Here is a 54907-nt window from a genome sequence, read left to right on the forward strand (position 1 = left end):
GCAGTCCGATCGACGCGCACGCCACCGCCGCGGCCAGCGGATTGCCCATGAACGTCGGTCCGTGGGCCAGCACCGGCACCTCGCCGCGCGAGATGCCCTCGGCCACCCGCGAGGTGCACAGGGTCGCCGCCATCGTCAGATAGCCGCCGGTCAGCGCCTTGCCCACGCACATCACGTCCGGCGTCACCGCCGCGTGCTCCGCCGCGAACAACGCGCCCGTGCGCCCGAACCCCGTGGCGATCTCGTCGAACACCAGCAGCACGCCGTGCGCGTCGCACGCCTCCCGCAGCACCCGCAGGTACGCGGGGGAGTGGAAGCGCATCCCGCCGGCGCCCTGCACCACCGGCTCCACGATCACCGCGGCCAGCTCGTCGGCGTGCCGCTCGATCAGGGACCGCAGATGGTCGGCGTACGTCTCCTCGTACCGCGCCGGGGGCGCGTCCGCGAAGACCTGGCGCGGCAGGACGCCGGACCACAGCTCGTGCATGCCGCCCTCCGGGTCGCACACCGACATGGGCTGCCACGTGTCCCCGTGGTAGCCGCCGCGCCAGGTGAGCAGGCGGTGCTTGCCGGGGCGGCCGAGGGAGCGCCAGTACTGCAGGCACATCTTCACGGCGACCTCGACCGACACCGACCCGGAGTCGGCGAGGAACACGTGCTCCAGGCCCTCGGGCGAGATGTCGACAAGGAGCTTCGCCAGCCGTACGGCGGGCTCGTGGGTGAGCCCGCCGAACATGACGTGGCTCATCCGCTCCAACTGCTCGCGCGCCGCCTCGTTCAGCACCGGGTGGTTGTAGCCGTGGATCGCCGACCACCAGGACGACATCCCGTCGACCAGCTCCCCGGAGCCGTCGGCCGGCCGCAGCCGCACCCCGCTCGCCGACTCCACGACGAGCGGGTCCTGCCGGCCGGGCATGGGCCCGTACGGGTGCCAGACGTGCCGCCGGTCCAGCGCCAGCAGCTCGGCGACGTGCAGCGCGGGCTCAGGCATTGGGCGCGAGGTCCGTCCCGGCGCCGCGGCGGCGCACCGCGACCAGGTCCGTACGGGGCTCCTCGGCCGTCCGGACCGGCGCGGACGCGGGCGCGGGGGCGCACACCCCACCGCCCGCGTGCGAGCCGCAGCCCCCGGTGCCGCCGGCCGCGCCGTCGGCACCCGCGTGCGAGCCGCAGCCGCCGTCCTCGTGCGAGCCGCAGCCGCCACCCCGCACCGAGGCGCGGTGCTCCGGCAGCGTGACCTCGCCCGCGCCCTCCACCTCGAACCCGGCGTCCGCGATCATCTCCAGGTCCGCGTGGCCCGCCTGGCCCTCGCTCGTGAGGTAGTCGCCGAGGAAGACCGAGTTGGCCAGGTGCAGCGCGAGCGGCTGCATCGTGCGCAGATGGACCTCGCGCCCGCCCGCGATGCGCACCTCGACGTCCGGGCAGACGAACCGCGTCATCGCCAGGATGCGCAGGCACCGCTGCGGGGTGAGGTGCCACTCGTCGGCCAGCGGCGTGCCCTCCATCGGGATCAGGAAGTTGACCGGCACGGAGTCCGGATCCAGCTCGCGCAGCGAGAAGACCACGTCGACCAGGTCCTCGTCGCTCTCGCCCATGCCCGCGATGAGACCCGAACAGGCGGACAGACCGGCCGCGTGGGCCTTGTTCACCGTGTCCACCCGGTCGGCGTACGTGTGCGTGGTGGTGATGTCGCCGTACGTCGACTCGGAGGTGTTGAGGTTGTGGTTGTACGCGTCGGCGCCGGCCTCCCGCAGCCGCTCCGCCTGGCCGTCGGAGAGCAGACCCAGGCAGGCGCACACCTCGACGGACTCGTTCTGTTCCTTGATGGCCCTGATGGTGTCCGAGACCCGGTCCACGTCCCGGTCGGTCGGACCGCGTCCGCTGGCCACGAGACACACCCGCTTGGCGCCCCCGGACACGCCCGCCGCGGCGGCCGCCGAGGCCTGGTCGGGCTTGAGCCAGGTGTACTTCAGGATCTCCGCCCGGGAGCCCAGCCGCTGCGAGCAGTAGGAGCAGTCCTCCGGGCACAGGCCCGACTTGAGGTTGACGAGGTAGTTGAGCTTCACCCGTCGGCCGAACCAGTGACGGCGTACCTTGCCGGCCGCGGCCACCACATCGAGCAGGTCGTCGTCGGAAGTGGCGAGGACGGCGAGCGCCTCCTCGCGGGTCGGCGACTCGCGCCGAAGCCCCTTGTCCACCAGCGTGTTCAGCAGGTCCATGAGAGCCGATCCTGTCCTAAGGGGCCGTCCGCGGCCAAGGAGACTTCGCACAACACTGACAGATCGACGTGTGGGTATTGCCACACCTCGCGGGGGTGGCCGGACCGCTAATGTCTGTTCATTGCCTACAAAACCCCGGAGGACGGCGCCATGGCGTTCGGCTGGATCGACGAGCAGGACCGGGCGCGTCGCGCGGCCGGACTCGTACGGGTGCTGCGGCCCCGTCCGGCCCGGTCGCCGCTGCTGGACCTGGCGAGCAACGACTACCTGGGGCTGGCCCGGCACCCGGAGGTCGTCGAGGGGGCGGTACGGGCCGCCCGGACCTGGGGCGCCGGCGCGACCGGCTCGCGGCTGGTGACCGGTACGACCGCGCTGCACACCGAACTCGAGCGCGAACTGGCCGCGTTCTGCGGCTTCGAGGCGGCGCTCGTCCTCTCCTCCGGCTACGCGGCCAACCTCGCCGCGGTCACCGCGCTGGCACCGCACGGCAGCCTCGTCGTCTCCGACGCGGGCAACCACGCCTCGCTCATCGACGGCTGCCGGCTGGCCCGCGGCACGACCCAGGTCGTGGGGCACGCCGACCCGGACGCCGTGCGCAAGGCACTGGCGACGCACGAGGGCCCCGCCGTGGCCGTGTCCGACACGGTCTTCTCGGTCGACGGCGACGCGGCTCCCCTGGCCGAACTCGCCGAGGCGTGCCGGGCGTACGGCGCCGGACTCGTCGTCGACGACGCCCACGGGCTCGGCGTCCTGGGCCACGGCGGACGGGGTGCCCCGCAGGGGGCGGGGCTCGCGGGCCGGGACGACGTCGTCGCGACCGTCACGCTGTCCAAGTCGCTCGGCGCCCAGGGCGGCGCCGTCCTCGGCCCCGCCCGGGTCGTCGACCACCTGGTCAACGCGGCCCGTACGTTCATCTTCGACACCGGACTCGCCCCCGCCGCGGCGGGGGCGGCCCTGGCGGCCCTCCGGCTGCTCGGCCGCGAGCCCGAGCGTGCGGCGAGGGCCCGAGCCGTCGCCGCCGCACTGCACGCACGCCTGACCGCCGCGGGTCTGGACGCGGTACGTCCCGACGCCGCGGTGGTCTCGGTGCGCGCGCCGTCCCCGGAGGAAGCCGTGCGATGGGCGGCCGACTGCCGTGCGGCCGGCCTGTCCGTGGGCTGCTTCCGCCCTCCTTCCGTGCCCGACGGCGTCTCACGGCTCAGGCTGACCGCCCGCGGGGACCTCTCCGGGGAACAGATCGAACGCGCTGTACGGGTGATCGGCGAAACGCGGCCATGAGTCGGCGTGGCACGGCCGTGCGTCGTCCGGCGCCCTGCGCGGTCAGTCGCGGACGGCCGCGGTGAAGGCCGTCCAGCTCCCGGGGGAGAAGAGCAGGGCGGGCCCGGCCGGGTTCTTGGAGTCGCGCACGGCGAGCAGTCCGGCCCAGGGGCCGGCCGGCGGACGGGCCGTCTCCAGGCAGTTGTTGGCCCCGGTGCTGTAACTGCTGCGCAGCCACCGGGTGCCGGTCATATCGGTGCTGACAGGGATGTTCCGGGGACGTTCGGACATGATGCCTGGCATGGTGCCTCCTTACGCGCCTGCCGCGGTCGCGGCGATGAAGTCCAACGAGTCCTCGGGCGAAAGGGCATGGATCAGAAGGGAGTTGAAGGCCTCGGTGTAGGCCTCTAGGTCTTCTTTCCGTTCGAGATGCAAGCTACTCGTCAAGTGGTCGAGAACCACCACGTCGAGATCAGAAGTGGTCGAAAAGGAGAAGATTACGAAAGGCCCGGTGACACCGATGTGCGCCCCGGCGGCAAAGGGCAGGACCTGGAGCCGGACGTGGGGGAGCCGCGCGGCCTCGACCAGGCGGGCCAGTTGACGGGCCATCACCCCCGGTCCGCCCACCTCCCGGCGCAGCACCGCCTCGTCCAGCACCGCGCTGAGCGCCAGCGGCGGGTCCGCGCGCAGGACGTCCTGGCGGGCCAGCCGGACCTCCACCAGTGTGTCCAGCCGTTCCTCCGGCAGTCCGTCCACCGCCGCCCGCGTCACCGCGCGGGCGTACTCCGGCGTCTGGAGCAGGCCGGGGACCACCGTGGTCTCCAGGGTGCGCATCGCGCTGGCCTGCGACTCCAGGCTGATGAAGTCGCGGTAGGTCGGGGGCAGCACCCCGCGATAGGCGTGCCACCAGTGGTTGCGCCCGCCGGCGTCCTCGGAGTGCGCCAGCGTCACCAGCAGTCCCCGCAACTGCTCGTCGTCCACGCCGTAGACGTCCAGCAGCAACCGCACGTCGGCCGGTTTCGCGCCACTCGTGCCGGTCTCGATCCGGCTGACCTTCGACTGGTGCCAGCCCACGAGCCGGGCCGCCTCGCCGCTGGTGATGCCCGCCGCCGCGCGCAGGGCGCGCAGTTCCGCACCCAGCTTCCGGCGGCGCACCACGGGACCGTGCTGCATGGGACAACTCCCCCTACTCCCTATGAGCCGCCCGAATACGCTCGGCCGTCGCAGAGTTCACCGCTTCGAGCGACAGATATATGCATATCTTGGTGGATCGCCGCCCTTCACCGGGTCAGTGGTGGCAGTCTGGCGGCGAAGCACCAGTCCGGGACCGTACTCGAACGATCCGCTCCGTGTCGGGCCTGCGGTCCCGTGAGAAAGGGACGACGTGGCCATGGCAGATCATCTGGAAGCATCCGTCACTCTGCCGAGCGATCCCGCCTCGGTGGCCGCCGCGCGGACCTACGCGGTCGGCACCCTGGCGGAATGGGGGCTGCCGGCCGACGCGGACCTGTCCGAGACCGTCCGGCTCGTCGTCTCCGAACTGGCGACCAACGCCGTCCAGCACACGCTGGGGCAGTCGCCCACCTTCACGGTGAACCTCGTCCTCGACCGCGACGAGAGACTGCGCGTCGGCGTCACCGACAGCCATCCGCGCTTCCCCAAGCGCCTGCCCGCGGCCGTGCAGCAGGACAACGGGCGGGGCATGGTGATCATCCGCTGGCTGACCGCCGAGTACGGCGGCAGGCTGCGGGTCCGGCCCACGCGCGAGGGCGGCAAGACCGTCTCGATCGAACTGCCCTGGGCGCCCCCGGGCCGGCCGGCCGCACCCGCGGGGGTGACGGCGGGGCAGAGCGCCGTCACCCCCGCGGGCGGGCTACTTGACCCGGCCGTACCAGACGCTTGAGGTCCAGATCTTCTGCAGGCGCACCACGTCCCCGGTCTTCGGGGCGTGCCAGAGCTTGCCCTTCCCGGCGTAGATGCCGACGTGGTACACGCTGCGGCCCGAGTGGAAGAACACCAGGTCTCCCGCCTTGCGGTTGCCGGGGGAGACATGGCGGGTGTTGTTGTACTGCTGGGCCGCGGTGCGGGGCAGTTTCTTGCCGGCCTTCTTGAACGAGTACAGCGTCAGGCCGGAGCAGTCGAACCGGTAGGGGCCGGTGGCGCCCCAGCGGTAGGGGGCGCCCTTCTTGGAAGCGGCGATCTTGAGGGCTTTCGCCGCATGGGTCGCCGCGGCCGCCTCGGAGGCGACACCGGGGACCACGACGGAGCCGCCCACGGCGGCGAGGGTGAGGGCCGAGGCGGTACCGGCACGAGCCATCAGGGACGGGACACGATTGAGCGCGGACATGCGCAACCCTTCGTCAGCCGCCTGTGAAGGATGACCTGTCGGATTCGGGCTGGCGAAGTTGCCCGGCCGCACGCGTGCGGCTTCACCCCAAGGACCGCTCGGCCCCGGCGTCCGAAAGTCCGGACGGCCGTGCCGGCGACCCGTCGTGCTCGGGTCCTCCACTCCTGCCGATCCACTTCCCTGTCGACCGGTCGTCCGGGCGGCGGCAGGACTCGGCGTCCGCCCGGACCGCCCCGCCGCTGCGGCGGGGGCTTGTCGTCAGTCACGGATCTTGTCCCGCCCCCAGGGGAATTCCCAACGGAACGTGCTCTTTGTGTTGTTACGCGCCGCTCGTCCGATCGGGTTGACGCCTGCGTCGCCGAGGCGCCGTCCCCCGTGCCGGCGGCCCCGGGACCAGCGGCGCAGGGGCGCGTCGCGCACGCGTGGAGCACGGGTGCCGCAACTTGGACCGGTCGCGAATCGGACGTGTTCCTACGCCGAAAGAGGGTACGCCTTTTGGTCCGTTTCGATCCGGTACGTTCCGCTTCGGTCTGTTTCGACCCGAGTGTGCCGGAGCGGACATGCGGGACGTCGCCGACCGAGAGAGGGCATGCCGGAAAGCGCCGACGGCATCGGTAATCACTCGGTCAAAACCGGGTGACGTGGCCGTAACACTCTAGCCGTACTCTGCACCCCGATCCACCTGCGCTTTTGCGGCACCGGTGGGTGCATTCGGGCGCATTCCCCTGTGTTACATCTAGAGCCGTCGCGGTAGCCGCGGCAGCCGGCCGTCCGGTCCTGACGGCATGCCCTGTGAGGTGGTAAATGCAACTGACCCCGCACGAGCAGGAGAGACTGCTCATCCATGTGGCCGCGGACGTGGCCGACAGGCGCCGCGCACGAGGCGTCAAGCTGAACCATCCCGAGGTCGTCGCGCTGATCACCGCGCACATCCTCGAAGGCGCCCGGGACGGGCGCAGCGTCGGCGAACTCATGGCCTCCGGACGCAAGCTGATCCAGCGCGACGAGGTCATGGAGGGCATCCCCGAGATGATCCACGACGTGCAGGTCGAGGCCACCTTCCCCGACGGCACCAAGCTGGTCACCGTCCATGACCCGATCATCTGACGGAGCGGCAGTCGTGATTCCCGGAGAGATCCTTTTCGCCGACGAGCCGGTGGCCTTCAACGAAGGCCGCGACGTGATCCGCCTGACCGTGCTCAACACCGCCGACCGGCCCGTCCAGGTCGGCTCCCACTACCACTTCGCCGAGGTCAACCCCGGTCTCGAGTTCGACCGCGCCGCGGCGCACGGCAGGCGTCTGGACATCGCCGCCGGCACCGCCGTCCGGTTCGAGCCCGGCATCCCCGTCGACGTACGGCTGATCCCCCTCGGGGGCGCCCGTGTCGTCGTGGGGCTGCGCGGCGCGACCGGAGGTGCCCTCGATGCGTGAACTGTCCCGTCCCGCCTACGCCGACCTGTTCGGCCCGACCACCGGCGACCGGATCCGCCTCGCCGACACCGACCTCCTCGTCGAGATCGAGGAGGACCGCTCGGGCGGCCCCGGCCGCTCCGGCGACGAAGCCGTCTTCGGCGGCGGCAAGGTGCTGCGCGAGTCCATGGGCCAGGCGCGTACGACCCGCGCCGAAGGCGCCCCCGACACCGTGATCACCGGAGCCGTGATCATCGACCACTGGGGGATCGTCAAGGCCGACATCGGCATCCGCGACGGCCGGATCACGGGCATCGGCAAGTCCGGCAACCCGGACACCATGGACGGCGTCCACCCCGACCTGGTCATCGGCCCCGAGACCGAGGTGATCGCGGGCAACGGCAAGATCGTGACCGCGGGCGGCATCGACACCCACGTCCACTTCATCGCGCCGGACGCCGTCGACGAGGCCCTGGCGTCCGGCATCACCACCCTCATCGGCGGCGGCACCGGCCCCGCCGAGGGCAGCAAGGCGACGACCGTCACGCCCGGCGCCTGGCACCTCGCGTGGATGTTCGCCGCCGTGGAGTCGAGCCCCGTCAACATCGGCTTCCTCGGCAAGGGCAGCACCATGTCGAAGGAGTCCATGCGCGACCAACTGCGCGCCGGCGTCCTCGGCTTCAAGATCCACGAGGACTGGGGCGCGACCCCCGCCGTCATCTCCGCCTGCCTGGACGTGTGCGAGGAGTCCGGCGTCCAGCTCGCCATCCACTCCGACACCCTGAACGAGGCGGGCTTCGTCGGCGACACCTTCGACGCGGTCGCCGGCCGCACCCTGCACGCCTTCCACGTCGAGGGCGCCGGCGGCGGCCACGCACCTGACATGATCACGGCGGTGTCGCTGCCCAACATGCTGCCGGCGTCCACCAACCCGACCCGGCCGCACACCGTCAACACCGTCGAGGAGCACCTCGACATGCTGATGGTCTGCCACCACCTCAACCCCGCCGTCCCCGAGGACCTGGCCTTCGCCGAGTCCCGGATCCGGCCCAGCACCATCGCGGCCGAGGACATCCTGCACGACATGGGGGCGATCTCCATCATGTCGTCCGACGCCCAGGCCATGGGGCGCATCGGCGAGGTGATCCTGCGGACCTGGCAGACCGCGCACGTGATGAAGCGGCGGCGCGGCTTCCTGCCCGGCGACACCCGTGCGGACAACCTCCGCGCCCGTCGCTATGTCGCCAAGTACACCATCAACCCCGCCGTGGCCCAGGGCATCGAGCACGAGGTCGGTTCCGTCGAGACCGGCAAGCTCGCCGACCTGGTGCTCTGGGACCCCCGCTTCTTCGGCGTGCGGCCACACCTCGTCATCAAGGGCGGCCAGATCGCGTACGCGCAGGTGGGCGACGCGAACGCCTCCATTCCCACGCCGCAGCCGGTCCTGCCGCGCCCGATGTACGGGGCGCTCGGGACGGCTCCCGCCACCAACTCGGTCAACTTCGTCTCCGAGCAGGCCGTCGAGGACGGGCTGGCGGAGCGGCTCGGGCTCGGGCGGGCGTTCGTGCCCATCCGGTCCACGCGCGGCCGGACCAAGGCGGACATGCGGCAGAACGACGCGCTGCCCCGCGTGGAGGTCGCCGCGGACTCCTTCGCGGTGACCATCGACGGCGAACTCGTCGAACCCGCCCCCGTCGCCGAACTGCCGCTGGCCCAGCGGTACTTCCTCTTCTGAGCGCCGGGATGAGCCGCGCAGCACTGCTCGTCCTCGCGGACGGCCGCTTCCCCGCCGGTGGGCACGCCCACTCCGGCGGGGCGGAGGCCGCCGTGCGGGCGGGACGCATCACCGACGCCGCGAGCCTGGAGGCGTTCTGCCGTGGGCGGTTGCACACGAGCGGGGTTGTCGCGGCGTGTGTCGCGGCCGCCGCCGCGCTCGGCGTCGACCCCGGCGAACTCGACCGGGCCGCCGACGCCCGCACCCCGTCGCCCGCCCTGCGGGTGGCGGCGCGCCGCCTGGGGCGGCAGTTGACGCGGGCCGCCAGGGCGACCTGGCCGAGTCCCGAACTCGACGCCGTGGCCGCGCTGTTCCCCAAGGGCGCCCATCAGCCCGTCGTGCTCGGGCTGGCCGCGCGCGCGGCCGGTCTCACGGCGCTCGACGCGGCGTACTGCTCCCTCTACGAGGGGGTGAGCGGGCCCGCGACCGCCGTCGTGCGGCTGCTCGGTCTCGATCCGTTCGACGCGACGGGCGTGCTCGCGCGGCTCGCGGACGAGGTGGACCGGGCGGCCCGGGAGGCCGTGGAGACGGCCGAGCGCGTCGTGACCGACGGGGCCGGCGTGCTGCCCGCGCGGTCCGCGCCGTTGCTGGAGATCGGGGCGGAGGCGCATGCCGCCTGGCCCGTGCGGTTGTTCGCCTCGTAGGTGAGTTCGCCCCCGCCGTCCCTTTCCGTTCCCTGCATCAGGGGCCACGGCCCCTTCCACCCCGCCGGGGGGCCGTGCCCCCTGGCCCCCCTTCGGCCTCAACGGCCCCGTCCCCGCGCGCCGGACGGGCCGGAAGGCCGACCCCGACTTCGACAGGAGCCGTTTCATGCATCTCGACCATCACCACGAAGCCCCGGCCGCCGTCTCCGCCGACGCCCGCCGTCCCGACGGGACCCGTCGGGCGCTGCGGATCGGGCTCGGAGGGCCCGTCGGTTCCGGGAAGACCGCCACCGTCGCCGCGCTGTGCCGGGCGCTGCGGGAGGAGTTGTCCCTCGCGGTGGTGACCAACGACATCTACACCCGTGAGGACGCCGAGTTCCTGCTGAGGGAGGCCGTGCTGCCGCCCGAGCGGATCACCGCCGTGGAGACCGGCGCGTGTCCGCACACCGCGATCCGGGACGACATCTCCGCCAACCTGGAGGCCGTCGAGGACCTGGAGGACGAAGTCGGGCCCCTCGACCTGGTCCTGGTGGAGTCCGGCGGGGACAACCTCACCGCCACCTTCTCCAAGGGGCTGGTCGACGCGCAGGTGTTCGTGATCGACGTGGCGGGCGGCGACGACATCCCGCGCAAGGGCGGCCCCGGTGTCGCCACCGCCGACCTGCTGATCGTCAACAAGACCGACCTCGCGCCGTACGTCGGTTCCGACCTCGCGCGGATGGCCGCCGACGCCAAGGCGGTCCGTGGCGAACTCCCCGTCGTCCTCCAGTCGTTGCGGAGCGAGGACGGAGTGCGCGAGGTCGCCGACTGGGTGCGGGAGCGGATCGCCGCGTGGACCGCGTGACCACGGCCCCGGGCGGCGTCCGGGCGAGCGCCCGCGTGCTCGCCCGCGGCGACGGGCGGGGCGGCACCGCCCTGCCCGTCCTGGAGGGCGAGGGACCCCTCGCCCTGCGGCGGACCCGGGGGAGCGGAGCCGAGGCCCGGGTGATGCTGGTCGGCGCGATGAGCGGGCCGCTCGGCGGCGACCACTTCACGGTGGACGTCCAGGCCCGGAGCGGCGCCCGCCTGCGGGTCGGCTCGGCCGCCGCCACGCTCGCGCTGCCCGGGCAGGACAAGGCCGGAGCCCGCTACGACGTCCGGCTCACCGTCGACGACGGGGCCGAGCTGTGCTGGCTGCCGGAGCAGTTGATCTCCGCCGGGGGCAGCGATCTGCGCCTCACCACGTCCGTCGACCTGGCCGCCGGGGCACGGCTGCTGCTGCGCGAGGAGCAGGTGCTCGGGCGGGCCGGGGAGGAGCCCGGGCGCCTCACCAGCCGTCTGACCGTGCGGATCGACGGGCGCTGCGTCCTCGACCAGGAGCTGGGCTGCGGGCCCGGCGCGCCGGGCGGCTGGGACGGTCCGGCCGGGCTGGCGGGACACCGGGCGGTCGGCCAGGTGGTCGTCGTACGGCCCGAGTTCGCCGACCGGCCACCGGCGGGTTGCGTGTACGAGGAGGGCGCGGCCGTCATGCCGCTCGCCGGGCCCGCCGCGCTGGTGAGCGCCGTGGCGCCGGACGGGCTGCGGCTGCGGCGGCTGCTGGACGGGGCGCTCGTCTCGCTGGACTGAGGTCCACCCCGGTGGTTCCGTCGATCGAACGCGGTTCTCCGTTTATCGGATTGGCAAAGAAGTAGTACTGGCTCTGTTCTCAGGAAAGCCACAGCCGCGAAGATCCCCGTACTTGTCGCGAACACGTACGGGGAGGGCCACTTGAGCAAGAGCAGCATGCGGCGGAGGGCGACCGCGTTCGGCACGGCCGGAGCGCTGGTCACCGCCACGCTGATAGCCGGCGCCGTCTCGGCGCCCGCCGCGAGCGCCGCCCCGGCCGACGGACAGGGGCACGCGCGGGGCTGGGACCGGGAGGCGCGCGGCGCGGCCGTCGCCGCCGCCCGCGCCGCCAGGGCCGGTGTCGACTGGAAGGACTGCGCAGCCGACTGGAACCTGCCGAAGCCCATCCAGTGCGGCTACGTCACGGTGCCGCTGGACTACGCCAAGCCGGACGGCAAGCAGATCAAGCTCGCCGTCGACCGCATCGGCAACACGGGAAGCAAGGGCGAGCGCCAGGGCGCGCTCATCTACAACCCCGGCGGGCCCGGCGGCTCCGGCCTGCGCTTCCCCGCCCGCGTCACGAGCAAGAGCGCGGTGTGGGCGAAGGCGGCCAAGGCCTACGACTTCGTCGGCTTCGACCCCCGCGGCGTCGGCCACTCCGCTCCCATCTCCTGCGTGGACCCCCAGGAGTTCGTCGCGGCGCCCAAGGCCGACCCCGTGCCCGGCTCCGAGGCGGACAAGCGCGTCCAGCGGGGGCTCGCCCGCGCGTACGCCGAGGGCTGCTTCGAGCGCAGCGGCGAGATGCTCCCGCACATGACCACGCCGAACACCGCGCGCGACCTCGACGTCATCCGCGCCGCGCTCGGCGAGACGAAGCTCAACTACCTCGGCGTCTCCTACGGCACCTACCTCGGCGCCGTCTACGGCACCCTCTTCCCGGACCACGTCCGCCGCATGGTCGTCGACAGCGTCGTCAACCCCTCCCGCGACAAGATCTGGTACCAGGCCAACCTGGACCAGGACGTCGCCTTCGAGGGCCGCTGGAAGGACTGGCAGGACTGGGTGGCCGCGAACGACGCCACCTACCACCTCGGCGACACCCGCGCCGAGGTCCAGGACCAGTGGCTGAAGCTGCGCGCCACCGCCGCGAAGGAGCCGCTGGGCGGCGTCGTCGGACCGGCCGAGCTGATCTCCTTCTTCCAGAGCGCCCCGTACTACGACTCCGCCTGGGCGCCGACCGCCGAGATCTTCAGCAAGTACGTGGCCGGTGACACCCAGGCCCTCGTCGACGCCGCCGCGCCCGACCCGTCCGACACCGCGGGCAACGCCTCCGCGGAGAACGGCAACGCCGTCTACACGGCCGTCGAGTGCACCGACGCCAAGTGGCCGGCCAACTGGAACACCTGGGACCGGGACAACACCCGACTGCACCGCGACCACCCGTTCATGACCTGGGCCAACGCCTGGATGAACCTGCCGTGCGCCACCTGGCCGGTCAAGCAGCAGACCCCGCTGAACGTCAAGACCGGCAAGGGACTTCCGCCGGTGCTGATCGTCCAGTCCGAGCGCGACGCGGCCACCCCGTACGCGGGCGCCGTCGAACTGCACCAGCGGTTCAAGGGCTCCCGGCTCGTCACCGAGCGGGACGCCGGTTCGCACGGTGTCACGGGACTGGTCAACCCGTGCGTCAACGACCGCGTCGACGCCTACCTGCTCACCGGCGAGCTGGACGCCCGTGACGTGACCTGCGCCCCGCACGCCACGCCCAAGCCGTAACCGGCCGACGGACGCGCACGCGGTGGGGGCGGCCGGTCCGGCCGCCCCCACCGTCAACGCCGCCCCGCCCAGGCGTCCTCGGCCGCGTAGTCGAAGAGGTCGCCGTACGCCGTGTACATCTCCGGGTAGGCCTCGCGCCAGTCCCGTCCTGCCAGCCGCTCCTCGATGAAGGCCACGGTCCGGGGCAGGGCGTCGGCGTACCGGGCGACCGGGCGGTAGCCCAGCTCTTCCCGTGCCGCGCCCATGTCACACACCACCGGAGCCGGCACGGTCCACGGGGTGTCCCCGACGCCGTCCGCCGGCGGGGGGCCGTCCACCAGCAGGTACTCGGCCTCGACACCCATCACCGCGTCGATCGCCGCCCCGATCTCCGCCACCGTCGGGGCGTCCGGGTCCACCGCGTTCAGGACGCGGGTGCCCGGCCTCGCTGCGGCCAGCCCGATCAGCTCGGCGATGTTGTCGACGCCTGCCGGGTGGAAGCGGCTCGTACCGCCGTACGCGAGTACGCGCTGCCGTCTGCCGTCGAGGTTGCGCTTGACGAAGTACAGCTCCCGCGGAGTCCGGCAGTACGGCCCGTGGACCGCGCCCGCACGCAGCAGGGTCACCGGCAGCCGGTCACCCGCCGCCAGGAGTTCCCGCTCCAGCGCCGCCTTGCGGGCGCTGTAGGAGCCGTTGCCCGGGCGGACGGTGCGCTGCGCCTCCGTGAGCGGCACCGGGTACTCGGGGAAGCCGCCGGGCTCGCCCTGCGTGTCGAAGCCGCGGCCCCTGTCGTCCTCGTAGACCGACACGCTGGAGATCACCACCGCCGAACCGACTCGTCCGGCGAGCGAGACCAACTGCCGTGCGTGCCGCTCTCCGTAGGCCACCACGTCCACCAGCACGTCGCAGTCCCCGCCCACCGCCGCCGCCAGCGCCGCGTCGTCGTCCCGGTCGGCGACCACCGCCCGCACGTCCCCGGACCACCGCCGGTCCCGGTCGCCGCTCCGCGAGACGGCCGTCACCTCCCACCCGTCCCGGGCCAGCGCGTCCACCGCCGCCCGTCCGATCTGTCCCGTCGCCCCGATCACCACCGCACGTGTCATACGGCGACCGTAGGTGCCCCGGCCCCGGCCGGTCACGCCGTTCTGCCGACGGCAGAGGACGCGGCCCCGAAGGCCCCGGCTAACGGCGCGGCAGCCGGGGGAACCTGCGGCCCTCGGCCGCCTTCCTGGCCTCCTCGGCCTTCACGTCCGCGGCGTACCGGTCGACGTACTCCTGGCCGGACAGCGAGAGGATGGCGTAGACGATCTCGTCGGTGACGGCACGCAGCACGGCCTTCTCGCCCTCCATGCCCGCGTAGCGCGAGAAGTCGAGGGGCTCGCCGAAGCGGATCACCACCGGGTGCAGCCTCGGGATCTTCCGGCCCGGCGGCTGTGCCTCGAAGGTGCCGATCATCGCGCAGGGCACGACGGGCACCCGGGCCCTCAGGGCCATCACCGCGACGCCGACCTTGCCCTTGTACAGCCGGCCGTCGTGCGAACGCGTGCCCTCCGGATAGATGCCGAGCAACTCGCCCCGGCCCAGCACACCGAGCCCCTCGCGGATCGCGGCCTGCCCCGCCTCCTTGCCGGAGCGGTCGACGGGGATCTGGCCGGCGCTGCGGAAGAAGAACGCGGTCAGCCTGCCCTTGAGGCCCGGCCCGGTGAAGTACTCGGCCTTGGCGAGGAAGGTGATGCGGCGCTTGAGCACCGCGGGCATCAGGAAGTGGTCCGAGAAGGAGAGGTGGTTGCCCGCGACGATGGCCGCCCCCGAGTCCGGCACATGGTCCAGGCCCTCGATCCGCGGGCGGAAGACGACCCTCAGCAGCGGGCCCAGCAGGACGTACTTGAGCACGTAGTAGAACACGGTGCGTCTCCAGTTCTCCGGGCTCCCGGCCGGTCGTCCGCGACCGGTGACCGATCGTAGCCCGAGGGCGGCGGAACCGGCCGGGAGCGGTTCGGCCGCTCTTCGGTCAACTCGATTGACGCGGCCCACCCCGTCCTCTGTGCTGTCCGGTGGCGGAACGCGCGAAGCCCGGGCGGCGCACGGCCCGCGGCGGGGGCGCGACCGGGGGGAGGGCCGGATGAGCGGCGGATCGGCGCGGGCGGGCGGGGCACCGTGGGCGGAGTTCGGGCGGCACCTGCGCTCCCTGCGCAGGGCGGCGGGGCTCACCCAGGTGCAACTCGGCCTGCGGGTGGGCTACCACCACTCGGCGGTGAGCAAGCTGGAGGCGGGCCTGCGCGAGCCGCCCGTGGGACTGGTGCGCCGGCTCGACACGGTGCTGGAGACGGGCGGGGAACTGGCCGCGATCGTCGCCGCGCCGCGCGAGGCGGCCCGGCGGCAGGACCGGTCCCCGGCCGACCCGGCGCTGTTCGCGCCGCTGCCCGGTGCGGACGCCCCCGGGGGGCAGGGCGCGCCGGACCTCCGGATGTGGCCCGCGCGGCTGCCCGCCGAGGGACTGGTGTGCCCGCTGCACGGCACCGCCGGGTGCGCGGTGCCCGAGCCGGGCGCGCTGCCGGCGCCGCTCGGCGGGCCGGGCCCGGCGGGCGGCCCCGCCCCGGAATGGGCCACCGGAACCGGAGCGGCGGTCGCCGAGGGGGAACTGCTGCACGGCCTCACCGCCGTCCTCGCCTGTCTGATCCGCGAGGCGTTTCGGCACGAGGGCCGGGTGACGGCCGTCGAGGGGCTGCTGCGTGCGCTGGTCCGCTGGGCCCGAGAGGTCAACTCCGCCGGGCGGCTGCCGTACGGGCAGTTGCGGCTCGGCGCGCAGTACGCCCAGGTCGCCGGCCGGCTGCGGATGGAACGCGGGCAGATCGGCGTCGCGATGGCCTGGTTCGGCCACGGACTGCGCTGGGCGGACGCCGTCGAGGACGCCCCGGCCCGCGCGACCCTGCTCAGCGACATGTGCACCCTGGTCCGTCTCGACGGAGACCCCTCGCTGATGCTCGGCTACGCCCGGGGCATCGGCGCGGTGGACGGGCGGCGCCGGTGGACGGCCACCCTGTCGGACCTCTACCAGGCGCGCGGGCACGCCCTGGCCGGCGACGCCGCCCAGTGCCGCCACCACATCACCCTGGCCCGGCGGGGATTCGCCCGCCTCGACCGGCGCGACCACCTGGAGGCGCCGTGGATGGCCGGGGCCGAGGGCGCGATGCGGGTCGACTCGGCCGTCGGCGGGGCCCTGCGCGACCTCGCCGTGGCGACGGGGGACCGTACGGCGGCCCGGCGCGCGGTCGAGGTCACCGCGCGCTCGCGCGCACAGGTGCCGCCCCGGATGCGGAGCGCGCACCTGCTGCTCACCCTGCGCCTGGCGGACAGCCTGGCCTGTGCCGGCGATCCCGGCGCCGCCGTCGCCCTCGCCTCACAGGTGCTGCCGGAGGCCGTGCGCTCGCGCGCCTCGATGGTCGCCGCCGAACTGGGCGGACTGCACACCCGGCTCGCCGGGAAGTGGGCCGACCTGCCGGAGGTGCGGGAGTACCGGGAGCGGCTGCTGGCCGCGGGGGAGTGAGGCGAGGGGCGGGGCCGCCGCGCCCCACGCGCACTTGCCGGATTTTGCCAGGACGGTACCGCGCCCGCGGAGCCGTTGATTCCGGTGCGGCGGGGTGTGAGGGTTCCGCCAGCCCGCGACATGACATGCAACCGACACTCAAGCGACGCGCGTCCGCACCCCGGGCCGCGCGTCCGGCATGTCCTGCCCCGGGCCGGTCCGCAAGGAGCCCCCCACTCTCACAAGGAGCCACGATGCTCAGACAGACCGCGGTGGCCGGGACAGTCCTGGCCATGACACTCGCAGGGGTGGTGGTACCGGCCTCCCTCGCCTCGGCGTCGGAGCGGTCCGCGCCCTCCGCGGCGCAACCCACCCCCGTCGAGAGGGCCGTCGCCGCGGCCGACCAGGCCGTCCGCAGCGGCCTGGACGCCCTGGCCGCCGGCGGCCAGGGCGAGCAGTACGACCGCCACCAGGTCACCCCCTGGGGCAAGGACCTGTTCTCCGTCGCCTACGAGCGCACCTACCACGGTCTGCCGGTGGTCGGCGGCGACGCCGTCGTCCTCGCCGACGGCAAGGGCCGGGTACGTGCCGTGCAGTCCGCCACCGAGGCCGCGACAGCCGTGCCCACCGAGGCCGCGGTCAAGGCCGAGCAGGCGGTACGGACCAGCCGCGAGCGGCTCGCGCACGTCGACGAGGTCGACTCCAGGAGGCTGGTGGTCCGGGTCAAGGACGACGTCCAGACCCTCGCCTGGGAGACCGTGCTCGTCGGAACGACCGAGGACCGAGTGCCCAGCAGACTGCACGTCTTCGTCGACGCCCGCACCGGCAAGGTGGTCGACAGCTACGACGACGTGAAGGCCGGCACCGGCCACAGCGAGTGGAACGGCCCCAGCCCGCTGACCATCGACACCTCCCGCTCGGGCAGCCAGTACGTCCTGCGCGACACCACCCGCCCCGGCCTGCAGTGCTCGGACTACAACGGCGGCCTGTTCACCGGCCCGGACGACGACTGGGGCACCGGCAACGCCTCCAGCCGCGAGACCGGCTGCGTCGACGTCATGTACGCGGCGCAGAAGGAGTCGGACATGCTCCGCGACTGGCTCGGCCGCAACGGCCACAACGGCAACGGCGGCAGCTGGCCCGCCCTGGTCGGCCTCAACCAGCTCAACGCCTACTGGGACGGCTCACGCGTCACCATCGGCCACAACAGCGCCGGCAAGTGGATCGGCGGCATGGACGTGGTGGGCCACGAGTACGGCCACGGACTCGACAGCTTCACCCCCGGCGGCGCCAACCACGAGAGCGGCCTGGGCGAGGCCACCGGCGACATCATGGGCGCCCTGACCGAGGCCTACGCCAACCAGCCCGCGCCCTACGACACCCCCGACTACACCGTCGGCGAGAAGATCGACCTCCAGGGGCGCGGCCCGATCCGCAACATGTACAACCCCCGGCTGGTCAACAACGACCCCAACTGCTACTCCGCCGCCATCCCGAACACCGAGGAGCACGCGGCGGCCGGGCCCATGAACCACTGGTTCTACCTCCTGGCCGAGGGCTCCAGCCCCGGCGGCGGCAAGCCCTCCAGCCCCACCTGCGACGGCAGCCAGGTGACCGGCGTCGGCATCCAGAACGCCGGCAGGATCTTCTACGGCGGGATGCTGCTCAAGACCAGCGGCATGACCTACAAGCGGTACCGCTCCGCCACCCTCACCGCGGCCAAGAACCTGGACGCGTCCTGCGACCTGTTCGACGCCACCAAGGCGGCCTGGAACGCGATCGACATCCCCGCCCAGAGCGGCGACCCCACCTGCGCCCGGCAGGAGACCGACTTCTCGCTGGCCCTCAGCCCGGCGAGCGGCAACGTCGAGGCCGGCTCCACGGCCGCCGCCACGGTCACCACCACGACCGTCGCCGGCAGCGCCCAGCAGGTGTCCCTCACGGCCACCGGCACCCCGCCCGGCGTGAGCGTCACCTTCAGCCCCGCGACGGTCACCTCCGGCTCCAGTTCGGCCATGCGGGTCGCCACCGCCTCCGGCACCGCCGCCGGAACCTACGCGATCACCGTCAAGGGCACCGCGGGCAGCAAGAGCCACACCGCCCAGTACACCCTCACCGTCGGCGGCGGCACCGGCCCGGGCACGCCGCCCGACGTCGACGTCGCCCAGGTGCAGGCGCACCTGGCGCAGTTCGGCTCCATCGCCGCACAGAACGGCGGCAACCGCCGCGCCACCGGCCCCGGATACACCGCCTCCCTCGCGTACGTGAAGGGCAAGCTGCAGGCGGCCGGCTACACCGTCACCGAGCAGACCTGCACCTCCGGCTGCTCCGCGGGCGCGGGCAACAACCTGATCGCCGAATGGCCCAAGGGCGACGCGGGCAGCGTGTACATGTTCGGCGCCCACCTCGACGGCGTCGCGGCCGGCCCCGGCATCAACGACAACGGCTCCGGATCCGCCGCGCTCCTCGAGACGGCGCTGACCCTCGCCCAGCAGAACCCGACCATGAAGAACCGCGTCCGTTTCGCCTGGTGGACCGACGAGGAGCAGGGCCTGAAGGGCTCCGACTTCTACACCCGCACGCTGTCCACGACCGAGCGCGGCAAGATCAAGGCGTACTACAACTTCGACATGGTCGCCTCCGTCAACGGCGGCTACTTCATCAACAACCTGACCTCCTCGGCCTCCGCCCCGATGCGGGAGTACTGGACCTCCCTCGGCCTCGCGCCGCAGGAGAACGTCGAGGGCCAGGGCCGCTCCGACGACTACTCGTTCCAGAAGGCCGGCATCCCCACCTCCGGCTACGCGACCGGTGCCTCCGCGGTCAAGTCGGCCGCGGAGGCCGCCAAGTGGGGCGGCACCGCCGGCCGGTCCTACGACCCGTGCTACCACTCCGCCTGCGACACCACCTCCAACATCAGCGCCACCGCGCTGAACCGCAGCGCCGACGGCATCGCGTACACGATCTGGAAGACCGCCGTCGGGGACGCCCCCGCCCCGAAGGACGACTTCTCGCTCTCCGCCGACCCGGCCGCCGGCACGGTCGCCCCGGGCGGCTCCGCGACGGTCGCCGTGAACACCGCCACGACCAGCGGCGAGGCCCAGAACGTGCGCCTTTCGGCGTCCGGCGCGCCGACCGGCGTGAGCGTGGCCTTCACGCCGGACTCGGTCACCTCCGGCCAGTCCTCGACCGCCACGGTCCGGGTCGCCGCGGGCACGGCCGGCGGCACCTACACCCTGACCCTCACCGGCACGGGCACCGTCACCCACACCACCACGTACACCCTCACCGTCTCGGGCGACGACGGCGGGGAGACCACCTGGAAGCCGGGAGCCACCTACGCGGCCGGTGACGTGGTGACCTACGGCGGCGTCCGCTACCGGTGCCTCCAGGGCCACACCGCCTACCCCGGCTGGGAACCGCCCAACGTCCCCGCCCTGTGGCAGCGCCTGTGACACACCGCTGACGCCCCCCTGGGGGACGCCTGACACGCCGACGGGCGGTGGGGTCCGCACGGAACCCCACCGCCCGCTGGCGTGCGTCACGCCCGCGCCGTCAGAACCTCGGCGTCGGCGCCTGCGCCTCGACGATCTCCGCCGCCTCCTCCTCGGTCCCCACCGACGGAGGGGATCCCGCCAGCGGCTTCTGCGCCGTCTCCTTCATGCAGGCCACGGCCACGACTCCGATCAGGGCCGCCGCCATCGAGTAGTAGGCCGGCATCATCTGGGAGCCGGACACACTGATCAGAGCGGTGATCACCAGCGGCGTGGTACCGCCGAACAGGGACGCCGACAGGTTGTAGCCGACCGACAGGGACCCGTAGCGGACGTTGGTCGGGAACATCGCCGGGAGCGCCGCCGACATCGTGCCCAGCAGACACACCAGCGACAGGCCGAGCATCAGCATGCCGCCCGCGACGGCGAGCAGACTGCCCTGGCGCACCAGCAGGAACGACGGCGCGGACAGGACGAAGAAGCCGACCATGCCGGTCATCAGGACGGGCTTGCGGCCGAAGTGGTCGGAGAGCCGGCCCACCTGGTTGATGATCAGCATCAGCAGCACCATCGTCGCCACCAGGATCATCAGACCGTGGCTCTCGCTGTAGTGCAGCTCGTCCGACAGGTACGTCGGCATGTACGACAGCAGCATGTAGTCGGTGATGTTGTACGCGCCGACCAGGGCGATGCACAGCACCAGCGGCCGCCAGTGCGTGCGGAAGATCTTGACCAGGTCGCCCCGCGCGGTGGTCTCCACCGCGGTCGCCGCATCCGAGATGTGGACGCTGGAGTCCTCCAGCTTCAGGAACGCCGGCGTGTCGTCCAGCCTCAGCCGCAGATAGATACCCACGATGCCCAGCGGTGCGGCCACCAGGAAGGGGATCCGCCAGCCCCAGGCGTCCATCGTGTCGCTGCCGAGCCCCGCCGTCAGAGCGGTGACCAGGCTCGCCGCGCCCGTGTACCCGGCCAGCGTGCCCAGCTCCAGGAAGCTGCCGAAGAATCCGCGCCGCTTGTCCGGCGCGTACTCGGCGATGAAGGTGGACGCGCCGCCGTACTCACCGCCCGTGGAGAAGCCCTGGAGCAGGCGGAAGAGGATCAGCAGCAGCGGCGACCAGAAACCGATCGAGTCGTAGCTGGGGATGAACCCGATGGCCGCGGTGCCGATCGCCATGAGGATCATCGTCAGTGCGAGCACCTTCTTGCGGCCGATCTTGTCGCCCATCGGCCCGAAGACCATGCCGCCGATCGGACGCACCAGGAACGCCACGGCGAACGTGGCGAACGAGGAGAGCAGCTGCGCCGTGTCGCTCCCGGACGGGAAGAACACGCGGCCGATGGTGCCCGCCAGATAGGCGTAGATGCCGAAGTCGAACCACTCCATGGCATTGCCGAGAGAGGCCGCCTTCACGGCGCGCTTGACCGCGGCCTCGTCCGTGACGGTGATGTCCGACCGCCGCAGCGGGGGGTTCTTCCGACGCTTGATCGCCCGGAACAGGGCGGGGTGGCGGCGCACCGCCGCGGCGTCGGTGTCTGGGCCGTTCTCGGTGGGGGACGTGGCGGCCTCCCTTTCCACGCGCAGACACTCCGGGGAGGAGTCCTGCTCGGTCGTACGTCTTCCAGCTCGTACCCGTTCCCCCGATGATGCTGGGTATGGTCGTGACTTCGGTCATGTGACTGGGCCGATGAGGTGAGCGCCCGGTGAGTACGCTTCGCACATGCGCATCTCCGTCTCCTCCGACATGGACCAACCCGTCGCCCGGCTCCTCGTCGAGGAGCTGCGCGCCCGCGGCCACGACGTGCGCGCGTACGGCGCGCTGGATCCCGCGGCGGATCCCCGGTGGGCCGTCTGCTCCGAGCAGGCGGCGCGCGAGGTCGCCGCGGGGCGGGCCGACCAGGCCGTGGTGTGCTGCTGGACCGGCACCGGCGCGTCGATCGCCGCGAACAAGGTGCCCGGCGTCCGCGCGGCCCTGTGCACCGACGCCTACACCGCCGACGGCGCCCGCCGCTGGAACGACGCCAACGTCCTCGCGATCGGCCTCAGACTGACGTCCGGGCCGCTCCTGCGGGAGATCCTCGACGCCTGGTTCGCGGCCGGGCCGAGCCAGGACGCCGAGGACCGCGACAACGTCACACACGTCGAGCGGCTCGACGAGGGACGCCGAGCCGCCCGGTGAACGGTGCCGGGCCGGTCAGGAGGTCAGGACCTTCTCCAGCGTCCCGAGGGCGCCCGTCAGCTCCTCGGCCGTGACGGTCAGCGGCGGGGCCAGCCGGATCGTCGAGCCGTGGGTGTCCTTGACCAGGACGCCCTCGCGCATCAGCCGCTCGCTGACCTCGCGCCCGGTGCCCAGCGCCGGGTCCACGTCGACGCCCGCCCACAGCCCCCGCGCCCGGAAGCCGACGACGCCCTTGCCGGTCAGGGCGGCCAGGCCCTCGCGCAGCACCGTGCCCAGCTCGGCCGCCCGGCGCTGGAACGCGCCGGTCTCCAGCAGCTCCACCACCGCCGTGCCGACCGCCGCGGCCAGCGGATTGCCGCCGAACGTCGAACCGTGCTCGCCCGGGTGCAGCACCCCCAGCACATCCCGCCGGCCGACCACCGCCGACACCGGCACGATGCCCCCGCCCAGCGCCTTGCCCAGCAGCACCACGTCCGGCACCACCGACTCGTGCTCGACGGCCAGGGTGTGCCCCGTGCGGCCCAGACCCGACTGGATCTCGTCCGCGACGAACAGGCAGCCCCTGCGCCGGGTCAGCTCCCGCACGCCGGCCAGATAGCCGTCGTCCGGGATCAGCACGCCCGCCTCGCCCTGGATCGGCTCGATCAGCACGGCCGCCGTCGTCTCGTCGACCGCCGCCTCCATCGCGGCGAGGTCGTTGTACGGCACGATCCGGAAGCCGGGGGCGAAGGGGCCGAAGCCCTGGCGGGCCGTCTCGTCGGTGGAGAAGCCGACGATCGTCGTCGTCCGGCCGTGGAAGTTGTCCGCGGCCACCACGATCGTCGCCCGGTCGGCCGGGACGCCCTTCACGTCGTAGGCCCACTTGCGGGCCACCTTGATGCCGCTCTCCACCGCCTCTGCGCCGGTGTTCATGGGCAGCACCATGTCCGTGCCGGTCAGCGCGGCCAGCTTCTCGGCGAAGCCCGCGAGACGGTCGTTGTGGAAGGCGCGCGAGGTCAGCGTCAGCCGGTCGAGCTGGCGGTGGGCGGCCTCGATCAGCGCCGGATGGCGATGGCCGAAGTTGAGCGCCGAGTAGCCGGCCAGCATGTCCAGGTAGCGGCGGCCCTCCACGTCCTCCACCCAGGCGCCCTCGGCGCGGGCCACCACGACGGGCAGCGGGTGATAGTTGTGCGCGAGAACGGGCTCCTCCGCGCGGATCAGCTCCGCCGAGCCGCGGGGCGTACGGGCGGGTGCGGTCATGAGCGGATCTCCCGGATCTCCTGGGTGCAGCACTTGATGCCGCCACCGGCCTTGTGGAACTCGGACAGGTCCACGGGGACGGGCACGTAGCCGAGACCGGCGAGCCGGTCGGCCAGCTCCCGTGCCTCGGGGGCGATGAACACGTGCCGTCCGTCGGACACGGAGTTGAGCCCGAACGCCATCGCGTCCGCACGGGTGGCGACCACCGCGTCCGGGTAGAGCCGCTCCAGCACCTCGCGGCTGCCGGGCGAGAAGGCGCCGGGGTAGTACGCGATGTTCCCGTCGCCGTCGCCGTCGCCGTCGCCGTCGTCGAGGACGAACAGCGCCGTGTCCAGGTGGTAGAAGTACGGGTCCACCAGGGTCAGCGAGATCACCGGCACGCCGAAGAACTCCTGCGCCTCGCGGTGCGCCTCCGGGGTGGTGCGGAACCCGGTGCCGGCCAGGATCCAGCGGCCGGCCGGGACCAGGTCGCCCTCGCCCTCGCAGACCGACTCGGGATGGTGGACCTCGAAGCCCTCCGTCTTGAACCACGCCTCGAACGGCACGGACTCGGGACGCCGCTCGGGCGCGTGGAAGAGGGAGCCGAGGACCCGGCCCCCGACCACGACCGCGCAGTTCGCGGCGAAGACCATGTCGGGCAGACCGGGGACCGGGGCGACCGTGTCCACGGTGTGGCCGTGGGCACGGTAGGTGTCGACCAGCGCCTGCCACTGGTCGAGGGCGCGGATGACGTCGACGGGCCGGTCGGTGCTCATCCACGGGTTGATCGCGTACTGCACGGCGAAGTGTCTGGGTTCGCAGACGACGAAGCGCCGCCGGCGCGGCACACGGGGCTCGGTCACAGAGGGGTACCTCCGCTTTTCACGGTGCGTGACGGGGTGTTGACACCACGGTAGGAAGTGACGCCCGAGCCCGACAAGCGAAGAAAGCTGCGTGTTCCCGCAGGATCGCTGCGTTCTCGCCCCGGTCAGCGCACGTCTGCTGCGCCGTCCGGTGCGAGCAGGGCGGCTCCCGCCTCAGGACTCTCCGGGATCAGGTGGGACAGCACCATCACACTGATCGTCTTGCGGATGAACGGCTCCGCACGGATCCGCTCCAGCACCTCCTCGAAGTGCTCCACGTCCCGCGCCCGCACGTGCAGCAGCGCGTCCGCCCCGCCGGTCACCGTCATCGCCGCCGTGATCTCCGGATAGCCCCGCACCACCTCCGCGAGCCGCCGCGGCGGCGCCGCGCCCTCGCAGTACACCTCCACGTACGCCTCCGTGCGCCACCCCAGCGCGGAGGGCCGCACCGTCGCCGTGAACCCGGTGATCACGTCCGTCTCGCGCAGCCGGTCCACCCGGCGCTTGACCGCCGTCGCGGACAGCCCGATCTCCGCGCCGATCTCGGCGAAGGAGGTCCTGGCGTTCTCCATCAGGGCGGTGACGATCTTCCGGTCGAGTTCGTCGAAGGAAGCGGGCCTGCTGTTCATGCGGGCACTGTATCCAGCGGATACGGCCACGCCGCAGGCGTGGGCAGACGCCCGGATCGCCCCTACACTCCACCTTCATGCTGCGCGCCCTGGCTGTCGACGACGAACGCCCCACGCTCGAGGAACTCGTGTACCTGCTCAACGCCGACCCCCGGGTCGGCACCGCGGAGGGCGCGGGCGACGCGACCGAGGCGCTGCGCCGCATCAACCGGGCCCTGGAATCGGGCCCCGACGGTCCCGACGCCATCGACGTCGTCTTCCTCGACATCCAGATGCCCGGCCTCGACGGGCTGGACCTCGCCCGGCTGCTCACCGGGTTCGCCCGGCCGCCGCTGGTCGTGTTCGTCACCGCGCACGAGGACTTCGCCGTCCAGGCCTTCGACCTCAAGGCCGTGGACTACGTGCTCAAACCGGTGCGCAGGGAGCGGCTGGCGGAAGCGGTGCGCCGGGCCGCCGAACGGCGCACCGCCGCCGTGCCCGCCCCGCGCATCCCCGTGCACGAACCCGACCCCGACCACGTCACCGTCGAACTCGGCGGCGTCACCCGCTTCGTCCCCGTCGACGAGATCACCCACGTCGAGGCCCAGGGCGACTACGCCCGCCTCCACACCGACCGGGGCAGCCACCTCGTGCGCATCCCCCTGTCCACGCTGGAGGAGCGCTGGCGCGCCCGCGGCTTCGTCCGCATCCACCGCCGTCACCTCGTCGCCCTGCGCCACATCGGCGAGCTGCGTCTGGACGCGGGCACCGTCAGCGTCCTGGTCGGCACCGAGGAACTGCAGGTCAGCCGGCGCCACGCCCGCGAGCTGCGGGACCTGCTCATGCGGAGGCCCTGAACCGTGCCCCAGGACCCCGCCGAACGCCGCGTCACCGTCACCGCCCCGCCCAGGGGCACCGTCCCCCACGCCCGGCTCCGCTCGCGCGGCCGGCACCCCCAGACCTCCGGCCACTACCGCCCGCGCACCGAGATCGACGAACAGACCACCCTCGGCCACACCTACGTCCGCTCCCTGATGCGCAGCCAGCTGCGCGCCGGCCTCACCGCCCTCGCCGTGCTGGGCCTGCTCGTCGGCCCGCTCCCGCTGCTGTTCGCGGCGCTGCCCGACGCCCGCCACCTGGAGTGGGCCGTCCTCGGCTTCGGCCTGTACGTCCCGCTGGTCCTGCTCGCCCGCTGGTACGTGCGCCGCGCCGAACGCAACGAACGCGACTTCGTCCGCCTCGTCGAGGACCGATGACCCCGCCGGACGGGAACGAGGCCGGGAAGAGGCCATGAACTCCAGCTACGCCATGGCCGCCGTCGCCCTCGTCGTCGTGGCCACCGTCCTCGTCGGCGCCTTCGGCCTGCGCATCTCCCGCACCACCTCCGACTTCTACGTCGCCTCCCGCACCGTCGGACCCCGCCTGAACGCCGCCGCCATCAGCGGCGAGTACCTCTCCGCCGCCTCCTTCCTCGGCATCGCCGGACTGGTCCTCGTCCAGGGGCCCGACATGCTCTGGTACCCGGTCGGCTACACCGCCGGCTACCTCGTCCTGCTCCTCTTCGTCGCCGCCCCGCTGCGCCGCTCGGGCGCCTACACGCTGCCCGACTTCGCCGAGGCACGGCTCGCCTCCCAGGGGGTGCGGCGGCTCGCGGGGGCCTTCGTCGTCGGGGTCGGCTGGCTGTACCTGCTGCCGCAGCTCCAGGGCGCCGGACTGACGCTGACCGTGCTCAGCGGGGCGCCCGGCTGGCTGGGCGGGGTGATCGTCGCCGTCGTCGTCACCGCGATCGTGGCCGCCGGGGGCATGCGCAGCATCACCTTCGTCCAGGCCTTCCAGTTCTGGCTCAAACTCACCGCCCTGCTCGTCCCCGCCCTCTTCCTGGTGCTGGCCTGGCAGGGCGACGGAGCCCCCGGCCGCCCCTTCGAGGAACCCGCCACCTTCCGCGAGCAGCGCTCGGTCCGCGTCGACGCCACCCTCACCCTCAAGCTCGACGAGCCGCTGACGGTCACCGTCGACGGCACCGTGGACGGCCGCGCCCACGACGGCGCCCGTCTCGCCCTGCCCGCCGGCACCCACCGCATCGACGCCGGCACCCGCCTCACGTTCGCCGCGGACACCCCCGTCCCGGCCGCCGGACGTGGCGCCGACGACGCCCTGTCGCCCTCCCGGGCCGAGAGCCGCGCGGAACGCCCGCTGTACGCCACGTACGGCCTGATCCTGGCCACGTTCCTGGGCACCATGGGGCTGCCGCACGTCGTGGTCCGCTTCTACACCAGCCCGACCGGCGTCGCCGCCCGCCGCACCACCGTCGCCGTCCTCGGCCTGATCGGAGCCTTCTACCTGCTGCCGCCGCTCTACGGCGCCCTCGGCCGCCTCTACGCCCCCGAGCTGACCCTGACCGGGGAGGCCGACGCCGCGGTCCTGCTGCTGCCGGACCGGGTGATCGGGGGAGTGGGCGGCGACCTGCTCGGCGCCCTGGTCGCGGGCGGTGCCTTCGCCGCGTTCCTGTCCACCGCGTCGGGGCTCACCATGGCCGTCGCGGGGGTGCTCACCCAGGACGTGCTGCCCTCCCGCGCGGTGTCCCACTTCCGGCTCGGCACCCTGCTCGCCATGGCCGTGCCGCTGGCGGCGAGCGCGCTGGTCGGCGGGCTGCCGGTCGCCGACGCCGTCGGCCTCGCCTTCGCCGTGTCGGCCTCCTCCTTCTGCCCCCTGCTCGTCCTCGGCATCTGGTGGCGGCGGCTGACCCCGCCCGGCGCGGCCGCCGGGATGCTCGTGGGCGGCGGCTCCGCGCTGCTCGCGGTCGCCGCCACCATGGGCGGCTTCCCGGGCGGCGGCGGGGCGCTGCACGCGCTGCTGGCCTGGCCCGCCCTGTGGTCGGTGCCGCTGAGCTTCCTCACCATGGTGCTGGTCTCCCTGGCCACCCCGGGCCGGGTCCCGGCCGGGACGGCGGCGATCCTGGCCCGCTTCCACCTGCCGGAGGAACTGGGCACGAGGGAGGCGACGTCGTGAGCGGTGCGGCAGGAGGCTTCCTGGCGGGCCTGGCGGTCGCCCTGCTCCCGCTGCTGGCCGCCGGCTTCTGGCTGGGCCGGCGCACGGCCCGGCCGCAGCACCTCGGCGGTCTGGGCACCCCGGTCGAGCACGCCACCTTCCAGACCCTGCACACCGCCTCCCTGGCCACGCCCCCGCTGCGGGCGGGCCTGACCGAGGAGACCGCGGGGAAGTCGGCCCGCAAGCTGCGCTCCCTGCTGGGCACGGACGCGCTGTGCCTGACCGACCTCGAACAGGTCCTGGTCTGGGACGGCGCGGGCGCCCACCACCGCACCGAGATCATGGAACGCCTGGCGGGACCGCTGGCCACCGGCCGGGGCGAGGCCTTCCGCCTCACCTGCGACACCCCGGACTGCGCGGTGCGCTGGGCCGTCGTCGCCCCGCTCACCGTCGACGACCGCGTACACGGCGCCCTCGTCGCCTGCGCACCCCGCGAGTCCGCCGTCCTGGTCCGCGCGGCCGGCGAGGTGGCCCGCTGGGTCTCCGTCCAGCTCGAACTCGCCGACCTCGACCAGTCCCGCACCCGCCTCATCGAGGCCGAGATCAAGGCCCTGCGCGCCCAGATCTCCCCGCACTTCATCTTCAACTCGCTCGCGGTGATCGCGTCCTTCGTGCGCACCGACCCCGAGCGGGCCCGCGAGCTGCTCCTGGAGTTCGCCGACTTCACCCGCTACTCGTTCCGCAGGCACGGCGACTTCACCACCCTCGCCGACGAGCTGCACGCCATCGACCACTACCTGGCGCTGGTCCGGGCCCGTTTCGGCGACCGCCTCGCCGTCACCCTCCAGATCGCCCCCGAGGTGCTCCCGGTCGCCCTGCCCTTCCTGTGCCTCCAGCCGCTGGTCGAGAACGCCGTCAAACACGGCCTGGAGGGCAAGTCCGACCGGTGCCGCATCCAGATCACCGCCCAGGACGCGGGCGCCGAGGCCCTGGTCGTCATTGAGGACGACGGCGCCGGCATGGACCCCGGCCTGCTGCGCCGCATCCTCGCGCGCGAGGTCAGCCCGTCGGGCGGCATCGGACTGTCCAACGTCGACGACCGTCTCCGTCAGGTCTACGGGGACGATCACGGCCTCGTCATCGAGACGGCCGTCGGCGCGGGCATGAAGATCACGGTCCGGCTGCCGAAGTACCAGCCGGGCGTGCACTCGGCGAGCCGGATCGGCCGCGAGTGAGAAGGGGGCCCCGAGCGGGGCTCAGGCGTGGCGGCCGGCCACCAGCCCCAGGGTGATCAGGCCCAGCACGACCCAGCCGAACCACAACCAGCCGTTGCTTCCGAGCGCCACCGTGTAGGCCGTGACCGCGACCAGGCCGCCGATGGTGAGCGCCCCCATCGCCTTCGTCGAACTGTCCGTGGAACCGGGCATCGCAACACCCTCCTCGTGTCCGTTGCCCTCCATGGTGCCCCGTTCAGCCGCCGCGTGTGTTCAGTGAGGCCAGATAGGCGTTGTACGCCGCCAGCTCCTTGTCGCCGTCGCGATCGGCGGCCCGGTCGCTGCGCCGGGCCTGCCGCTCCTCCGAGGCGTACCACTGGAACAGCAGCGCCAGCAGCACCAGCACGGACGGGACCTCGCTGAACGCCCAGGCGATGCCGCCGGCCGCGTTCTGGTCGGAGAGCGCGTCGATGCCCAGGGAGGCGGGCGGGTTCTGGAACGTGTCGACCATCGGCGAGGAGGCCATCATCAGCGCGATGCCGAAGAACGCGTGGAACGGCATGCCCGCGAACAGCTCCAGCATCCGCATCAGGTAACCCGGCCGGTGCGGGCCCGGGTCCACGCCCATGATCGGCCAGAAGAACACCAGGCCGACGGCGAGGAAGTGCACCATCATCCCGATGTGCCCGGCCAGGGAGCCCATGAGGGTGTCGAAGAGAGGGGTGAAGTACAGCGCGTACAGGCTCGCGATGAACAGCGGGATGGTGAACGCCGGATGCGTGATGACCCGCATGTAGCGGCTGTGCAGCAGCATCAGCAGCAGCTCGCGGGGCCCCTTGCGGCCGCGGCCCGCCGGGGGCAGCGCGCGCAGGGCCAGGGTGATCGGGGCGCCGAGCAGCAGCAGGATCGGCGACACCATGCTGATCACCATGTGCTGCACCATGTGCACGCTGAACATGACCATGCCGTAGTCGTTCAGCTTGGTGCACATCATCAGGGCCACGCTCAGCACACCGGCCGTGAAGGCCACGGTCCGGCCGACCGGCCACTTGTCACCGCGCCGCACCAGGCGGACGACGCCCCAGCCGTACAGGGCCAGTCCGAGGAGACAGGCGACGAGGAAGAAGGGGTCCGCCGACCAGGCCAGACCCCGCCCCAGCGTGAACGGCGGCAGGTCCATCGTCATGCCGTGCCCGCTGTGATCCATCCGCCCGCTCCTGTTTCGTGGGGGTTGAGCGCGGTTGAACGCCGCTTGTCCGAAGCAAGCGTAGAACCGCCCCCGGCCGCATCTGCGACCGGGGGCGGTGAAACGCCTCGAGCAGCGCGGGGAACCACGCTGTCGGCCACGAGGAACCCGCGGTCCGCGACGACCACGTGGCCCGGGTTCCTATCGGCGCCGCGCACTCACAGTACGCATTCCGCCTCCGCGTACCGCGCGTCCGGCACCGTTTTCAACGACTCCACCGCGTCGGCCAGCGACACCATCTCGATGTCCGTCCCCCGCAGCGCGGTCATCATCCCGAACTCCCCCCGGTGCACCGCCTCCACCGCGTGCCACCCGAACCGGGTCGCCAGCACCCGGTCGTACGCCGTCGGCGTCCCGCCGCGCTGCACGTGCCCGAGTATCACCGGCCGGGCCTCCTTGCCGAGGCGCTCCTCCAGTTCGAGGGAGAGCTGGCGGGCGATCCCGGCGAAGCGCTCGTGGCCGTAGACGTCCTTGCCGCCCTCGTCGAAGTCCATCGTGCCGGCCTTCGGCTTGGCGCCCTCCGCCGCCACCACGATCGCGAACCGCTTGCCCGCGGAGAAGCGCTCGCCGACCTTCGCGGTCAGCTCGTCGATGTCGAAGGGGCGCTCGGGGACGACGACGGCGTGCGCGCCGGCCGCCATGCCCGAGTGGAGCGCGATCCAGCCGGTGTGCCGGCCCATGACCTCGACGATCAGCACCCGCTGGTGCGACTCGGCGGTGGTCTTCAGCCGGTCCAGGGCCTCGGTGGCGACGGTCACCGCGGTGTCGAAGCCGAAGGTGACGTCGGTGACCGCTATGTCGTTGTCGATGGTCTTCGGCACGCCCACGATCGGCAGGCCGTTGTCGGACAGCAGCCGGGCCGCCTTGAGCGTGCCCTCGCCGCCGATCGGGATGATCGCGTCGAGACCGAGTTCCGCGACGTGGCCGCGGGCCCGCTCGACGCCGTCCCGCAGATGCTCGGGACGGACCCGGGAGGAGCCGAGGACGGTGCCGCCGCGCGCCAGGATGCCGCTGACCGCGTCGAGGTCGAGCTTGAGGTAGTCGCACTCCAGGAGGCCCTTCCAGCCGTCCCGGAAACCGATGACCTCGTCGCCGTGGTCGACGACGGCACGGTGCACGACGGACCGGATGACGGCGTTCAGGCCGGGGCAGTCGCCGCCGGACGTGAGGACACCAATGCGCATAGCCCGAAATACCTTCTCAACGTGGCACGGGTCCGGACCGCGCTGTCCGGCTCGATTCCCCGCCACCCTAGCGGTACCGGGGGGCGGGGCCGAACCACGCGTCCGCCTGCTGGACGCACCCGCTCACCTGTGCGGATGTGCCATCAGACGGGCCGGGGGCGAAGGCCTCAGGCGGGCTGCTGCGCGGCCGCGATGCGCTCGTTGCGCAGCGCCTCGTACCAGCGGTCGTCGGTCGGCGGCAGTGCGTTCACGTCGAGGGCCAGCTTGAGCAGCAGGTCCGCGATCAGCGGGTTGCGGGCCAGTACGGGGCCGTGCATGTACGTCCCGAAGACCGTGTCGTTGTAGGCGCCCTCGGTGCCGTCGCCCGTGCCGTTGCCGTTGCCGAAGCGGACCTGGGCGAGCGGACGGGCGCTGGGCCCGATGTGGGTGACGCCCTGGTGGTTCTCGAAGCCGGTCAGCGGGGGCAGGCCGAGGCGCGGGTCGATGTCGCCGAGGACGTCGCCGACGCAGCGCGCGCCCTCGCCGCGGGTCGAGACCACGTCGAGCAGGCCGAGGCCCGGCTCGCGCTGGCCGAGGTCGTTGATGAACTCGTGGCCCAGGATCTGGTAGCCGGCGCAGACGGAGAAGACGATCGCGCCGTTCTCCACCGCCCGGTGCAGCCCGCCGTCGCGGCGCAGCCGCTCGGCCGCGAGCCGCTGCGGCCGGTCCTCGCCGCCGCCGATGAGGTAGATGTCGCCGGAGGTCGGGATGGGCTGGTCGCTGCGCACGTCGAGGCGGGCCACGTCGAGGCCGCGCTGGCGGGCGCGGCGCTCCACGACGAGGGCGTTGCCCTGGTCGCCGTAGGTGCTGAGCAGGTCCGGATAGATCCAGACGATCCGCAGTTGGTTGTCGCTCACGAAAATCCCCTGAAGTGACGCGGTCAGTTGCCGACGCGGCGGCGCAGGTCCTGGAAGGCGGTGTAGTTCGCGATGACCTCGATGCGTCCCGGCGGGCAGAGCTGCACCGCCTGGTCGAGGTCCTCGCACACCTGGAACTGCTGGTTCGCGACCTCCAGGCGCACCGCGAGGTCCAGCTTCCGGTCGCCGATCACGCAGATCGGGTGGCCGGTCAGCCGGGTGTAGTCCACGTCCCACAGCCAGGAGGTGTCGGTGCCGTCCGCGCCGCGCGCGTTCACCGAGAGGATCACCGGGGCCGGCGGCGGGTCGATCAGGGAGAAGGTCTCCAGCCAGCCCGCCGGGTTCTTGGCGAGCAGCAGGCGCAGGTCGCGGCCCTGGAACTGGACCACGTCGTAGCGTCCGGCGACCGCCTGCACCTGGTACATGCGCTCCAGGGCGACCTGGGGCGGCACCCCGAAGACGGCGGCGACGGCGGCGGAGGAGGCGGCGTTGGCCTTGTTGGCGCGGCCCGGCAGCTGGAGGTGGATGGGCCAGGCTGAGCCGTGCGGGTCGAGGACGTGGTCGCCGGACAGGGCCCAGCTCGGCGTCGGGCGCCTGAAGCCGCACTCGCCGCAGAACCAGTCGTCGCCGGGGCGCTGCATCACACCGCCGCAGGACGGGCAGGACCAGGCGTCGTCCTTCCACATCTGGCCCGCGGCGACCCAGATCACGTTGGGGGAGGAGGAGGCGGCCCACACCACCAGCGGGTCGTCGGCGTTGGCGACCACCACGGCCTTCGTGCCGGCCAGGCCCTCGCGCCAGTTCTCGGCGAGCATCCGGGTCTCGGCGGCGCGGTCGAGCTGGTCGCGGGAGAGGTTGAGCAGCGCGATGCACTTCGGGTCGGTGGCCTGGGCGACGCCGACGAGGTACTTCTCGTCGACCTCGATGACGCCGTAGCGGGAGTCCGCGCCGCCCGCGAGGGCCGAGGTGATGCCGGCCGGCATGTTGGCGCCGAGCGCGTTGGAGACGACCGGACCGGCGGCCTTGAGTGCCTCGGCGATGAGCCGGGTGGTGGTGGTCTTGCCGTTGGTCGCCGAGACGAGGGTCACGTCCAGGTGCTGGGCGAGCCGGTGGAGGAGGTCCGGGTCGAGTTTCAGCGCCACCCGGCCGCCGATCACCGACCCGCTGCCGCGCCCCGCGGCGCGCGACGCCGCCGCGACCGCCTTGCCCGCGGTCACGGCGATCTTGGCCCGCGGCGTGAGCGGGTCCGAGTTGCCTGCCATCAGTTCTCGATCCTCCTTGCCGTACGCGCCGCGCCTGAAGCCTGTGAAGCCTGACGGCCACGTGGTGTGGGCCTCAGCCTATCGAGATCCATTCGCACTCCCGAATCGCGGCACCGGCCACCGGGTTCCGGCGGTGGGCGCCTGCCGCCGGGGGACACAGGGACCTTACTCTGACCGCCATGCGACAAGGCTCCATCCCGGGCGCCCACGGGCGCGTCCGTCCCCTCGGCCTCCTCGGCGACCCCGTCCTGCACGCCCCCTGCGCGGAGGTGACGGACTTCGGTCCGCAACTCGCCGCCCTGGTGGAGGACTTGTTCGCGACCATGTACGCCGCCCACGGCGTCGGCCTGGCCGCGAACCAGGTGGGCGAGGCGTTGAGCGTCTTCGTGTACGACTGCCCGGACGACGAGGACGAGCGCCACCTCGGGCACGTGGTGAACCCGCGGCTGGCGGAGACCGGCGGCGTGGTGGTGCGCGGTCCGGAGGGATGTCTGTCGCTGCCCGGCCTGGAGGCGGGGACCGAGCGGTACGACGAGGCGGTCGTGACGGGCTTCACGGTGACGGGGGAGCCGGTCACCGTGCGCGGCACGGGGTTCTTCGCCCGGTGCCTCCAGCACGAGTGCGACCACCTGGAGGGGCGGATCTACGCCGATCGCCTGACGGGCCGCCGCCACCGCAAGCTGATGCGCCAGGTGGCGCGGGCGTCCTGGCGCCGCTGAGCGGGCGGGGCCCGGGTGCCCCGGAGGCCGTCAGAACCCGGGGCCGCCCGCCTTGTCCCCGGCCTCGGCGAGGCGGCCCCACAGCAGGTCGGCCAGGCTGCGGACCAGTTCCTTCCGGGGGCAGGGCCGTTCGCCCAGCCACCAGTCGCCGGCGGCGTGCATCATGCCGACGATGCCGTGCCCCCAGACCCGGGCGAGCTGCTGGGTGCCCGGTCCGACGTCGAGGCGCTCCTCGATGACCTGGGCCAGTTCCTCGCCCATGCGGCGCAGCAGCGGCGCCGAGTGCCGGCCGACGTCGAAGCCCTGCTCCGACTGGTCGCCCGGGGAGGCGGCGCCCTCCGCCGGATGCATCAGGAAGCGGTAGACCTGCGGGCGGGCCTCGATGGCCGCCAGATAGGTGTCCAGGGTGGCCTCGACGCGCTGCCGCCGCTCCGCCGGGGCGTCCAGGGCGGCCCGCAGCGAGGTGAGGAGGGCGTCCGTGTGCCGGACGGCGAGAGCGGCGTAGAGTCCGCCCTTGTCGCCGAAGTGGCGGTAGAGGATCGGCTTGGTGATGCCGGCCTCGGCGGCGATGGCGTTCATCGAGGCGTGCGGACCGTCGCGCAGCACCACCCGGTCGGCGGCCTCGAGCAGCTCGCGCCGCCTGCGGTCGGCGGACTTCTGCTGATCGGCCCGCTGCGTGGTGTCCATGTGTTCTCCCCACCCGTGCTGTTTCGGTGACGCCTGCGCAAACTAACACCCACGGGGCGTGTCCCCTCGAACGGGAGGGCGAGGGGGTCCGGGGAGTTGACTTTTCCTACCCGTCGGTAACAGACTCGGGGTTACCGCAAGTAACACGCAGGGGCGTCACTGGAGGGGACATGGCCGAGTTCACCATGGAGCTGAGCGACGAACAGAAGGAGGTCCGGGACTGGCTGCACGGCTTCGCCGCCGACGTCATCCGTCCCGCCGCCGCCGAATGGGACGAGCGCGAGGAGACCCCCTGGCCGGTCATCCAGGAGGCCGCCAAGGTCGGCATCTACTCCCTCGACTTCTACGCCCAGCAGTACTTCGATGCCACCGGCCTCGGCATCCCCATGGCGATGGAGGAGCTGTTCTGGGGCGACGCGGGCATCGCCCTGTCGATCGTCGGCACCGGCCTGGCCGCCGTCGGGGTCCTCGCCAACGGCACCGAGGAGCAGATCGGCACCTGGATCCCCCAGATGTACGGCGACGCCAACGACGTCAAGGTCGCCGCCTTCTGCTCCTCCGAGCCCGACGCCGGCTCCGACGTGGCCTCCATGCGCACCCGTGCCGTCTACGACGAGGCCAAGGACGAGTGGGTGCTGAACGGCACCAAGACCTGGGCGACCAACGGCGGCATCGCCAACGTCCACGTCGTCGTCGCGGTCGTCGACCCGGAACTGGGCTCCAAGGGCCACGCCTCCTTCATCGTCCCGCCGAACACGCCGGGGCTGTCCCAGGGCCAGAAGTTCAAGAAGCACGGCATCCGCGCCTCGCACACCGCCGAGGTCGTCCTCGACGGCGTGCGCGTCCCCGGCTCCTGCCTGCTCGGCGGCAAGGAGAAGCTGGACGCCCGCCTCGCCCGCGCCCGGGAGAAGGCCAAGAAGGGCGGCGAGCGCGTGAAGAACGCGGCGATGGCCACCTTCGAGGCGTCCCGCCCGGCGGTCGGCGCGATGGCGGTGGGCACGGCCCGGGCCGCGTACGAGGTGGCGCTGGAGTACGCGCAGACGCGTGAGCAGTTCGGGCGCCCGATCATCGACAACCAGGGCGTCGCCTTCCAGCTGGCGGACATGCGCACCTCCATCGACGCCGCCCGGCTGCTGGTGTGGCGCGCCTCGTGGATGGCGATCAACGGCAAGCCGTTCACGGCGGCCGAGGGCTCGATGTCCAAGCTGTTCGCGAGCGAGACCGCGAAGAAGGTCACCGCCCAGGCGGTCCAGATCCTGGGCGGCAACGGCTACACGCGGGAGTACCCGGTGGAGCGGATGCACCGCGACTCCGCGATCTACACGATCTTCGAGGGGACGAGTGAGATCCAGCGGCTGGTGATCGCCCGGACGCTGGCGGGCATGCCGATCCGGTGAGCGCCCCCGGGGCTCTTCCCGGGTGACTCACCCGTGCCGGAGCGGAGTCAGCTGCTCGATGTCGTACTTCGCCCGGAGCGCCTCGATCGCCTCGTGGTCCGGCGGGCCACCGCCGCCCAGGATCTCCAGCAGCTCCTCGAAGTAGCGCTCGTGGTCCGGGGGCGGGCCGGCCTGGAAGAACATCTTGGCCGGCTCGTCCGTCGGGTTGGCGAAGGCGTGGGGGCAGCCCGGGGGCACGACGACGACCGTGCCCGGGGTGGCGCGCACCACCCGGTTGCCCGAGGACGACTCCCAGTCCCGCCAGCTGCCGGGGGTGCGGACCCTCGGCTCGAAGGCGAGCACGTCCAACTCGCCCTCCAGCACGTAGAACAGCTCCTCGCTGCGCGTGTGCACATGGGCGCCGACGTCGAACCCCGGTGGCACGATCACCTCGAAGGCGGACGCCATGCGCGAGTGCGAGCCGGTCACCTTGAAGGTCACGTGCTGGGCCGGCGCCTGCACCACCCGGCCCTGACCCGGTGGCACCAGCAGGCCCTCGGCCGCCGCCGCGAGCCCGCTCACCAGGTCACCGGGAGGGCCTCGGGCCCGCGGATCAGCGCCCCCTTCTTGAAGGGCACGTCCTCGGGCGCCACCGCGAGCTTCAGCCCCGGCACCCGGTCCAGGACCGCGTCGACCAGCAGCTCCGACTCCAGCCGGGCCAGCATGCCGCCCGGGCAGTAGTGCGGTCCGAAGCCGAAGGACACGTGCGGGTTGGGGCTGCGCCCGAAGTCGATCGTGTCCGGGTCCGGGAAGACCTCCGGGTCGCGGTTGGCCGCCAGGTACGACACGTAGACCGCGTCGCCCGCGCGGATCCGCACGCCCTTGATCTCCACGTCCTCCAGCGCGATCCGGGACAGCCCGACGGCGTTGCGGTGGGGGATCCAGCGCAGCAGTTCGTCGATGGCCCGGGGACGGATCTCCGGTTCGGCACGCAGGCGTTCGGCGAGTTCGGGCCGGCTCAGCAGCAGGTGGAACATCTGCCCGCTGTTGTTGGTGACCGCCTCGCCGCCGATCTGGAGCAGCACCGCGAGCCCGACGGCCTCCGCCGGCGTGATCTCGCCCCGGCCCACGGCGGCGCCCAGCAGCGAGGTGACGTCCTCGCCGGTGCTGTCGGCGCGGAGCCCGATGAGGTCCGAGAAGTAGGCGTTCATGTCGTTCTTGGCCCGCTCGCTGACCTCGGCGCCGTGCGAGGAGGACAGGATCAACTGGGTCCAGGTGTGCATGGCGTGCCGGTCGGTGGCCGGCACCCCCATCAGCTCGCAGATCACCGCGATGGGGAAGGGGCTCAGCACCGCCTCGGTCAGGTCGGCGGGCGGACCGGCCCGGAGCATGGCGTCGACCAGTTCGTCGAGCATGCCGCGGGACCGCTCGCGCACACGCTCCACGCCCCGCGCCGTGAAGGCCGCGGCCACCGAGCGGCGCAGCCGCGTGTGGTCCGGCGGGTCGAGGAAGCCGACCGCGCCGCGCGCCGGGATGAAGTGCGGGGCCAGCCGGGTGACCTGCCGGTCCATGACGGCCTCGCGCCCGAACCGGGGGTCGTTGGTGACCAGGCGGACGTCGTCGTGCCGGGTCACCAGCCAGGCCCAGCCCTCGCCGTTGGGCAGCGAGATGCGGGTGAGGGGACCCTCGCGCATCAACTCGGCCAGCACCGGGTCGAAGTCGCTGCCGGGCAGGTCGACGGCCGGCCATTCCCGGACGGGCGGCACGGTCTGGGACACCGTTTCCTCGCTCATGACTGCCTCACCCTCCGCTTCACGCCCCGGGACACGTCCCGCGTCATGCCTCGCCGTACGTCCTGCCGCGCGTCGGCCGTCTGCCAGCAGCCCAGGGACATCTCCGCGGTGATGCCGGGACCGAAACCGGCCAGCAGCCCGCGAGCCCCTTCCTGGACGCCGCCCTCGTCGAAGAGCCGGCGCAGCGCGTCCAGGACGACGGCGCTGGCGATGTTGCCGTACTCGGTGAGGGTGGCCCGGCTGAAGCGGAAGGCGTGGGGATCGACCTGGAGGAACGTGCTGAGGTCGTCCAGGATCCGGGGGCCGCCCGCGTGCACGATGTAGAAGTCCAGGTCGGCGGCGTCCCAACCGTGCTCGCCCGCCAGGCTCTTGAGGGCCGGCGCGAGCGGTTCCATGGTGGCCGGCACCCGCTTGTCCAGCAGGAAGTGGAAACCGGTCGCCTTCACGTCGTACATGATCCACTCCTCGGTCCCGGGGATCAGGTACGAGCCGTTGCGTTCCAGGCGCACCCCGGTGCCGCCCTGCCCGCGGACCACCGCGGCGGCTATGCCGTCGCCGAAGAGGCCGTTGGAGAGCAGGGAGCCCACGCCGACGTCGGTGGGCTGGTAGCACAGCGAGCAGAACTCGCAGGCCACGATGAGCACGTTGGCCTCGGGATAGGCGGTGCAGAAGTCGTGGGCGCGGTTGACCGCCGCACCGCCGGCCGCACAGCCCAACTGGGCGATGGGTATCTGCCGCGTGGTGCTGTCGAAGCCCATCTCGTTGATCAGCCACGCGGTGAGGGAGGGCATCATGAAGCCCGTGCACGAGACGTAGACGATCACGTCGATGTCGGTGGTGAGCAGCTCCGCGCCGTCCAGGGCACGCTGGACGACGGCAGGCACGCGGGACTTCGCCTCCCGCGCGTAGAGCTTGTTGCGGTCCTCGAAACCGGGGTGCTTCAGCGTCTCCTCGATGGGCTGCACGATGTGCCGGGTGCGGACCCCGGTGTTCTCTATCAGCCGTAGCACGAGCGGCAGTTGGGGATGGCCGGCGTGACGCCGCCGCGCCAGCTCCAGCGTCTCCTCCATCGTGATCACGTGCTCCGGGACGGACACCGAGGGTCTGCACAAAGTCGCCATGAACCGTGCCTGCTTTCGCCTCGCGGAAGGCTCGCGCCCCCCGGCCGGAAAGTGGTGCACCTTTTCAGGGGTGCCCCCTCCACGATCACCCACAGGGGCGGTGAACTCGCGCCGGGTTACTCCGTCCCGGTGAAGCAGGGCACGGGCGTCAGGAGGAGGGGCCGCTGCTGTGGGCGATGCACGCCACGTCGATCCGGTCGGCCAGCTTGGCCAGCTCGATGGTGAGGGCCGCGACGGTGTCCTCGTCCAGCCTCTCCTCGCCGGTCTCCACCAGCCGCAGCCACCGTCCGCCCACCGTGCGCAGCAGCTTGCTCACGTCGGACGCGGCGACCTGGAGCGTGCCGCGGTCGTCGACGATCAGAGGCAGGGTCACTTCGCGGTTCACAAAGGGGATCGTAGTCGCGGAAGGCTCACGCCCCGTGCCATACGGTGGTGATGTTGCAGAACTCGCGGATTCCGTGCCCGGACAGCTCACGCCCGTAGCCCGACCGCTTGACCCCGCCGAACGGGAACGCCGGGTGGGAGGCCGTCATCCCGTTGACGTACACGCCGCCCGCCTCCAGGTCCCGGACGAAGCGGTCCACGTCGGCGTCGTCGCGCGTCCACACGTTGGAACTGAGCCCGAAGTCCGTGTCGTTGGCGATCAGCACCGCCTCGTCCAGGTCTGCCGCCCGGTACAGCGTGGCGACCGGACCGAAGGCCTCCTCGCGGTGGATGCGCATCTCACGGGTGATCCCCGCCAGGACGGTCGGGGGGTAGTACCAGCCGGGCCCCTCCGGGCGTTCGCCTCCGCACAGCACCGTGGCGCCGCCGCGCACCGCGTCGTCGACCAGTTCCACGAGGTCGTTCAGGCCCTGCTCGCTGGAGAGCGGGCCGACCTCGGTCTCCTCGTCCATCGGGTCGCCGACCTTCAGCGCCCGCATGCCCTCGGCGAAGCGCTCGGCGAAGGCGTCGTAGACGTCCGTGTGCACGATGAACCGTTTGGCGGCGATGCACGACTGCCCCGCGTTCTGCGTGCGCGCGGTCACCGCCACCGCGGCGGCCCGCTCGATGTCCGCGGACGGCATGACGACGAACGGGTCGCTGCCGCCCAGCTCCAGGACCGTCTTCTTGATCATCTCCCCGGCGGTGGAGGCCACCGCGCGCCCGGCCGGCTCGCTGCCGGTGAGGGTGGCGGCCCGCACCCGCTCGTCGCGCAGGACGTCGTCGACCGCCGCGGACCCGATGAGCAGGGTCTGGAAGCAGCCCTCGGGGAAGCCCGCCCGGTGGAAGAGGTCCTCCAGGTACAGGGCGGTCTGCGGCACGTTCGAGGCGTGCTTGAGCAGCCCCACGTTGCCCGCCATCAGTGCGGGCGCGGCGAAGCGGATCACCTGCCAGAGCGGGAAGTTCCACGGCATCACCGCGAGCACCGGGCCCAGCGGACGGTAGCGGACCAGGGCCCGGGAGGCGCCGGAGTCCTTCACGTCGGCGTCGGCGGGCTCCTCGTCGGCCAGCAGCTCGGCCGCGTGGTCGGCGTACCAGCGCATCGCCTTGGCGCACTTGGCCGCCTCCGCGCGGGCCTGCTTGACCGGCTTGCCCATCTCCGTGGTGATGACCCGGCCGATCTCCTTCTGGTCGGCCTCCAGCAGGTCGGCGGCCCGGCGCAGCAGCCCGGCCCGCTCGTAGAAGCCCGTGGTCCGGTAGGTGCGGAAGGTCGCCTCCGCGAGCTCGATCCGGCGCTCGATCTCCTCCTCGCCCATGGCCTCGTACGTCCTGAGCGTCTCGCCGTTCGCCGGGTTCACCGTCGCGATGGGCATGGCCGACCTCCCTGGGTGCGCAGTCGTGCTTCGACCCTGGCGCGCGGCGCGCGGGGCCGCAACGCGGACGGGCCGCGTCGTTCCTCGTGGTCCCTCCTCACTGCGAGTGCTCAGTGAGGCGGTCGAGAAACGCGGCCTGTGCCTTCACGATCACCTCGCGGGCGCGGTCCAGCGGGAACCAGGCCACCCGGTCCAGCTCGGGGAACTCCTCGGTCCGCCCCGACTTCGGCGGCCACTCCATGCGGAAGGTGCCGGGGACCACCTCCGCCGGATCGAGGTCGGCGGCCACGGCCCAGACCGCGACGGTCTTCCCTCCCGCCTGCCGGACCTCGCCGAGCGCGACGGCCTCGCCCTCGGGCGGCGCCAGCCCCAGCTCCTCCCGGAACTCGCGCCGGGCCGCCTCCCACGCGGGCTCCGCCGGGTCGTACTCGCCCTTGGGAACGGTCCACGCCCCGGCGTCGCGGCGCGCGTAGTACGGCCCGCCCATGTGGCCGAGCAGGACCTGGAGCCCGCCGTCGGGGCCGCGCCGGTGCAGCAGCAGGCCCGCGCTGCGCCTCACGGGGCCGCTCCGGGGTGCGCGGCGAGCAGGGTTTCCACGGTGTCGGCGTCCTCGGGGCGCTTGTCCTCGCGGTAGCGCACCACGCGGGCGAAGCGGAGGGTGACGCCGGCCGGGTAGCGGGTGGAGCGCTGGAGGCCGTCGTAGGCGATCTCGACGACGAGTTCCGGCCGTACGGTCACGCCCCAGCCGTGCTCCTCGACGGCCAGCTCCCTCAGGCGCCCGGTCTGCCAGGTCAGCAGCGCGTCGGTCATGCCCTTGAAGGTCTTGCCGAGCATGGCGAAGGAGCCGTCGGCGGTGCGGGCGCCCAGGTGGAGGTTGGAGAGCTTGCCGGTGCGGCGCCCGTGACCCCACTCGGCGGCCAGCACCACCAGGTCGAGGGTGTGGACCGGCTTGACCTTCAGCCAGGACGCGCCGCGCCGCCCCGCGCTGTAGGCGGCGTCCAGTGCCTTGACGACGACGCCCTCGTGCCCGCGGGCCAGCGTCTCGGCGAGGAACTCCTCCGCGGCACCGGTCTCCTCGGGGCCGTGCACCAGCGTGCGCCGCACCCGCAGGGGCTCGGGGACCAGCCGGGCCAGCTCCGCGTGGCGTTCGGTCAGCGGCAGGTCGAGCAGGTCGCGGCCGTCGACGGACAGCACGTCGAAGAAGACGGCGGAGACCGGGAGCGCCCGCGCCGCCGTGGCGACGTCGGTGCGGGAGCCGACCCGGCCGGCGGTCTCCTGGAAGGAGCGGGGGCGCCCCTCGGCGTCGAGGGAGATCGCCTCGCCGTCCAGGATGAACCGCTCGCCGGGCAGCGCCAGGGCCGCCTCGGTGACCTCGGGGAGCCGGCCGGTGATGTCGTCCAGGGTGCGGGTGTGGATCCGGACGGTGCCGCCGTCCCGGTGCACCTGGACACGGATGCCGTCCAGCTTCTCCTCGACGGCGGCGGAGCCCAGCCTGCCGACCGCCTCGGCGACCGAGGACGCGCTGTGGGCCAGCATCGGCAGCACGGGCCGGCCGACGGTGAGCCGGAAGCGGTCCAGGGCGCCGGGACCGTCGGCCAGCAGGGCCTCGGCCACCGACTGGAGCGAGCCCGCGAGCATCACCGCGCGCCGTACCTGCGCGGGGGACGCCTCCGTCGCCGCGGCCAGGCCCTCGACGGCGGCGGCGTCCAGGGCGCCCTGGCGGACCTCGCCGGTGAGCAGCCCGATCAGGAAGCGCTGCTCGTCCTCGGTGGCCGCGCCCATCAGCTCGCCGACCAGCCGGGTCCGCTCGGCCTGGGAACCGGCGCCGGACACCGCGCCGAGCCGGGTGAGCCGGGCGTCCACGTCGCGCACCGTCAGGCTCGGCGCGCCGGCCGGCGGCACCGGGCGGCCGAGCACCTTCCAGCCGACGCCGATCCGGCCCTGGGGCAGCCGCCCCGCCAGGTACGGGATGACGACCGGCACGTCCGCCGCCTCCGCCTCGCGGAACAGCTCCGCGAGCAGGGCGGTCTTCCGGGACCGCGCCGACGTGGCGGCGACCTCCCGGGACACCTGGGCCAACCGGGCAAGGAGCATGCAGTCATGGTGCACCGCGCAGGGCGGGCGCACACCCCGCGCGGGCCCCCGCCGGATCAGCGGCGGCACCCCTACGGCGCGACGGCCGCGTCCAGGTCCGACATGATCAGGTCGCCGACGACCGCCGTCGCCGCGCGGTAGCCGCCGCTGGCCGCGTGGATCACCTGCTCGGCGAAGCCCATCGCGTTGCCGGCCGTCCACACGCCCGGCACGGTGGTGCGGCCCGTCGGGTCCACCACGGGGTAGGCGCCGAACGGCGTGTCCTGCAGCTCCGCGCCCAGCCGCTCCATCAGTCCGGTGCGGGGGACGGCCTTCGGGGCGACGAACAGCACCGTGCGGTCGTGCACCGTGCCGTCCGCCAGCCGGACGCCGGTGAGCGCGTCGTCCTCGATCCGCAGGCCGGCGACCTCGCCGGGCACCACCTTGACCCCGGCCGCGGCGAGCCGCCGCAGGTCGTCGTCGGACAGTTCGTGTTCGGCGACCGTGTGCAGGAAGAGCGTCACGTCGTCCGACCAGCCGGACACCATCAGGGCCTGGTGCACGGCGAGCGGGCTGGTGGCCAGGACGCCGAAGCGTTCGTCCCGCACCTCCCAGCCGTGGCAGAACGGGCAGTGCAGCACGTCCCGGCCGAACCGCTCGGCGATGCCGGCCACGGCGGGCAGCTCGTCCCCGAGCCCGGTCGTGACGATCAGCCGGCGGGCGTGCACGGTGCCCCCGCCGGCCAGCTCCACCGTGAAGTCCTCGGCGCGGGAGACGTCCACGGCACGGTCGCGGACCAGCTCGACGCCGTAGCGAGCGATCTCCTTGCGGCCGAGGGCCAGGAACTCGGCCGGGGACATGCCGTCGCGGGTCAGATAGCCCTGCATGTGGTTCGAGGGCGCGTTGCGCGGCTCCCCGGCGTCCACCACCAGCGTGCGCAGCCGTGAGCGGCCCAGGACGAGTGCGGCGGAGAGCCCGGCCGCGCCGCCGCCGACGACGACCACGTCGTACCGTCCCCTCAGGTCCTTCGTCGCGGTCCCGGTGCTGTTCTGGGTCATGGTGACCACCTCCACGTAGAAGGTCGCCCGAGGCCACGGGATTGACAAACGTATTTGCCGGTTCTGCAATAAACACATGACGACCGCAGACGACGTCCTCGCCGGTGTCGGCCCCCGGCTCCGCAGGCTCCGCAAGGAGCGGGAGGTGACCCTGGCGGCCCTGTCCGAGGCGACCGGCATCTCCGTGAGCACCCTGTCGCGGCTGGAGTCGGGCCTGCGCAGGCCCAGCCTCGAGCTGCTGCTGCCGATCGCCCAGGCCCACCAGGTGCCGCTGGACGAACTGGTCGGCGCCCCGCCGGTCCGCGATCCCCGGGTGCGTGCCGAGCCGATCGTGCGCCACGGCCGCACCCACTGGCCGCTCACCCGCCAGGCGGGCGGGCTCCAGGCGTTCAAGGTGCTGGAGCCGCAGCGCACCGAGGAACCGGACCCCCGCACCCACGAGGGGTACGAGTGGATCTACGTCCTCTCCGGCCGGCTGCGGCTCGTGCTCGGCGAGCACGACGTGGTGCTGTCGGCCGGGGAGGCGGCCGAGTTCGACACCCGGGTGCCGCACTGGTTCGGGTCGACCGGCGAGGGGCCGGCCGAGTTCCTCAGCCTCTTCGGCCCGCAGGGCGAGCGGATGCACGTACGGGCGCGGCCCGCGAAGGCGTGAGCCCCGGCCGGTTCCCGGCGCCTGTTCCCGAGCCCGTCCCCCGGGCCTGTTCGCGAGCCTGTTCCCGAGCCCGTCCCCCGGGCCTGTTCGCGAGCCCCTTCTCCCGGCCTGTTCCCCGATGGGCAAGCGACCGCTTAGTATGCGAAAGACCCGGTCGGACGACAGTCGGTGGAGGCCCCGCATGCAGGCATGGCAGGTGCACGAGAACGGCGAGCCGGACGAGGTGATGCGCCTCGCGGACGTGGCGCCGCCGACACCGGGCGAGGGCCAGGTCCTGCTGAAGGTCCGCGCCGCCAACATCAACTTCCCCGACGCCCTGCTGTGCCGGGGGCAGTACCAGGTCAGGCCGCCGCTGCCGTTCACCCCGGGCGTGGAGATCTGCGGCGAGACCGAGGACGGCCGCCGGGTCCTGGCCACCCCCGCGCTGCCGCACGGCGGCTTCGCCGAGTACGCCCTCGCCGACGCCCGCGCCCTGCTGCCCGCGCCGGAGAACCTGGACGACGCCGAGGCCGCCGCCCTGCACATCGGCTACCAGACCGGCTGGTTCGGCCTGCACCGCCGGGCCCGCATCGAGGCCGGCGAGACCCTGCTCGTCCACGCCGCGGCGGGCGGCGTCGGCAGCGCCGCCGTCCAGCTCGGCAAGGCGGCCGGCGCCACCGTCATCGGCGTCGTCGGCGGCCCGGAGAAGGCGGCCGTCGCCCGCGAACTGGGCTGCGACGTGGTCGTCGACCGGCGCGGCGAGGACGTCGTGGCGGCCGTCAAGGACGCCACCGGAGGCCGGGGCGCCGACGTCGTCTACGACCCGGTGGGCGGCGCAGCGTACACCCAGTCCGCCAAGTCCGTCGCCTTCGAGGGCCGGATCGTCGTCGTCGGCTTCGCGAGCGGCACGATCCCCAGCCCCGCCCTGAACCACGCGCTGGTGAAGAACTACACGATCCTCGGCCTGCACTGGGGCCTCTACAACACGAAGGACCCCGGCCTGGTCCGGCACTGCCACGAGCAGCTCACCGAACTGGCCGCACGGGGCGCCGTCAGGCCGCTGGTGAGCGAGCGGGTGCCGCTCGCCGGGGCGGCCGACGCCGTGCGGCGCGTGGCCGACGGCAGGACGACCGGCCGGGTCGCCGTCGTACCGGACAAGGCAGCGGAAGCACTGGAGAAGGGAACCGCCGCATGACCGACGCAGCGGAACTGCGCCGCCGTACCCGTGCGTTGCTGGACGCGCATCCGCCGGCCACCACGGACCGCCGGGACTTCCTGCGGGCCCGCTTCGACGCCGGACTCGCCTGGGTGCACTACCCGCAGGGGCTCGGCGGACTCGGCGCCCCGCGCTCCCTCCAGGCCGTCGTGGACGCCGAACTGGCGGCCGCGGGCGCCCCCGACAACGACCCCCGGCGCATCGGCATCGGCCTCGGCATGGCCGCCCCGACCATCCTCCAGTACGGCACCGACGAGCAGCGGCGCCGGCTGCTGCGCCCGCTGTGGACCGGCGAGGAGGTGTGGTGCCAGCTCTTCAGCGAACCGGGCGCCGGGTCCGACCTGGCCGCCCTCGGCACGCGGGCCGTGCGGGAGGGGGAGGACTGGATCGTCAACGGGCAGAAGGTGTGGACCTCCAGCGCCCACCTCGCCCGCTGGGCCATCCTCATCGCCCGCACCGACCCGGACGTGCCCAAGCACCGGGGCATCACCTACTTCGTGTGCGACATGACCGATCCCGGGGTCGAGGTGCGGCCGCTGCGCCAGATCACCGGCGAGGCCGAGTTCAACGAGGTGTTCCTCACCGACGTCCGCATCCCCGACTCCCGCCGCCTCGGCGCGATCGGCGACGGCTGGCGGGTCGCGCAGACCACGCTCAACAACGAGCGCGTCGCCATCGGCGGCACGCCGGTCCCCCGTGAGGGCGGCATGATCGGCAAGGTCGCCGCGACCTGGCGGGAGCGTCCAGAACTGCGCACCCACGACCTGCACCAGCGGCTGCTCGGCCTGTGGGTGGAGGCCGAGGTCGCCCGCCTCACCGGCGTACGCCTGCGCCAGCAACTGGCCGCGGGCCAGCCCGGTCCGGAGGGTGCCGGCATGAAGCTCGGCTTCGCCCGCCTCAACCAGGAGATCAGCGGCCTGGAGGTGGAACTCCTCGGCGAGGAGGGGCTGCTCTACGACGACTGGACCCTGCGCCGCCCCGAACTGGTCGACTTCACCGGACGCGACGCCGGGTACCGCTACCTGCGGTCCAAGGGCAACAGCATCGAGGGCGGGACCAGCGAGGTCCTGCTGAACATCGTCGCCGAGCGCGTCCTCGGCCTGCCCGCCGAGCCGCGCACCGACAAGGACGTCGCATGGAAGGACCTCGCCCGATGAGCGCACAGCCCGAACCCGCTCTCCTCCTCTCGGAGGAGGAAGAGGCGCTGCGCGCCGCCGTCCGGGACCTGCTCACCGACCACTGCGACCCGGCGGGCGTCCTCACCCGCAGCGAGTCCGCCGACCCGCACGACGTGCCGCTGTGGAAGTCCCTCGCCCACGCGATGGGGCTCGCCGGCCTGCTGATCCCCGAGGCACTGGGCGGGCAGGGCGCCACGCACCGCGAAGTCGCCGTGGTCCTGGAGGAGTTGGGCCGGGCGGTCGCACCGGTGCCGTACCTGACGAGCGCCGTCGTCGCCACCGAGGCACTGCTGGCCTGCGGGGCGGAGGACCTGCTCGCCGAACTGGCGGCCGCCACGACCGTGGCCGTGCTCGCCGTCGGGCTGCACGTCGCACCGGGCGGTGCCGTGCCGGGCGTGCGGCGGGAGAACGGTGCGCTGCACGGGGAGTTGACCGGCGTCGCGGACGCCACCGTCGCCGACGTGCTGCTGGTGCCCGCCGACGACGGGGGCCTGTACGCGGTCCGTGCCGCCGACGCGACGGTGACGCGCCAGACCTCGCTCGACCTGACCCGGCCGGTGGCGCGGGTGAGCCTCGACGGTGCGCCCGGCCGCCGCCTCGGCGACACGGAGCCCGCCGTGCGCCGCGCCCTGCGGGCCGGTGCCGGGCTGCTCGCCTCCGAACAACTGGGCCTCGCCGACTGGCTGCTGACCGAGACCGTCCGCTACCTGGCGGAACGCAAGCAGTTCAACCGCCCGGTGGGCGGCTTCCAGGCGCTCAAGCACCGGCTCGCCCGGCTGTGGCTGGAGGTGGCGGGCCTGCGTGCCGCCGCCCGCAACGCCGCCGACGCCCTGGCGACCGGCGCGGACACCGACGTGGCCGTCGCCGTGGCCCAGGCCCACGCGGCCCGGGTCGCCGTCCACGCGGCCGAGGAGGCGCTGCAACTGCACGGCGGCATCGGCATGACCTGGGAACACCCCGTCCACCTGTACCTCAAGCGGGCCAAGGCCGACTCGATCGCCTACGGCACCGCGGGCGCCCACCGCGAGGCGCTGGCCGAGCTGGTCGACCTGCGAGCGCCCTGACGCCGCGTCCGGCCGCCACGACGGCGACGTGGGGCGGCCCAGGTGAACGACCGGCGGCGGTCCGGCCAACTCCCCGCACGGCTCTGCTCAAGGAGGCCGACGGGACCCCATACTCACTGGGGTCCCGTACGGCACTTCCAGGGAGGCAGAGCATGGCCCTCACCACCCGACGCAGAGCCCTCACCACCCTCGGCGCCGCCCTCGCGGGCGCGGTCGCCCTGCCCGCCGGCACCGCGTCGGCGGCGGCCGAGGGCAGGCGCGCACCGCGCCCGTTGTGGCGCGCGCACGCCCACAACGACTACGAGCACGCCCGCCCCCTCCTCGACGCCCTCGACCACCGCTTCGGCAGCGTCGAGGCCGACATCTACCTGGTCGACGGCCAACTCCTCGTCGCCCACGACCCCGAGGACCTCGACCCCTCCCGCACCCTGGAGTCGCTCTACCTCGACCCGCTCGCCGCCCGCGTCCAGGCGCACCACGGCCGCGTGTACCCGCGGGACCGCGGCTCCCTGCAACTCCTGGTCGACATCAAGACCGAGGGCGAGGCGACGTACCTCGAACTGGACCGCCGTCTGCGCCGCTACCCGCACCTGTTCACCTCCTGCGCCCACGGACGTGTGTTCCCGGGCGCGGTCACCGCGGTCGTCTCCGGGGACCGGGCCGCCCGCGCGCCGATGGCGGCCCAACGCACCCGCCGCGCCTTCTACGACGGCCGGCTCACCGACCTCGGGACCACCGCACCGGCGTCGTTCGTCCCGCTGATCAGCGACAACTGGACGGTGAACTTCACCTGGCAGGGCGTGGGCGCCTTCCCGGCGGCCGAGCGGCGCCGGCTGCACGAGATCGTGGGCGCCGCGCACGCCCGGGGGCAGCGGGTGCGCTTCTGGGCCACCCCCGACGTGGCCGGGCCCGCGCGGGACGCCGTGTGGGCCGAACTGCTCGCCGCCGGTGTCGACCACCTCAACACCGACGACCTCGCCGGTCTGGAGGCCTTCCTCGACGCCCGCCGCGAGCGGTAGGGGCGGGCGCCGGGACACCACTCGTTCGGAGGACAGGTCAGCCGCCCGGACGAACCCTCCGCTACGCCACACTTGCGGCCGAACGCCGCGAAGTGGACGTGGCGGAGGAGGTTGACGATGGCCATTTCCATCTCTGTGGTGCTCTTGCTGTTCATCCTGGCGGTGCTCTTCCTGCGCAACGGCGGGCTGAAGATCTCGCACGCGCTGGTGTGCCTGCTGCTCGGCTTCTACCTGGCCAGCACGAGCATCGCCCCGACCATCAGCAGCGGGCTGACCGCGACGGCGCAGATCGTGAGCAGCCTCAGGCCGTAGGGAGGGCAGGGAGGCGCCCGGGGGCTAGGCGTCCACGACGTGGGAGCGGATGAGGAAGCGCACGCCCTCGGGCGCCTCCAGCGAGAAGCCGCTGCCCCGGCCCGGGACGACGTCCACGGTCAGGCGGGTGTGGGCCCACACCTCGTACTGGCTGCGCGACATCCAGAACTCCACCGGCTCCTCGACCCCGTCCACCGCCAGTTCGCCGAGCAGGACGTCCGAGGCGCCGGTGCGGAACTCTCCGGCCGGGTAGCACATGGGGGCGCTGCCGTCGCAGCAGCCGCCGGACTGGTGGAACATCAGCGGGCCGTGCGTCTCGCGCAGCCGCCGCAGCAGCGCGGACGCCTCGGCCGTCAGCGCGACGCGCGGGGTCTCCTCGTATGTGTCACCCATGCCGCCATGGCAGCAGAAGGAACGTTGCGAGTGCGTTGCGCGGCGCGCGCCTCCTCCGGCATACCTCTTTTGACATACCTATCTGGTCATATCTATTGTCCTCGGGTGACCGACGCCAGCACCCCCCGCCGGGACATCGACCACGTGGCCTCCGGCCTCGCGGCGTGCCTTCCCGCGCTGCACCGGGCGCTGGACCGGCAGGTCACCTCCCGTTACCCGCACCCCAAGCCCCCCGAGGGCCAGCTCGCCCTGCTGCGCTTCGTCGCCCAGCACGAGGGCACCACGGTGCGCGAGGCCGCCGAGGCCCTGCTCATGAAGCCCAACAACGTCAGCGCCCTGGTCTCCCAGCTCACCGAGCAGGGTGACCTGGAGCGCCGTCGCGACAGCGCCGACAAGCGGGTCGCCCACCTCCACCTCACGGCGACGGCCCGCGAGCGGGTGTCCGAGGTGCGGGTACTGGAGACGGTGCTCATCCGCCACGCCCTGACCTCCCTCACCGAGGGCCAGCAGGGCGCGCTCGGTTCGGCCCTGGACGCCCTCGACGCGTTGACGCGGCATCTCCGCCCCGGCGCCCGCTGACCCACGTGCCCGCCCTTCGGGGCGTGCCGTCCCCCCCCGTGCACCCCTCCTCCCGTGCACCACTCCCTCCGTGCACTCCTCGCTCCGAGCACCCCTTCCCGCACCACACCTGAAATCCGGAGAGAAGGCTCCTCCATGCCGTCCACGTCCGTGGATCACCCCGCCATGCCCCCGGCCGCCGGGGCCGCCCCCGCCCCCAGCGCGGCCGGCCGCCTGCGCTCCAACCCCTGGCTGACCCTCCTGGCCGTCGCGTTCGGCCTGTTCATGGTCCAGCTCGACGGCTCCGTCGTAGCCATCGCCAACCCCGAGATCGGCAGCGACCTGCAGGCGTCCACCGCCCAGCTCCAGTGGGTGACCAACGCGTACCTGCTCGCCCTCGCCGCCACTCTCATCCTGGGCGGCAAGCTCGGCGACCGCTTCGGCCGCCGCACCTACTACCTGGTCGGCGTCACCGGCTTCACGCTCGCCTCCGTCGCCATCGGCCTGTCCGGTTCGATCGAGGGCGTGGTCGCCTTCCGCGCCCTCCAGGGCGCCTTCGGCGGACTGCTGATGCCCAACACGCTCGGACTGCTGCGCTCCGTCTTCCCGCCGAAAAAGTTCGCCATGGCCGTGGGCATCTGGGCCATGGTCTCCGCCGTGGCGACGGCCCTGGGACCCATCGTCGGGGGCCTCCTCGTGGAGCACGTCGACTGGGAGTCCGTCTTCTACATCAACGCCCCCATCGGTGTCGCCGCCGTGGCCTTCGGTGCCCTCGTGCTCCCGGAGAGCCGCAACGCCTCGGGCCGCCAGCGGTTCGACATACCCGGCCTCTTCCTGCTCGCCCTCGGCCTCCTGGCCGTCGTCTTCGGCGTCGTCAAGGGCGAGACGTGGGGCTGGACCTCCGCGGGCACCCTGGGCGCGGTGGCGGCGGGCCTCGTGCTCCTGCTCGTGTTCGGCCGGTACGAGACCCGCGTGGCGCACCCGCTGCTGCCCATGCGCCTGTTCCGCAGCCGCGCCCTGACCATCGGCGCGATCGTCACCGCGCTCAACTTCTTCGTCATGCTCGGCGTGATCTTCTTCGTCATGCTGTACCTGCAGAACGTGCGCGGCTTCACACCGGTCGAGGCGGGGGTGCGCACGCTCCCGCTCAGCCTCGCCTCGCTGGTCGCCTCGCCCCTGGGCGCGGCCCTGACCCAGCGCTTCGGCCCCCGGCTGACCATGCCGCTGGGCATGCTGCTCCAGGCGGCCTCCTGCTTCGGCATGCTCACCTGGCAGACCGACTCCTCCTACGCCACGATGTGGCCGCCGTTCATCGCGCTCGGCCTCGGCGTCGGCATGGTGATGTCCGCCTCCTCCGACGCCATCGTGGGCAACGCCCCCGTCGAGGACGGCGGTGTCGCGGGCGGCCTCCAGGCGACCACCCTGCAGATCGGCGGCGCGCTCGGCACGTCGGTGCTGGTCTCCCTGATCAGCGCCAAGGTCGGCGCCACCCTCACCGGTGAGCTGACCGGGGCGGGCGTGCCCGCGGCCCTGGCCGACGGTCTCCGGGGGGCCAAGGACGCCGTGGCGATGGGCGTGGCCCCCGTCTCCGGCGACATGCCGGCCGGGCTGCGGGCAGCCGTGGTGGAGGGCAGCGGGCAGGCGTTCATGAACGGCGTCCACGTGGCCGTGGTCGTCACCGGCGCCCTGTGCGTGCTCGGCGCGGTCCTCGCCGCGGCCGGACTCAGGCCTCCCCGGCCGCGGAGCGCGGAAGCACCGTGACCCGGTGGAAGTTGCACCCGGCGGGCGCCGAGGCACCCGAGGACCCCGGCCGGCCGTCGGCGAGGTCGGCCGGGGGCCGCGACTGGTGGGCCTTGAGCGCGATGCTCGTCAGGCTCAGCAGCAGGTCCACGTCCGCGTCGCAGTCCAGGTGCACGGTCACCCAACGGGAGCCGGGCACCAGGCGGATGGCGGTGGATCCGCCGAGGTCGTACTGGAAGCGCTGGATGGCCCGGTGGGTGAGGTGGAGGTCCACGTCCCGGTCCGAGTGGAAGTGGACGATCTCGTCGCGGACCGAGCGCAGCGCCCGTCCGGTTCGGCAACTGGCCGGACCCGCGGTCAGGTCGGGCCAGGCGTGCAGCCGCTCAAAGGCGCGCTGGGCCAGAGTCATGGCCCCATGGTCGCCCGATCATCGCTTCGCAACCAGAGGTTGAGCGATTCGTAACCGGCACGTGAGGTCGGCGGGAGCCCGTGAGGCCCCCGCCGGCCGTCTGCCGCGGCGGTCCGGGAACGTCAGGGAGCGACGCAGCCGATGGAGTCGACGGGGAAGTCGTTGCCCGTCGACGTCGCGGTGAAGCCGAAGGTCACGCTCCCGTCCGGTGGCACGACGCGGTTGTGGTCCACGTTCCGGACCGTGACCGTGCCGTCCGCACCGCTGCTCGGCGAACCGTTCCACACCCCGCCGAGCGTCGTCCCGCTGCCCGGCTTCCACTGCACGGCCCAGCCGTTCAACGGCTCGGTGCCGTGGTTCATCACCTCGACCGAGCCCTGGAAGCCGCCGCTCCAGGAGTTCTCCACGGAGTACACGGCCATGCAGGAGCCGGTGTGGGTGGGCGGGTCGGTCGGGTCGGTCGGGTCCGGGTTCTCCGGGGTGCTGCCGGAGCCGCGGATGCCGGTCACCTCGCCGTTGCCGCCGTCGAAGACGACGTCCGAGCAGGAGAAGAAGTTCTCCTGGCTGTCCGAGCGCACCCACTGCATGAAGATCAGCGCGTCGCCCGAACGGCCCGAGGGCAGCGCGAGATCCCAGTAGTAGTGGCCGCCGTCGGTCCCGGGCGAGCCCTGCTGGGGCGGGTCGGTCACCGTCTGGATCAGTTCCAGGTCGTCCCAGCCCAGCTCCGACGTGGGCGACCAGCCCGGCTTGGTCAGGTACACCCGGAAGTCACCCGGGTGGGCCGCCCAGTTGCTGTACCGCACCGGGATCGTCGCCCCCGACGTCAGATGGGTGCGGGGCCAGTCCCCGCGGGGGGCGTTGTAGGCGGAGAAGTCGTACGGCGAACGGTCGCCGGCGCTGCACAGTGTGCCGTCCGGCACGTAACCGGCGCCGCGGCCGCCCGCGTTGGAGTCGAGCACGGCGAACCAGTTGTACAGCGCCGTCGACCCGCTCTGGTCGAGCGCGGCCCGGCAGGCCGGGTTCGTCGGGTCGAGGGCGCCGGTGCCGGTCTTGGCGTCCAGTTGGCACAGGTAGGTGCGGGAGCCGGGCATCATCGCCACGCCGTGCGCCTCGGCCCGCCCCTGTCCGAACAGGAAGGACACGCCGAGCGCGCTGAGCAAGGTGGCCAGCACCGCCGCCAAGGACAGGAATCTGCTGCGTCGAGCCATAGGGGTCTCCCATCGGTTCCTAGCGGTGATCTCCGACGATCGGTAATGATCAGTTCATGACAAGCACGGGAGGGTGATGGAACCCCGCCCGTCCGGGGCGGGGCGCTTCAGCCGGACGGGCGGGGAGGTGCGGGGCGGGCGCGGCGGCCGGGCCGCCGCGCGGGCGGTGCCGCTCAGGTGGAAGCCGGCACGACGATGGAGGAGAAGGAGTTCACGGCCAGTCCCGCACCGTTCTGCCAGGGCTCGAAACCCGCCTGCACACTCGTCAGGTACCAGTTCTCCTGGGCGAGTCCGCGCGCCACGGTCGCCCGCACGAAGTCCATGACGTCGAAACTCCAGCCGCTGATCGCCGACGGCGCCACGAACGACAGCACGTCGTTGGTGCCGTTGCCGCCGCTCCACACCTCCCAGGTCCGGCCGCCGACGTTCGCCGTGCCCACGGGGGAGCCGATGGGCTGGATCGGGCCGACCCGGTTGAACCAGATCATGATCTCGGTCCGGTTGACCCCGTCGGTGCGGGGCGTCGGGTCCAGCCAGATGTCGTACGAGGCGTTGTAGACGGCGCCGTCGACGAAGCCGTACGAGATGCTGGACGGTGCCGCGGCGACGGTGTCGAGCCGGACGGGGAGACTGGTGCCCGGCGAACAGGTCGTGTAGTGGCAGCCGTTGAAGACCGACGGGTACGACTTCGGTGCGCCGCTGGTCGATGCCGAGCCGTCGGCCCGGGTGACCCGGAAGCCGGTCTCGGTGGCGGTGACGCACTGGGTGGCGCTGGAACCCCAGCGGTTGTTCTGGACGACGTACCGGCCCTGGATCGTCGTCGTCCCGAAGGGTTCGCAGAGCGTGGTGTCCGCCTGGGCCGGCGCGGCGGCGGTCGCGAGGGACGCGACGA

General features: G+C 72.9%; 54 protein-coding genes and 1 pseudogene (2 of these 55 running past the window's edge). 26 read left to right on the forward strand and 29 right to left on the reverse strand.

Features of this window, described 5'->3' with window-relative positions:
* Both Sdi02f_RS25600 and bioB read right to left on the reverse strand, forming a co-directional pair.
* On the reverse strand, positions 1 to 991 hold the 5' portion of the coding sequence (locus Sdi02f_RS25600) for an adenosylmethionine--8-amino-7-oxononanoate transaminase (RefSeq protein WP_030401854.1). Its footprint begins 296 nt before the window's first position; only the first 991 of its 1287 coding nucleotides appear in the window; the start codon lies at positions 989 to 991; its stop codon lies off the left edge, out of view.
* Positions 984 to 2216 carry a biotin synthase BioB gene (gene bioB, locus Sdi02f_RS25605; RefSeq protein WP_108934094.1) on the reverse strand — a complete coding sequence of 411 codons (1233 nt, stop codon included), beginning with the start codon at positions 2214 to 2216 and terminating at the stop codon, positions 984 to 986. The genes Sdi02f_RS25600 and bioB overlap by 8 nt, the downstream gene beginning before the upstream one ends.
* A 150-nt stretch (positions 2217 to 2366) precedes the next feature.
* Here bioB and Sdi02f_RS25610 point away from each other — a divergent pair, with 150 nt between their 5' ends.
* Positions 2367 to 3494 (forward strand): 8-amino-7-oxononanoate synthase, encoded by a 1128-nt coding sequence (locus Sdi02f_RS25610; protein WP_030401852.1) that lies wholly within the window; start codon positions 2367 to 2369, stop codon positions 3492 to 3494.
* A gap of 42 nt (positions 3495 to 3536) precedes the next feature.
* Here the strand turns inward: Sdi02f_RS25610 and Sdi02f_RS25615 are convergent, their stop codons facing one another.
* Positions 3537 to 3764, reverse strand: a complete 228-nt coding sequence (locus Sdi02f_RS25615; protein WP_108934095.1) for a DUF397 domain-containing protein — start codon at positions 3762 to 3764, stop codon at positions 3537 to 3539.
* 21 nt (positions 3765 to 3785) lie between these two features.
* Complete coding sequence (locus Sdi02f_RS25620; protein ID WP_108934096.1) at positions 3786 to 4646, reverse strand: helix-turn-helix domain-containing protein; 861 nt, start codon at positions 4644 to 4646, stop codon at positions 3786 to 3788.
* A gap of 217 nt (positions 4647 to 4863) precedes the next feature.
* On the opposite strand from Sdi02f_RS25620, the gene Sdi02f_RS25625 reads away from it, so the two are divergent.
* Positions 4864 to 5376: an ATP-binding protein gene (locus tag Sdi02f_RS25625; RefSeq protein ID WP_108934097.1), complete on the forward strand. Its 513-nt coding sequence runs from the start codon at positions 4864 to 4866 to the stop codon at positions 5374 to 5376.
* Here Sdi02f_RS25625 and Sdi02f_RS25630 read toward each other — a convergent pair.
* Positions 5347 to 5820: a C40 family peptidase gene (locus Sdi02f_RS25630; RefSeq protein WP_030401848.1), complete on the reverse strand. Its 474-nt coding sequence runs from the start codon at positions 5818 to 5820 to the stop codon at positions 5347 to 5349. The two genes, Sdi02f_RS25625 and Sdi02f_RS25630, sit on opposite strands and share 30 nt — an antisense overlap.
* Positions 5821 to 6624: 804 nt before the next feature.
* Here Sdi02f_RS25630 and Sdi02f_RS25635 point away from each other — a divergent pair.
* From Sdi02f_RS25635 to Sdi02f_RS25665, 7 genes are all read left to right on the forward strand, one after another.
* Entirely contained in the window at positions 6625 to 6927 is a 303-nt protein-coding gene (locus Sdi02f_RS25635) for an urease subunit gamma (RefSeq protein WP_030401847.1), read from the forward strand.
* A gap of 13 nt (positions 6928 to 6940) precedes the next feature.
* Positions 6941 to 7252 carry an urease subunit beta gene (locus Sdi02f_RS25640; RefSeq protein WP_031081865.1) on the forward strand — a complete coding sequence of 104 codons (312 nt, stop codon included), beginning with the start codon at positions 6941 to 6943 and terminating at the stop codon, positions 7250 to 7252.
* On the forward strand, positions 7245 to 8966 hold the full coding sequence (locus Sdi02f_RS25645; protein WP_108934098.1) for an urease subunit alpha: 1722 nt from the start codon (positions 7245 to 7247) through the stop codon (positions 8964 to 8966). The genes Sdi02f_RS25640 and Sdi02f_RS25645 overlap by 8 nt, the downstream gene beginning before the upstream one ends.
* A gap of 8 nt (positions 8967 to 8974) precedes the next feature.
* Positions 8975 to 9649 (forward strand): urease accessory protein UreF, encoded by a 675-nt coding sequence (locus tag Sdi02f_RS25650; protein ID WP_030401844.1) that lies wholly within the window; start codon positions 8975 to 8977, stop codon positions 9647 to 9649.
* A 166-nt stretch (positions 9650 to 9815) separates the two neighbouring features.
* Positions 9816 to 10493 (forward strand): urease accessory protein UreG, encoded by a 678-nt coding sequence (gene ureG, locus Sdi02f_RS25655; protein WP_030401843.1) that lies wholly within the window; start codon positions 9816 to 9818, stop codon positions 10491 to 10493.
* Positions 10490 to 11254: an urease accessory protein UreD gene (locus tag Sdi02f_RS25660; protein ID WP_108934265.1), complete on the forward strand. Its 765-nt coding sequence runs from the start codon at positions 10490 to 10492 to the stop codon at positions 11252 to 11254. Before ureG ends, Sdi02f_RS25660 begins: the two co-directional genes overlap by 4 nt.
* A 141-nt stretch (positions 11255 to 11395) precedes the next feature.
* Positions 11396 to 13009, forward strand: a complete 1614-nt coding sequence (locus Sdi02f_RS25665; protein ID WP_107094274.1) for an alpha/beta hydrolase — start codon at positions 11396 to 11398, stop codon at positions 13007 to 13009.
* A 53-nt stretch (positions 13010 to 13062) separates the two neighbouring features.
* On the opposite strand, the gene Sdi02f_RS25670 is transcribed toward Sdi02f_RS25665, so the two are convergent.
* Positions 13063 to 14091: an NAD-dependent epimerase/dehydratase family protein gene (locus Sdi02f_RS25670; protein WP_108934099.1), complete on the reverse strand. Its 1029-nt coding sequence runs from the start codon at positions 14089 to 14091 to the stop codon at positions 13063 to 13065.
* A 79-nt stretch (positions 14092 to 14170) separates the two neighbouring features.
* Positions 14171 to 14893, reverse strand: a complete 723-nt coding sequence (locus Sdi02f_RS25675; protein ID WP_030401839.1) for a lysophospholipid acyltransferase family protein — start codon at positions 14891 to 14893, stop codon at positions 14171 to 14173.
* Between the two features lie 217 nt (positions 14894 to 15110).
* Between Sdi02f_RS25675 and Sdi02f_RS25680 the strand changes: the two genes are divergently transcribed.
* Together Sdi02f_RS25680 and Sdi02f_RS25685 are read left to right on the forward strand one after the other, a co-directional pair.
* A complete protein-coding gene (locus Sdi02f_RS25680; RefSeq protein WP_108934100.1) occupies positions 15111 to 16535 on the forward strand; it encodes a helix-turn-helix domain-containing protein in 1425 nt (474 codons plus the stop codon).
* A 233-nt stretch (positions 16536 to 16768) separates the two neighbouring features.
* On the forward strand, positions 16769 to 19969 hold the full coding sequence (locus Sdi02f_RS25685; protein WP_030401837.1) for a M20/M25/M40 family metallo-hydrolase: 3201 nt from the start codon (positions 16769 to 16771) through the stop codon (positions 19967 to 19969).
* Positions 19970 to 20069: 100 nt separating this feature from the next.
* Here Sdi02f_RS25685 and Sdi02f_RS25690 read toward each other — a convergent pair whose 3' ends face one another.
* Positions 20070 to 21584, reverse strand: coding sequence for an MFS transporter (locus tag Sdi02f_RS25690; RefSeq protein WP_030401836.1), 1515 nt, complete (start codon positions 21582 to 21584; stop codon positions 20070 to 20072).
* Between the two features lie 142 nt (positions 21585 to 21726).
* Between Sdi02f_RS25690 and Sdi02f_RS25695 the strand changes: the two genes are divergently transcribed.
* Entirely contained in the window at positions 21727 to 22185 is a 459-nt protein-coding gene (locus Sdi02f_RS25695) for an RpiB/LacA/LacB family sugar-phosphate isomerase (RefSeq protein WP_108934101.1), read from the forward strand.
* Between the two features lie 15 nt (positions 22186 to 22200).
* Here the strand turns inward: Sdi02f_RS25695 and rocD are convergent, their stop codons facing one another.
* The 3 genes from rocD to Sdi02f_RS25710 form a co-directional block, all read right to left on the reverse strand.
* Positions 22201 to 23424, reverse strand: coding sequence for an ornithine--oxo-acid transaminase (gene rocD / locus Sdi02f_RS25700; protein ID WP_108934102.1), 1224 nt, complete (start codon positions 23422 to 23424; stop codon positions 22201 to 22203).
* Positions 23421 to 24266, reverse strand: a complete 846-nt coding sequence (ddaH, locus tag Sdi02f_RS25705) for a dimethylargininase (protein ID WP_030401833.1) — start codon at positions 24264 to 24266, stop codon at positions 23421 to 23423. Before ddaH ends, rocD begins: the two co-directional genes overlap by 4 nt.
* A gap of 125 nt (positions 24267 to 24391) precedes the next feature.
* Complete coding sequence (locus Sdi02f_RS25710) at positions 24392 to 24895, reverse strand: Lrp/AsnC family transcriptional regulator (RefSeq protein WP_030401832.1); 504 nt, start codon at positions 24893 to 24895, stop codon at positions 24392 to 24394.
* Between the two features lie 77 nt (positions 24896 to 24972).
* Here Sdi02f_RS25710 and Sdi02f_RS25715 point away from each other — a divergent pair, with 77 nt between their 5' ends.
* From Sdi02f_RS25715 to Sdi02f_RS25730, 4 genes are read left to right on the forward strand one after another with little or no spacing between them, the layout of a single operon-like run.
* Positions 24973 to 25731 carry a LytR/AlgR family response regulator transcription factor gene (locus tag Sdi02f_RS25715; RefSeq protein ID WP_108934103.1) on the forward strand — a complete coding sequence of 253 codons (759 nt, stop codon included), beginning with the start codon at positions 24973 to 24975 and terminating at the stop codon, positions 25729 to 25731.
* 3 nt (positions 25732 to 25734) lie between these two features.
* Positions 25735 to 26130, forward strand: coding sequence for a hypothetical protein (locus Sdi02f_RS25720; protein WP_030401830.1), 396 nt, complete (start codon positions 25735 to 25737; stop codon positions 26128 to 26130).
* Positions 26131 to 26164: 34 nt separating this feature from the next.
* Positions 26165 to 27883 (forward strand): sodium/solute symporter, encoded by a 1719-nt coding sequence (locus Sdi02f_RS25725; RefSeq protein ID WP_030401829.1) that lies wholly within the window; start codon positions 26165 to 26167, stop codon positions 27881 to 27883.
* Complete coding sequence (locus Sdi02f_RS25730) at positions 27880 to 29097, forward strand: sensor histidine kinase (protein WP_108934104.1); 1218 nt, start codon at positions 27880 to 27882, stop codon at positions 29095 to 29097. The genes Sdi02f_RS25725 and Sdi02f_RS25730 overlap by 4 nt, the downstream gene beginning before the upstream one ends.
* A gap of 21 nt (positions 29098 to 29118) precedes the next feature.
* On the opposite strand, the gene Sdi02f_RS25735 is transcribed toward Sdi02f_RS25730, so the two are convergent.
* The 5 genes from Sdi02f_RS25735 to Sdi02f_RS25755 all read right to left on the reverse strand — a co-directional run bounded on the left by Sdi02f_RS25735 (position 29119) and on the right by Sdi02f_RS25755 (position 33664).
* Entirely contained in the window at positions 29119 to 29289 is a 171-nt protein-coding gene (locus Sdi02f_RS25735; protein ID WP_030401827.1) for a hypothetical protein, read from the reverse strand.
* A 43-nt stretch (positions 29290 to 29332) separates the two neighbouring features.
* Positions 29333 to 30283, reverse strand: a complete 951-nt coding sequence (locus Sdi02f_RS25740) for a cytochrome c oxidase assembly protein (RefSeq protein WP_108934105.1) — start codon at positions 30281 to 30283, stop codon at positions 29333 to 29335.
* Positions 30284 to 30480: 197 nt separating this feature from the next.
* Positions 30481 to 31506 carry a 6-phosphofructokinase gene (locus Sdi02f_RS25745; RefSeq protein ID WP_030401825.1) on the reverse strand — a complete coding sequence of 342 codons (1026 nt, stop codon included), beginning with the start codon at positions 31504 to 31506 and terminating at the stop codon, positions 30481 to 30483.
* Positions 31507 to 31673: 167 nt separating this feature from the next.
* Positions 31674 to 32402: a type 1 glutamine amidotransferase gene (locus Sdi02f_RS25750; RefSeq protein ID WP_030401824.1), complete on the reverse strand. Its 729-nt coding sequence runs from the start codon at positions 32400 to 32402 to the stop codon at positions 31674 to 31676.
* A 23-nt stretch (positions 32403 to 32425) separates the two neighbouring features.
* A complete protein-coding gene (locus Sdi02f_RS25755; protein ID WP_030401823.1) occupies positions 32426 to 33664 on the reverse strand; it encodes a Mur ligase family protein in 1239 nt (412 codons plus the stop codon).
* Between the two features lie 179 nt (positions 33665 to 33843).
* Between Sdi02f_RS25755 and def the strand changes: the two genes are divergently transcribed.
* A complete protein-coding gene (def, locus tag Sdi02f_RS25760; protein WP_030401822.1) occupies positions 33844 to 34383 on the forward strand; it encodes a peptide deformylase in 540 nt (179 codons plus the stop codon).
* A gap of 30 nt (positions 34384 to 34413) precedes the next feature.
* Here the strand turns inward: def and Sdi02f_RS25765 are convergent, their stop codons facing one another.
* A complete protein-coding gene (locus Sdi02f_RS25765; protein WP_108934106.1) occupies positions 34414 to 35070 on the reverse strand; it encodes a TetR/AcrR family transcriptional regulator in 657 nt (218 codons plus the stop codon).
* A 170-nt stretch (positions 35071 to 35240) separates the two neighbouring features.
* Here Sdi02f_RS25765 and Sdi02f_RS25770 point away from each other — a divergent pair, with 170 nt between their 5' ends.
* Positions 35241 to 36467, forward strand: a complete 1227-nt coding sequence (locus Sdi02f_RS25770; RefSeq protein WP_030401820.1) for an acyl-CoA dehydrogenase family protein — start codon at positions 35241 to 35243, stop codon at positions 36465 to 36467.
* Positions 36468 to 36494: 27 nt separating this feature from the next.
* Here the strand turns inward: Sdi02f_RS25770 and Sdi02f_RS25775 are convergent, their stop codons facing one another.
* The 8 genes from Sdi02f_RS25775 to Sdi02f_RS25810 all read right to left on the reverse strand — a co-directional run bounded on the left by Sdi02f_RS25775 (position 36495) and on the right by Sdi02f_RS25810 (position 44287).
* Positions 36495 to 37028, reverse strand: a complete 534-nt coding sequence (locus Sdi02f_RS25775) for a cupin domain-containing protein (protein WP_030401819.1) — start codon at positions 37026 to 37028, stop codon at positions 36495 to 36497.
* Positions 37025 to 38239, reverse strand: a complete 1215-nt coding sequence (locus Sdi02f_RS25780; protein WP_108934107.1) for a cytochrome P450 — start codon at positions 38237 to 38239, stop codon at positions 37025 to 37027. Before Sdi02f_RS25780 ends, Sdi02f_RS25775 begins: the two co-directional genes overlap by 4 nt.
* On the reverse strand, positions 38236 to 39360 hold the full coding sequence (locus Sdi02f_RS25785; RefSeq protein ID WP_031081839.1) for a type III polyketide synthase: 1125 nt from the start codon (positions 39358 to 39360) through the stop codon (positions 38236 to 38238). The genes Sdi02f_RS25780 and Sdi02f_RS25785 overlap by 4 nt, the downstream gene beginning before the upstream one ends.
* 148 nt (positions 39361 to 39508) lie before the next feature.
* On the reverse strand, positions 39509 to 39745 hold the full coding sequence (locus tag Sdi02f_RS25790; protein ID WP_030401816.1) for a DUF6213 family protein: 237 nt from the start codon (positions 39743 to 39745) through the stop codon (positions 39509 to 39511).
* A 25-nt stretch (positions 39746 to 39770) separates the two neighbouring features.
* Complete coding sequence (locus Sdi02f_RS25795) at positions 39771 to 41156, reverse strand: NADP-dependent succinic semialdehyde dehydrogenase (RefSeq protein WP_031081837.1); 1386 nt, start codon at positions 41154 to 41156, stop codon at positions 39771 to 39773.
* Between the two features lie 97 nt (positions 41157 to 41253).
* Positions 41254 to 41715, reverse strand: a complete 462-nt coding sequence (locus Sdi02f_RS25800) for an NUDIX hydrolase (protein WP_108934108.1) — start codon at positions 41713 to 41715, stop codon at positions 41254 to 41256.
* Complete coding sequence (locus Sdi02f_RS25805) at positions 41712 to 43250, reverse strand: ATP-dependent DNA ligase (RefSeq protein ID WP_030401813.1); 1539 nt, start codon at positions 43248 to 43250, stop codon at positions 41712 to 41714. The genes Sdi02f_RS25800 and Sdi02f_RS25805 overlap by 4 nt, the downstream gene beginning before the upstream one ends.
* Positions 43251 to 43321: 71 nt before the next feature.
* Positions 43322 to 44287, reverse strand: coding sequence for an NAD(P)/FAD-dependent oxidoreductase (locus Sdi02f_RS25810; RefSeq protein WP_108934266.1), 966 nt, complete (start codon positions 44285 to 44287; stop codon positions 43322 to 43324).
* Positions 44288 to 44363: 76 nt separating this feature from the next.
* Between Sdi02f_RS25810 and Sdi02f_RS25815 the strand changes: the two genes are divergently transcribed.
* The 6 genes from Sdi02f_RS25815 (at position 44364) to Sdi02f_RS25840 (ending at position 49707) form a co-directional block, all read left to right on the forward strand.
* Positions 44364 to 44939 carry a helix-turn-helix domain-containing protein gene (locus Sdi02f_RS25815; protein ID WP_055468204.1) on the forward strand — a complete coding sequence of 192 codons (576 nt, stop codon included), beginning with the start codon at positions 44364 to 44366 and terminating at the stop codon, positions 44937 to 44939.
* A 181-nt stretch (positions 44940 to 45120) separates the two neighbouring features.
* Positions 45121 to 46113 carry an NADPH:quinone oxidoreductase family protein gene (locus tag Sdi02f_RS25820; protein WP_031081832.1) on the forward strand — a complete coding sequence of 331 codons (993 nt, stop codon included), beginning with the start codon at positions 45121 to 45123 and terminating at the stop codon, positions 46111 to 46113.
* The gene (locus Sdi02f_RS25825) at positions 46110 to 47291 is read left to right on the forward strand and encodes an acyl-CoA dehydrogenase (RefSeq protein ID WP_031081830.1); all 1182 of its coding nucleotides are present in this window, start codon (positions 46110 to 46112) and stop codon (positions 47289 to 47291) included. Before Sdi02f_RS25820 ends, Sdi02f_RS25825 begins: the two co-directional genes overlap by 4 nt.
* A complete protein-coding gene (locus Sdi02f_RS25830) occupies positions 47288 to 48376 on the forward strand; it encodes an acyl-CoA dehydrogenase family protein (protein ID WP_030401808.1) in 1089 nt (362 codons plus the stop codon). Before Sdi02f_RS25825 ends, Sdi02f_RS25830 begins: the two co-directional genes overlap by 4 nt.
* Before the next feature lie 152 nt (positions 48377 to 48528).
* The gene (locus Sdi02f_RS25835; RefSeq protein ID WP_055468202.1) at positions 48529 to 49395 is read left to right on the forward strand and encodes a phosphatidylinositol-specific phospholipase C/glycerophosphodiester phosphodiesterase family protein; all 867 of its coding nucleotides are present in this window, start codon (positions 48529 to 48531) and stop codon (positions 49393 to 49395) included.
* A gap of 117 nt (positions 49396 to 49512) precedes the next feature.
* Positions 49513 to 49707 (forward strand): hypothetical protein, encoded by a 195-nt coding sequence (locus Sdi02f_RS25840; protein ID WP_030401806.1) that lies wholly within the window; start codon positions 49513 to 49515, stop codon positions 49705 to 49707.
* 24 nt (positions 49708 to 49731) lie between these two features.
* Here the strand turns inward: Sdi02f_RS25840 and Sdi02f_RS25845 are convergent, their stop codons facing one another.
* Positions 49732 to 50100 (reverse strand): DUF779 domain-containing protein, encoded by a 369-nt coding sequence (locus Sdi02f_RS25845; RefSeq protein ID WP_030401805.1) that lies wholly within the window; start codon positions 50098 to 50100, stop codon positions 49732 to 49734.
* Between the two features lie 105 nt (positions 50101 to 50205).
* Here Sdi02f_RS25845 and Sdi02f_RS25850 point away from each other — a divergent pair, with 105 nt between their 5' ends.
* Together Sdi02f_RS25850 and Sdi02f_RS25855 are read left to right on the forward strand one after the other, a co-directional pair.
* Positions 50206 to 50679 (forward strand): MarR family winged helix-turn-helix transcriptional regulator, encoded by a 474-nt coding sequence (locus tag Sdi02f_RS25850; RefSeq protein WP_108934109.1) that lies wholly within the window; start codon positions 50206 to 50208, stop codon positions 50677 to 50679.
* A 135-nt stretch (positions 50680 to 50814) separates the two neighbouring features.
* Positions 50815 to 52419, forward strand: a complete 1605-nt coding sequence (locus tag Sdi02f_RS25855) for an MFS transporter (RefSeq protein WP_108934110.1) — start codon at positions 50815 to 50817, stop codon at positions 52417 to 52419.
* Here Sdi02f_RS25855 and Sdi02f_RS25860 read toward each other — a convergent pair.
* The 3 genes and pseudogenes from Sdi02f_RS25860 to Sdi02f_RS25870 form a co-directional block, all read right to left on the reverse strand.
* On the reverse strand, positions 52382 to 52807 hold the full coding sequence (locus Sdi02f_RS25860) for a luciferase domain-containing protein (RefSeq protein ID WP_030401802.1): 426 nt from the start codon (positions 52805 to 52807) through the stop codon (positions 52382 to 52384). The genes Sdi02f_RS25855 and Sdi02f_RS25860 overlap by 38 nt on opposite strands.
* 122 nt (positions 52808 to 52929) lie before the next feature.
* Positions 52930 to 54015 (reverse strand): lytic polysaccharide monooxygenase auxiliary activity family 9 protein, encoded by a 1086-nt coding sequence (locus tag Sdi02f_RS25865; protein ID WP_108934111.1) that lies wholly within the window; start codon positions 54013 to 54015, stop codon positions 52930 to 52932.
* 191 nt (positions 54016 to 54206) lie between these two features.
* Positions 54207 to 54907, reverse strand: a pseudogene (locus Sdi02f_RS25870) (GH12 family glycosyl hydrolase domain-containing protein); its annotated part runs 79 nt beyond the window's last position; the annotation flags it as partial.

The sequence above is a fragment of the Streptomyces ardesiacus genome, from assembly GCF_003112575.1.
Classification (GTDB): domain Bacteria; phylum Actinomycetota; class Actinomycetes; order Streptomycetales; family Streptomycetaceae; genus Streptomyces; species Streptomyces ardesiacus.

What these genes read in the sequence shown, in the direction of transcription:
- Sdi02f_RS25845 (WP_030401805.1), bottom strand. Translation starts at nt 50,100, where the DNA reads ATGGGTGACACATACGAGGAGACCCCGCGCGTCGCGCTGACGGCCGAG.
- Sdi02f_RS25830 (WP_030401808.1), top strand. Translation starts at nt 47,288, where the DNA reads ATGAGCGCACAGCCCGAACCCGCTCTCCTCCTCTCGGAGGAGGAAGAG.
- Sdi02f_RS25815 (WP_055468204.1), top strand. Translation starts at nt 44,364, where the DNA reads ATGACGACCGCAGACGACGTCCTCGCCGGTGTCGGCCCCCGGCTCCGC.
- Sdi02f_RS25810 (WP_108934266.1), bottom strand. Translation starts at nt 44,287, where the DNA reads ATGACCCAGAACAGCACCGGGACCGCGACGAAGGACCTGAGGGGACGG.
- Sdi02f_RS25625 (WP_108934097.1), top strand. Translation starts at nt 4,864, where the DNA reads ATGGCAGATCATCTGGAAGCATCCGTCACTCTGCCGAGCGATCCCGCC.
- ureG (WP_030401843.1), top strand. Translation starts at nt 9,816, where the DNA reads ATGCATCTCGACCATCACCACGAAGCCCCGGCCGCCGTCTCCGCCGAC.
- Sdi02f_RS25860 (WP_030401802.1), bottom strand. Translation starts at nt 52,807, where the DNA reads ATGACTCTGGCCCAGCGCGCCTTTGAGCGGCTGCACGCCTGGCCCGAC.
- Sdi02f_RS25755 (WP_030401823.1), bottom strand. Translation starts at nt 33,664, where the DNA reads ATGGCAGGCAACTCGGACCCGCTCACGCCGCGGGCCAAGATCGCCGTG.
- Sdi02f_RS25650 (WP_030401844.1), top strand. Translation starts at nt 8,975, where the DNA reads ATGAGCCGCGCAGCACTGCTCGTCCTCGCGGACGGCCGCTTCCCCGCC.
- Sdi02f_RS25735 (WP_030401827.1), bottom strand. Translation starts at nt 29,289, where the DNA reads ATGCCCGGTTCCACGGACAGTTCGACGAAGGCGATGGGGGCGCTCACC.
- Sdi02f_RS25615 (WP_108934095.1), bottom strand. Translation starts at nt 3,764, where the DNA reads ATGTCCGAACGTCCCCGGAACATCCCTGTCAGCACCGATATGACCGGC.
- bioB (WP_108934094.1), bottom strand. Translation starts at nt 2,216, where the DNA reads ATGGACCTGCTGAACACGCTGGTGGACAAGGGGCTTCGGCGCGAGTCG.
- Sdi02f_RS25805 (WP_030401813.1), bottom strand. Translation starts at nt 43,250, where the DNA reads ATGCTCCTTGCCCGGTTGGCCCAGGTGTCCCGGGAGGTCGCCGCCACG.
- Sdi02f_RS25785 (WP_031081839.1), bottom strand. Translation starts at nt 39,360, where the DNA reads ATGGCGACTTTGTGCAGACCCTCGGTGTCCGTCCCGGAGCACGTGATC.
- Sdi02f_RS25670 (WP_108934099.1), bottom strand. Translation starts at nt 14,091, where the DNA reads ATGACACGTGCGGTGGTGATCGGGGCGACGGGACAGATCGGACGGGCG.
- Sdi02f_RS25715 (WP_108934103.1), top strand. Translation starts at nt 24,973, where the DNA reads ATGCTGCGCGCCCTGGCTGTCGACGACGAACGCCCCACGCTCGAGGAA.
- Sdi02f_RS25835 (WP_055468202.1), top strand. Translation starts at nt 48,529, where the DNA reads ATGGCCCTCACCACCCGACGCAGAGCCCTCACCACCCTCGGCGCCGCC.
- rocD (WP_108934102.1), bottom strand. Translation starts at nt 23,424, where the DNA reads ATGACCGCACCCGCCCGTACGCCCCGCGGCTCGGCGGAGCTGATCCGC.
- Sdi02f_RS25710 (WP_030401832.1), bottom strand. Translation starts at nt 24,895, where the DNA reads ATGAACAGCAGGCCCGCTTCCTTCGACGAACTCGACCGGAAGATCGTC.
- Sdi02f_RS25765 (WP_108934106.1), bottom strand. Translation starts at nt 35,070, where the DNA reads ATGGACACCACGCAGCGGGCCGATCAGCAGAAGTCCGCCGACCGCAGG.
- Sdi02f_RS25610 (WP_030401852.1), top strand. Translation starts at nt 2,367, where the DNA reads ATGGCGTTCGGCTGGATCGACGAGCAGGACCGGGCGCGTCGCGCGGCC.
- Sdi02f_RS25825 (WP_031081830.1), top strand. Translation starts at nt 46,110, where the DNA reads ATGACCGACGCAGCGGAACTGCGCCGCCGTACCCGTGCGTTGCTGGAC.
- def (WP_030401822.1), top strand. Translation starts at nt 33,844, where the DNA reads ATGCGACAAGGCTCCATCCCGGGCGCCCACGGGCGCGTCCGTCCCCTC.
- Sdi02f_RS25685 (WP_030401837.1), top strand. Translation starts at nt 16,769, where the DNA reads ATGCTCAGACAGACCGCGGTGGCCGGGACAGTCCTGGCCATGACACTC.
- Sdi02f_RS25695 (WP_108934101.1), top strand. Translation starts at nt 21,727, where the DNA reads ATGCGCATCTCCGTCTCCTCCGACATGGACCAACCCGTCGCCCGGCTC.
- Sdi02f_RS25620 (WP_108934096.1), bottom strand. Translation starts at nt 4,646, where the DNA reads ATGCAGCACGGTCCCGTGGTGCGCCGCCGGAAGCTGGGTGCGGAACTG.
- Sdi02f_RS25855 (WP_108934110.1), top strand. Translation starts at nt 50,815, where the DNA reads ATGCCGTCCACGTCCGTGGATCACCCCGCCATGCCCCCGGCCGCCGGG.
- Sdi02f_RS25780 (WP_108934107.1), bottom strand. Translation starts at nt 38,239, where the DNA reads ATGAGCGAGGAAACGGTGTCCCAGACCGTGCCGCCCGTCCGGGAATGG.
- Sdi02f_RS25840 (WP_030401806.1), top strand. Translation starts at nt 49,513, where the DNA reads ATGGCCATTTCCATCTCTGTGGTGCTCTTGCTGTTCATCCTGGCGGTG.
- Sdi02f_RS25630 (WP_030401848.1), bottom strand. Translation starts at nt 5,820, where the DNA reads ATGTCCGCGCTCAATCGTGTCCCGTCCCTGATGGCTCGTGCCGGTACC.
- Sdi02f_RS25865 (WP_108934111.1), bottom strand. Translation starts at nt 54,015, where the DNA reads ATGGCTCGACGCAGCAGATTCCTGTCCTTGGCGGCGGTGCTGGCCACC.
- Sdi02f_RS25770 (WP_030401820.1), top strand. Translation starts at nt 35,241, where the DNA reads ATGGCCGAGTTCACCATGGAGCTGAGCGACGAACAGAAGGAGGTCCGG.
- Sdi02f_RS25635 (WP_030401847.1), top strand. Translation starts at nt 6,625, where the DNA reads ATGCAACTGACCCCGCACGAGCAGGAGAGACTGCTCATCCATGTGGCC.
- Sdi02f_RS25725 (WP_030401829.1), top strand. Translation starts at nt 26,165, where the DNA reads ATGAACTCCAGCTACGCCATGGCCGCCGTCGCCCTCGTCGTCGTGGCC.
- Sdi02f_RS25740 (WP_108934105.1), bottom strand. Translation starts at nt 30,283, where the DNA reads ATGGATCACAGCGGGCACGGCATGACGATGGACCTGCCGCCGTTCACG.
- Sdi02f_RS25820 (WP_031081832.1), top strand. Translation starts at nt 45,121, where the DNA reads ATGCAGGCATGGCAGGTGCACGAGAACGGCGAGCCGGACGAGGTGATG.
- Sdi02f_RS25795 (WP_031081837.1), bottom strand. Translation starts at nt 41,156, where the DNA reads ATGCCCATCGCGACGGTGAACCCGGCGAACGGCGAGACGCTCAGGACG.
- Sdi02f_RS25645 (WP_108934098.1), top strand. Translation starts at nt 7,245, where the DNA reads ATGCGTGAACTGTCCCGTCCCGCCTACGCCGACCTGTTCGGCCCGACC.
- Sdi02f_RS25745 (WP_030401825.1), bottom strand. Translation starts at nt 31,506, where the DNA reads ATGCGCATTGGTGTCCTCACGTCCGGCGGCGACTGCCCCGGCCTGAAC.
- Sdi02f_RS25680 (WP_108934100.1), top strand. Translation starts at nt 15,111, where the DNA reads ATGAGCGGCGGATCGGCGCGGGCGGGCGGGGCACCGTGGGCGGAGTTC.